64 protein-coding genes, 5 pseudogenes and 1 riboswitch (2 of these 70 running past the window's edge) are annotated in these 57,160 nt (G+C 38.6%); of the genes and pseudogenes, 22 read left to right on the top strand and 47 right to left on the bottom strand.

All coding sequences use genetic code 11. The features are described 5' to 3' along the window. On the top strand, positions 1-841 hold the 3' end of the coding sequence (gene shc / locus J2Y67_RS04455) for a squalene--hopene cyclase (protein ID WP_310171089.1). The gene continues 1,025 nt to the left of window position 1, outside the view; the window shows 841 of its 1,866 coding nt (coding positions 1,026-1,866); its start codon lies beyond the left edge, outside the window; its stop codon occupies positions 839-841. Positions 842-877: 36 nt separating this feature from the next. On the opposite strand, the gene J2Y67_RS04450 is transcribed toward shc, so the two are convergent. Further along, positions 878-1,384, bottom strand: coding sequence for a mismatch-specific DNA-glycosylase (locus J2Y67_RS04450; protein ID WP_310171087.1), 507 nt, complete (start codon positions 1,382-1,384; stop codon positions 878-880). A 121-nt stretch (positions 1,385-1,505) separates the two neighbouring features. On the opposite strand from J2Y67_RS04450, the gene J2Y67_RS04445 reads away from it, so the two are divergent. The 4 genes from J2Y67_RS04445 to J2Y67_RS04430 are packed head-to-tail and all read left to right on the top strand — an operon-like array spanning position 1,506 to position 3,855. Then, on the top strand, positions 1,506-2,126 hold the full coding sequence (locus J2Y67_RS04445) for a copper amine oxidase N-terminal domain-containing protein (protein WP_310171085.1): 621 nt from the start codon (positions 1,506-1,508) through the stop codon (positions 2,124-2,126). 13 nt (positions 2,127-2,139) lie between these two features. Next, the gene (locus tag J2Y67_RS04440) at positions 2,140-2,376 is read left to right on the top strand and encodes a hypothetical protein (RefSeq protein ID WP_310171082.1); all 237 of its coding nucleotides are present in this window, start codon (positions 2,140-2,142) and stop codon (positions 2,374-2,376) included. Next, positions 2,351-3,271 (top strand): FAD:protein FMN transferase, encoded by a 921-nt coding sequence (locus tag J2Y67_RS04435; protein ID WP_310171080.1) that lies wholly within the window; start codon positions 2,351-2,353, stop codon positions 3,269-3,271. Before J2Y67_RS04440 ends, J2Y67_RS04435 begins: the two co-directional genes overlap by 26 nt. A 20-nt stretch (positions 3,272-3,291) precedes the next feature. Beyond that, positions 3,292-3,855 carry a ferric reductase-like transmembrane domain-containing protein gene (locus tag J2Y67_RS04430; RefSeq protein WP_310171077.1) on the top strand — a complete coding sequence of 188 codons (564 nt, stop codon included), beginning with the start codon at positions 3,292-3,294 and terminating at the stop codon, positions 3,853-3,855. A gap of 22 nt (positions 3,856-3,877) precedes the next feature. Here J2Y67_RS04430 and J2Y67_RS04425 read toward each other — a convergent pair whose 3' ends face one another. The 10 genes from J2Y67_RS04425 to J2Y67_RS04380 form a co-directional block, all read right to left on the bottom strand. Further along, positions 3,878-5,101 carry a sensor histidine kinase gene (locus J2Y67_RS04425; protein ID WP_310171075.1) on the bottom strand — a complete coding sequence of 408 codons (1,224 nt, stop codon included), beginning with the start codon at positions 5,099-5,101 and terminating at the stop codon, positions 3,878-3,880. Next, complete coding sequence (locus tag J2Y67_RS04420) at positions 5,094-5,771, bottom strand: response regulator transcription factor (protein ID WP_310171073.1); 678 nt, start codon at positions 5,769-5,771, stop codon at positions 5,094-5,096. Before J2Y67_RS04420 ends, J2Y67_RS04425 begins: the two co-directional genes overlap by 8 nt. A gap of 81 nt (positions 5,772-5,852) precedes the next feature. Continuing rightward, complete coding sequence (locus J2Y67_RS04415) at positions 5,853-6,437, bottom strand: YitT family protein (protein WP_310171071.1); 585 nt, start codon at positions 6,435-6,437, stop codon at positions 5,853-5,855. 433 nt (positions 6,438-6,870) lie between these two features. Then, positions 6,871-7,284 (bottom strand): hypothetical protein, encoded by a 414-nt coding sequence (locus J2Y67_RS04410; protein WP_310171068.1) that lies wholly within the window; start codon positions 7,282-7,284, stop codon positions 6,871-6,873. Positions 7,285-7,339: 55 nt separating this feature from the next. After that, a complete protein-coding gene (locus tag J2Y67_RS04405) occupies positions 7,340-8,767 on the bottom strand; it encodes a S1C family serine protease (RefSeq protein WP_310171065.1) in 1,428 nt (475 codons plus the stop codon). 160 nt (positions 8,768-8,927) lie between these two features. After that, entirely contained in the window at positions 8,928-10,352 is a 1,425-nt protein-coding gene (locus J2Y67_RS04400) for a sensor histidine kinase (protein WP_310171186.1), read from the bottom strand. Continuing rightward, entirely contained in the window at positions 10,342-11,043 is a 702-nt protein-coding gene (locus tag J2Y67_RS04395) for a response regulator transcription factor (protein ID WP_310171063.1), read from the bottom strand. The genes J2Y67_RS04400 and J2Y67_RS04395 overlap by 11 nt, the downstream gene beginning before the upstream one ends. 230 nt (positions 11,044-11,273) lie before the next feature. Then, entirely contained in the window at positions 11,274-12,224 is a 951-nt protein-coding gene (locus J2Y67_RS04390; protein WP_310171060.1) for a sugar phosphate isomerase/epimerase family protein, read from the bottom strand. Between the two features lie 41 nt (positions 12,225-12,265). Further along, complete coding sequence (locus J2Y67_RS04385; protein WP_310171058.1) at positions 12,266-13,564, bottom strand: MFS transporter; 1,299 nt, start codon at positions 13,562-13,564, stop codon at positions 12,266-12,268. 128 nt (positions 13,565-13,692) lie between these two features. Further along, positions 13,693-14,079 (bottom strand): RidA family protein, encoded by a 387-nt coding sequence (locus tag J2Y67_RS04380; RefSeq protein ID WP_310171056.1) that lies wholly within the window; start codon positions 14,077-14,079, stop codon positions 13,693-13,695. 159 nt (positions 14,080-14,238) lie between these two features. Between J2Y67_RS04380 and J2Y67_RS04375 the strand changes: the two genes are divergently transcribed. Continuing rightward, on the top strand, positions 14,239-14,919 hold the full coding sequence (locus J2Y67_RS04375) for a helix-turn-helix transcriptional regulator (RefSeq protein WP_310171053.1): 681 nt from the start codon (positions 14,239-14,241) through the stop codon (positions 14,917-14,919). Positions 14,920-15,225: 306 nt separating this feature from the next. Here J2Y67_RS04375 and J2Y67_RS04370 read toward each other — a convergent pair whose 3' ends face one another. From J2Y67_RS04370 to J2Y67_RS04360, 3 genes are all read right to left on the bottom strand, one after another. Then, positions 15,226-19,377 (bottom strand): S8 family serine peptidase, encoded by a 4,152-nt coding sequence (locus tag J2Y67_RS04370; protein WP_310171051.1) that lies wholly within the window; start codon positions 19,375-19,377, stop codon positions 15,226-15,228. 211 nt (positions 19,378-19,588) lie between these two features. Further along, positions 19,589-20,230 (bottom strand): response regulator transcription factor, encoded by a 642-nt coding sequence (locus J2Y67_RS04365; RefSeq protein WP_310171049.1) that lies wholly within the window; start codon positions 20,228-20,230, stop codon positions 19,589-19,591. Next, the gene (locus J2Y67_RS04360; protein WP_310171047.1) at positions 20,205-22,064 is read right to left on the bottom strand and encodes a GAF domain-containing sensor histidine kinase; all 1,860 of its coding nucleotides are present in this window, start codon (positions 22,062-22,064) and stop codon (positions 20,205-20,207) included. The genes J2Y67_RS04365 and J2Y67_RS04360 overlap by 26 nt, the downstream gene beginning before the upstream one ends. Before the next feature lie 272 nt (positions 22,065-22,336). Here J2Y67_RS04360 and J2Y67_RS27900 point away from each other — a divergent pair. Then, a pseudogene (locus J2Y67_RS27900) lies at positions 22,337-22,471 on the top strand (DinB family protein); the annotation flags it as partial. 745 nt (positions 22,472-23,216) lie between these two features. Here the strand turns inward: J2Y67_RS27900 and J2Y67_RS04355 are convergent. The 11 genes from J2Y67_RS04355 to J2Y67_RS04305 all read right to left on the bottom strand — a co-directional run bounded on the left by J2Y67_RS04355 (position 23,217) and on the right by J2Y67_RS04305 (position 32,925). Beyond that, positions 23,217-23,705: a peptide ABC transporter substrate-binding protein gene (locus tag J2Y67_RS04355; RefSeq protein WP_310171044.1), complete on the bottom strand. Its 489-nt coding sequence runs from the start codon at positions 23,703-23,705 to the stop codon at positions 23,217-23,219. A 90-nt stretch (positions 23,706-23,795) separates the two neighbouring features. Continuing rightward, complete coding sequence (locus J2Y67_RS04350) at positions 23,796-24,293, bottom strand: GNAT family N-acetyltransferase (RefSeq protein ID WP_310171042.1); 498 nt, start codon at positions 24,291-24,293, stop codon at positions 23,796-23,798. Positions 24,294-25,333: 1,040 nt separating this feature from the next. Next, positions 25,334-26,308 (bottom strand): quinone oxidoreductase family protein, encoded by a 975-nt coding sequence (locus J2Y67_RS04345; protein ID WP_310171040.1) that lies wholly within the window; start codon positions 26,306-26,308, stop codon positions 25,334-25,336. Between the two features lie 8 nt (positions 26,309-26,316). Beyond that, positions 26,317-27,096: an enoyl-CoA hydratase/isomerase family protein gene (locus J2Y67_RS04340; protein ID WP_310171039.1), complete on the bottom strand. Its 780-nt coding sequence runs from the start codon at positions 27,094-27,096 to the stop codon at positions 26,317-26,319. A 53-nt stretch (positions 27,097-27,149) separates the two neighbouring features. After that, positions 27,150-28,217, bottom strand: a complete 1,068-nt coding sequence (locus J2Y67_RS04335; RefSeq protein ID WP_310171036.1) for a phosphotransferase family protein — start codon at positions 28,215-28,217, stop codon at positions 27,150-27,152. 88 nt (positions 28,218-28,305) lie between these two features. Further along, positions 28,306-28,872 carry a TetR/AcrR family transcriptional regulator gene (locus J2Y67_RS04330; RefSeq protein ID WP_310171033.1) on the bottom strand — a complete coding sequence of 189 codons (567 nt, stop codon included), beginning with the start codon at positions 28,870-28,872 and terminating at the stop codon, positions 28,306-28,308. An 83-nt stretch (positions 28,873-28,955) separates the two neighbouring features. Further along, a complete protein-coding gene (locus J2Y67_RS04325; RefSeq protein ID WP_310171032.1) occupies positions 28,956-29,729 on the bottom strand; it encodes an SDR family oxidoreductase in 774 nt (257 codons plus the stop codon). A 14-nt stretch (positions 29,730-29,743) separates the two neighbouring features. Next, a complete protein-coding gene (locus tag J2Y67_RS04320) occupies positions 29,744-30,952 on the bottom strand; it encodes an acyl-CoA dehydrogenase (protein WP_310171031.1) in 1,209 nt (402 codons plus the stop codon). 94 nt (positions 30,953-31,046) lie between these two features. Next, a complete protein-coding gene (locus J2Y67_RS04315; protein WP_198308717.1) occupies positions 31,047-31,241 on the bottom strand; it encodes a hypothetical protein in 195 nt (64 codons plus the stop codon). Between the two features lie 150 nt (positions 31,242-31,391). Beyond that, entirely contained in the window at positions 31,392-32,369 is a 978-nt protein-coding gene (locus J2Y67_RS04310; RefSeq protein ID WP_310171026.1) for an alpha/beta hydrolase, read from the bottom strand. Between the two features lie 13 nt (positions 32,370-32,382). Beyond that, complete coding sequence (locus J2Y67_RS04305; protein ID WP_310171024.1) at positions 32,383-32,925, bottom strand: helix-turn-helix domain-containing protein; 543 nt, start codon at positions 32,923-32,925, stop codon at positions 32,383-32,385. A gap of 161 nt (positions 32,926-33,086) precedes the next feature. Between J2Y67_RS04305 and J2Y67_RS04300 the strand changes: the two genes are divergently transcribed. Beyond that, positions 33,087-33,965, top strand: a complete 879-nt coding sequence (locus J2Y67_RS04300) for a VanW family protein (protein ID WP_310171022.1) — start codon at positions 33,087-33,089, stop codon at positions 33,963-33,965. Positions 33,966-33,997: 32 nt separating this feature from the next. Here the strand turns inward: J2Y67_RS04300 and J2Y67_RS04295 are convergent, their stop codons facing one another. From J2Y67_RS04295 to J2Y67_RS04285, 3 genes are all read right to left on the bottom strand, one after another. After that, the gene (locus J2Y67_RS04295) at positions 33,998-34,276 is read right to left on the bottom strand and encodes a hypothetical protein (RefSeq protein WP_310171020.1); all 279 of its coding nucleotides are present in this window, start codon (positions 34,274-34,276) and stop codon (positions 33,998-34,000) included. Positions 34,277-34,370: 94 nt separating this feature from the next. Then, a complete protein-coding gene (locus J2Y67_RS04290; RefSeq protein WP_310171017.1) occupies positions 34,371-34,952 on the bottom strand; it encodes a YkoP family protein in 582 nt (193 codons plus the stop codon). A 125-nt stretch (positions 34,953-35,077) separates the two neighbouring features. Then, positions 35,078-35,887, bottom strand: a complete 810-nt coding sequence (locus J2Y67_RS04285) for a metallophosphoesterase (RefSeq protein WP_310171015.1) — start codon at positions 35,885-35,887, stop codon at positions 35,078-35,080. Positions 35,888-36,073: 186 nt separating this feature from the next. Between J2Y67_RS04285 and J2Y67_RS04280 the strand changes: the two genes are divergently transcribed. The 3 genes from J2Y67_RS04280 (at position 36,074) to J2Y67_RS04270 (ending at position 37,535) form a co-directional block, all read left to right on the top strand. Then, positions 36,074-36,784 (top strand): class I SAM-dependent methyltransferase, encoded by a 711-nt coding sequence (locus J2Y67_RS04280; protein WP_310171013.1) that lies wholly within the window; start codon positions 36,074-36,076, stop codon positions 36,782-36,784. Positions 36,785-36,917: 133 nt separating this feature from the next. Continuing rightward, positions 36,918-37,160 carry a hypothetical protein gene (locus J2Y67_RS04275; RefSeq protein WP_310171010.1) on the top strand — a complete coding sequence of 81 codons (243 nt, stop codon included), beginning with the start codon at positions 36,918-36,920 and terminating at the stop codon, positions 37,158-37,160. Positions 37,161-37,280: 120 nt separating this feature from the next. Then, positions 37,281-37,535: a sigma-G-dependent sporulation-specific acid-soluble spore protein CsgA gene (locus tag J2Y67_RS04270; protein ID WP_310171008.1), complete on the top strand. Its 255-nt coding sequence runs from the start codon at positions 37,281-37,283 to the stop codon at positions 37,533-37,535. 314 nt (positions 37,536-37,849) lie between these two features. Here the strand turns inward: J2Y67_RS04270 and J2Y67_RS04265 are convergent, their stop codons facing one another. Together J2Y67_RS04265 and J2Y67_RS04260 are read right to left on the bottom strand one after the other, a co-directional pair. Next, positions 37,850-38,719, bottom strand: a complete 870-nt coding sequence (locus J2Y67_RS04265) for a YitT family protein (RefSeq protein ID WP_396954044.1) — start codon at positions 38,717-38,719, stop codon at positions 37,850-37,852. 171 nt (positions 38,720-38,890) lie between these two features. Beyond that, entirely contained in the window at positions 38,891-39,046 is a 156-nt protein-coding gene (locus J2Y67_RS04260; RefSeq protein ID WP_310171002.1) for a hypothetical protein, read from the bottom strand. A gap of 369 nt (positions 39,047-39,415) precedes the next feature. Between J2Y67_RS04260 and J2Y67_RS04255 the strand changes: the two genes are divergently transcribed. Next, the gene (locus tag J2Y67_RS04255) at positions 39,416-39,700 is read left to right on the top strand and encodes a hypothetical protein (protein WP_310170999.1); all 285 of its coding nucleotides are present in this window, start codon (positions 39,416-39,418) and stop codon (positions 39,698-39,700) included. A gap of 22 nt (positions 39,701-39,722) precedes the next feature. Here the strand turns inward: J2Y67_RS04255 and J2Y67_RS04250 are convergent, their stop codons facing one another. From J2Y67_RS04250 to J2Y67_RS04240, 3 genes are read right to left on the bottom strand one after another with little or no spacing between them, the layout of a single operon-like run. Next, positions 39,723-41,522, bottom strand: coding sequence for a DHA2 family efflux MFS transporter permease subunit (locus J2Y67_RS04250; protein ID WP_310170995.1), 1,800 nt, complete (start codon positions 41,520-41,522; stop codon positions 39,723-39,725). Between the two features lie 9 nt (positions 41,523-41,531). Beyond that, the gene (locus J2Y67_RS04245) at positions 41,532-42,197 is read right to left on the bottom strand and encodes an HlyD family secretion protein (RefSeq protein ID WP_310170993.1); all 666 of its coding nucleotides are present in this window, start codon (positions 42,195-42,197) and stop codon (positions 41,532-41,534) included. Positions 42,198-42,204: 7 nt separating this feature from the next. Then, positions 42,205-42,645, bottom strand: a complete 441-nt coding sequence (locus J2Y67_RS04240; protein WP_310170991.1) for a MarR family winged helix-turn-helix transcriptional regulator — start codon at positions 42,643-42,645, stop codon at positions 42,205-42,207. Positions 42,646-42,672: 27 nt separating this feature from the next. Between J2Y67_RS04240 and J2Y67_RS04235 the strand changes: the two genes are divergently transcribed. After that, positions 42,673-42,840, top strand: coding sequence for a hypothetical protein (locus J2Y67_RS04235; protein WP_310170988.1), 168 nt, complete (start codon positions 42,673-42,675; stop codon positions 42,838-42,840). A 46-nt stretch (positions 42,841-42,886) separates the two neighbouring features. Here J2Y67_RS04235 and J2Y67_RS04230 read toward each other — a convergent pair whose 3' ends face one another. Further along, entirely contained in the window at positions 42,887-43,228 is a 342-nt protein-coding gene (locus J2Y67_RS04230) for a YmaF family protein (RefSeq protein ID WP_310170985.1), read from the bottom strand. A 146-nt stretch (positions 43,229-43,374) separates the two neighbouring features. Between J2Y67_RS04230 and J2Y67_RS04225 the strand changes: the two genes are divergently transcribed. The 3 genes from J2Y67_RS04225 (at position 43,375) to J2Y67_RS04215 (ending at position 44,756) form a co-directional block, all read left to right on the top strand. Next, a complete protein-coding gene (locus tag J2Y67_RS04225) occupies positions 43,375-43,578 on the top strand; it encodes a DUF1657 domain-containing protein (protein WP_071358225.1) in 204 nt (67 codons plus the stop codon). Between the two features lie 94 nt (positions 43,579-43,672). Beyond that, positions 43,673-43,876, top strand: a complete 204-nt coding sequence (locus J2Y67_RS04220) for a DUF1657 domain-containing protein (RefSeq protein WP_310170980.1) — start codon at positions 43,673-43,675, stop codon at positions 43,874-43,876. Between the two features lie 19 nt (positions 43,877-43,895). Next, on the top strand, positions 43,896-44,756 hold the full coding sequence (locus J2Y67_RS04215; protein WP_310170977.1) for a DUF421 domain-containing protein: 861 nt from the start codon (positions 43,896-43,898) through the stop codon (positions 44,754-44,756). 41 nt (positions 44,757-44,797) lie between these two features. On the opposite strand, the gene J2Y67_RS04210 is transcribed toward J2Y67_RS04215, so the two are convergent. Further along, positions 44,798-45,766, bottom strand: coding sequence for a DMT family transporter (locus tag J2Y67_RS04210; protein WP_310170976.1), 969 nt, complete (start codon positions 45,764-45,766; stop codon positions 44,798-44,800). 164 nt (positions 45,767-45,930) lie between these two features. Next, positions 45,931-46,230, bottom strand: a complete 300-nt coding sequence (locus J2Y67_RS04205; protein WP_310171183.1) for a nitroreductase family protein — start codon at positions 46,228-46,230, stop codon at positions 45,931-45,933. On the opposite strand from J2Y67_RS04205, the gene J2Y67_RS27895 reads away from it, so the two are divergent. Further along, entirely contained in the window at positions 46,222-46,308 is an 87-nt protein-coding gene (locus tag J2Y67_RS27895; RefSeq protein ID WP_396954042.1) for a winged helix-turn-helix transcriptional regulator, read from the top strand. The genes J2Y67_RS04205 and J2Y67_RS27895 overlap by 9 nt on opposite strands. A gap of 40 nt (positions 46,309-46,348) precedes the next feature. Here J2Y67_RS27895 and J2Y67_RS04200 read toward each other — a convergent pair whose 3' ends face one another. Continuing rightward, positions 46,349-47,164 carry a YitT family protein gene (locus J2Y67_RS04200; RefSeq protein WP_310170973.1) on the bottom strand — a complete coding sequence of 272 codons (816 nt, stop codon included), beginning with the start codon at positions 47,162-47,164 and terminating at the stop codon, positions 46,349-46,351. Positions 47,165-47,487: 323 nt separating this feature from the next. Next, positions 47,488-47,679: riboswitch (Lysine riboswitch) on the top strand. Positions 47,680-47,820: 141 nt separating this feature from the next. Between J2Y67_RS04200 and J2Y67_RS04195 the strand changes: the two genes are divergently transcribed. Beyond that, positions 47,821-49,302, top strand: coding sequence for an amino acid permease (locus J2Y67_RS04195; RefSeq protein ID WP_310170968.1), 1,482 nt, complete (start codon positions 47,821-47,823; stop codon positions 49,300-49,302). Positions 49,303-49,388: 86 nt separating this feature from the next. On the opposite strand, the gene J2Y67_RS04190 is transcribed toward J2Y67_RS04195, so the two are convergent. The 4 genes from J2Y67_RS04190 to J2Y67_RS04175 all read right to left on the bottom strand — a co-directional run bounded on the left by J2Y67_RS04190 (position 49,389) and on the right by J2Y67_RS04175 (position 50,823). Next, a complete protein-coding gene (locus tag J2Y67_RS04190) occupies positions 49,389-49,658 on the bottom strand; it encodes a hypothetical protein (RefSeq protein ID WP_310170967.1) in 270 nt (89 codons plus the stop codon). A gap of 4 nt (positions 49,659-49,662) precedes the next feature. Continuing rightward, a complete protein-coding gene (locus J2Y67_RS04185; protein WP_310170965.1) occupies positions 49,663-50,046 on the bottom strand; it encodes an SHOCT-like domain-containing protein in 384 nt (127 codons plus the stop codon). Next, the gene (locus tag J2Y67_RS04180) at positions 50,047-50,418 is read right to left on the bottom strand and encodes a DUF2089 domain-containing protein (protein ID WP_310170963.1); all 372 of its coding nucleotides are present in this window, start codon (positions 50,416-50,418) and stop codon (positions 50,047-50,049) included. 186 nt (positions 50,419-50,604) lie between these two features. Continuing rightward, positions 50,605-50,823 (bottom strand): helix-turn-helix domain-containing protein, encoded by a 219-nt coding sequence (locus J2Y67_RS04175; RefSeq protein ID WP_310170958.1) that lies wholly within the window; start codon positions 50,821-50,823, stop codon positions 50,605-50,607. A 167-nt stretch (positions 50,824-50,990) separates the two neighbouring features. Between J2Y67_RS04175 and J2Y67_RS04170 the strand changes: the two genes are divergently transcribed. After that, positions 50,991-51,164 carry a hypothetical protein gene (locus J2Y67_RS04170; protein ID WP_310170955.1) on the top strand — a complete coding sequence of 58 codons (174 nt, stop codon included), beginning with the start codon at positions 50,991-50,993 and terminating at the stop codon, positions 51,162-51,164. A 518-nt stretch (positions 51,165-51,682) separates the two neighbouring features. Here J2Y67_RS04170 and J2Y67_RS04165 read toward each other — a convergent pair. After that, positions 51,683-51,913, bottom strand: a pseudogene (locus tag J2Y67_RS04165) (IS5/IS1182 family transposase); the annotation flags it as partial. Between J2Y67_RS04165 and J2Y67_RS27890 the strand changes: the two are divergent. The 3 genes and pseudogenes from J2Y67_RS27890 to J2Y67_RS04155 form a co-directional block, all read left to right on the top strand. Then, a pseudogene (locus tag J2Y67_RS27890) lies at positions 51,905-52,057 on the top strand (transposase); the annotation flags it as partial. The pseudogenes J2Y67_RS04165 and J2Y67_RS27890 overlap by 9 nt on opposite strands. Before the next feature lie 10 nt (positions 52,058-52,067). Continuing rightward, a pseudogene (locus tag J2Y67_RS04160) lies at positions 52,068-52,543 on the top strand (transposase); the annotation flags it as partial. A gap of 5 nt (positions 52,544-52,548) precedes the next feature. Beyond that, positions 52,549-52,707, top strand: coding sequence for a hypothetical protein (locus J2Y67_RS04155; protein WP_310170952.1), 159 nt, complete (start codon positions 52,549-52,551; stop codon positions 52,705-52,707). A 100-nt stretch (positions 52,708-52,807) separates the two neighbouring features. On the opposite strand, the pseudogene J2Y67_RS04150 reads toward J2Y67_RS04155, so the two are convergent. The 5 genes and pseudogenes from J2Y67_RS04150 to J2Y67_RS04130 form a co-directional block, all read right to left on the bottom strand. Continuing rightward, positions 52,808-52,990: pseudogene (locus J2Y67_RS04150) on the bottom strand (amino acid--tRNA ligase-related protein); the annotation flags it as partial. Between the two features lie 183 nt (positions 52,991-53,173). Beyond that, entirely contained in the window at positions 53,174-53,935 is a 762-nt protein-coding gene (locus J2Y67_RS04145) for an SDR family NAD(P)-dependent oxidoreductase (RefSeq protein ID WP_310170949.1), read from the bottom strand. Between the two features lie 56 nt (positions 53,936-53,991). Beyond that, a complete protein-coding gene (locus tag J2Y67_RS04140; protein ID WP_310170948.1) occupies positions 53,992-55,269 on the bottom strand; it encodes an MFS transporter in 1,278 nt (425 codons plus the stop codon). Between the two features lie 89 nt (positions 55,270-55,358). Beyond that, positions 55,359-56,777, bottom strand: a complete 1,419-nt coding sequence (locus J2Y67_RS04135) for an NAD-dependent succinate-semialdehyde dehydrogenase (protein WP_310170945.1) — start codon at positions 56,775-56,777, stop codon at positions 55,359-55,361. Positions 56,778-56,867: 90 nt separating this feature from the next. Continuing rightward, on the bottom strand, positions 56,868-57,160 hold the 3' end of the coding sequence (locus J2Y67_RS04130) for a flavin-containing monooxygenase (RefSeq protein ID WP_310170942.1). It continues 1,348 nt past the right edge of the window; 293 of the gene's 1,641 nt are visible here — the last part of the coding sequence; its start codon lies beyond the right edge, outside the window — the gene reads right to left on this strand; its stop codon occupies positions 56,868-56,870.

Here is a 57,160-nt window from a genome sequence, read left to right as displayed (position 1 = left end):
CGGTGATTGGGTGATTCATAATCAAAATAGTTTACCGGGGGGCTGGGGTTTTTCCCATGTGAACCATATTCTCCCGGATGTTGATGATACCACTGCCTCGCTTCGCTCACTGTCAAGGATTGCGCCCTCTCACCTTAACGCTTGGGACCGCGGGATTAACTGGCTGTTTTCTATGCAAAATGATGATGGCGGCTGGGCGGCATTTGAAAAAAATGTGAATTCGAAGCTCATTGAGTTCTTACCGATTGAAAAAGGCAAATATATATTAATAGATCCTACCTGTGCAGATCTTACGGGCCGGACCCTTGAATTTTTCGGAAATTATACGAATCTATCACGTAATCATGAAGATGTGAAAAAAGGGGTTAAATGGCTGTTGAAAAATCAGGAAAAGAATGGGTCCTGGTATGGAAGATGGGGAATTTGCTATCTTTATGGGACATGGGCAGCCATCACAGGCATGCTATCCGTCGGAGTCCATTCATCTGAACAAGCTGTCATTAAGGCGGTCAATTGGCTGAAAAGCATCCAAAATCACGATGGCGGCTGGGGGGAATCCTGTCACAGCGATAATAAAGAAACCTTTGTCCCACTTCGGGCGAGTACTTTGACGCACACCGCTTGGGCTCTCGATGCATTAATCACGGCATCTGACCGTCCAACCAAAGAGATTAATAGAGGCATTACCTACCTTCTTGCCTCAATTGAAAAAGATGATTGGACAACAGACTACCCTAAAGGGCAAGGTATGGCTGGTGCTTTTTATATCCACTATCACAGCTACCGCTATATTTTCCCATTAATCGCCCTTTCGCATTATCAAAAAAAATATCGATCTTAAAACAGTAAAACATCGATGGAACTCCCGTCGATGTTTTTACCTTTCAACTAATTTAGTTACCTGCCGGTATATTTCAACAATCTCTTCCATCTTCATTCGAACAAGGCCGCTTGAAGATGGTGCGACAAAGTCAATCGTCCCTTCTACTACGGACTCCGTTTGGACTCCCCATGGAGCCGTTTTTCGGCCGCTGTATTCGTGATATACGCCTTTCCCTACAAAGCAAACCACTTTTGGTTTAAACCGTTCAATCTTTTGTTTTAAAATTTCTCTACCCACTCGATATTCTTCTCTAGTAATTTCATCGGCCGCCTTTGTGGGCCTGGCCACAATATTGGTGAACCCATAACCCATATCTAATAAATCTCCATCCTCTGAAGCTTCATATTTTCTTGGTGTCACCCTCGCCTCAAAAAGAATCTTCCAAAAGCGGTTATTGGGATTTGCATAATGGTGCCCCACTTCACTAGATCGAATACTTGGATTAAATCCAACAAATAAAATCGTTAAATTTTCTTTTAAATAATCTGGAATTGGTTTCATAGATTTATTTTAGCAAATGTCGCCAACAAATAAAATTTTCGCCCATCCCCCTTTTGTTTTCAGTTTCTTTTCAGAAAGCAGGTCTAAACTTAATTATAACAGGACAAAGGAGGATGAAAGTATGACTAAAAAAGGTAAAAAATATCTCATTTCATTATTCACTTTACTCTTGCTATTTATGATCGGGACAAGTGCAATGGCAGATGACGATGACGAACATGACCACGATGAAAAGTATGAGTACAATCTAAAATCTGATGATGATGAAGATGATGAAGAATGGGAAAATGAACAGCAAACTCCATTCAATGCAGAACAACAAAACGAATATTGGAATATTTGGTCCCGCGAACCGCGGAACGATCCAAATAATGCATTACCAATCACTGCACCATCCGAAGTAAAAGTGTTATCGGATACAAAAGAAATGCGGGTATACCTTATCCCACAGGATGGACAGTTGCTAGCTTCTATCGATGCACTTGCCACTGTATTGGGTGCAGAAAGAACTTATTACCCACAAAGTAAAATAGCAAAATTAACAAAAGCGGACTTGGAGTTAGTTGTACGCTCAGGTTCAAATGCTGCCTTTGAAAATAAACTAAAAACTCCTATGCCCACTAAGGCAGTTGCCTATGAAAATAGCCTTTATATTCCTGTCTCTGTAGGAGCAAACGCCTTTGGCTATCGAGTTTTATGGGATAACAAAAAATCATTATTAATTTTCCAATCAATCAATTAAGAGGGTGAATTAATTGGCAAAATCAAAAAAAGCGAAATGGATGCTCGGACTGACAAGTACAGCCTTTTCCGCATTTGTTATCGGTCAAATCGGAACGAATCAATCAAATGAAAGCATCCACACTGAAACCTTATCAATGAATAAAGAAGAAAAGAACTTGGTTCAACTCGATTGGTCCAATTACTCAATCAATGGAGTGGAAGCAGCCATGGGGAGAGAGAAAAGTGATCGCAAAACAAGAAGATCATAATGACCTGGATACATTAACGATCGAAGCAATGAACACTTCTTTCTATATCGCTGTTACAAACTGCAAAATAAACAATTGGAAAAAAGTAATCCAGGGATGGGTCCGTTATGTTGAACAAGAATGGTCGCGCTTTCGGAGGGGCAATGAACTTGATCATGTTAATCATTTGAAAATAGGTGAAAAATTAACCTTAACTTCCCCTCTTTTCGATGTCCTATCATGGGCTGAAACGTATAGGCAAAGGACGGATGGTTTTTTCTCACCTTATTTATTACAACAGATGGAGTTCCACGGATACCAGCAATCGTTCCCGTTTATAACAGACCAGTTGGAAAATACCCCCATCCCTTCCGTGGTAAGACTAAAGGATTCTCCGTTCGAATTTTCGGCTGACGAGAGCACCATTATCCGTAAGGGAAAGGGGCAAGTCGACCTTGGCGGGATTGGCAAAGGCTATGCCGTTCAAGCTGCAGCAAATTGGCTAAAACATATAGGTGAAGCAGCAGCAGGAATGGTCGATGGCGGCGGTGATATCACCGTATGGTCAAACGGATGTAAGGAGTGGAGAATCGGAGTTGCCCACCCGATCCATGAAGACAAGGAAATTTTTCAATATCGGCTGAAAAATGGCAGCATTGCTACTTCGAATACCATTTACCGCAGCTGGAAGCAGAACGAGACCAAAAAACATCATATTCTAAATGGAAAAACAGGAGAACCAGTTGAAAGCAATATTATCCAAGCAACCGTTACCACTGAAAATTGCTTGAATGCAGAGGTGGCAGCGAAACTTTGCTTTATGACAGAAAAACCTTCCATAGAGAAGCAATTAAAAATGTTCACGAAGAACTTTTCTGTCCTTCTCGTTCGACAAGACGGAAAAATCATGATGTAGAAAAGGAGAATATGATAAACATGGCTGAATACTTAAATACATGGACATTCATCCGCAGCTCAGGATTTGTCGCTTATTTCCTATTGACCCTTTCTTTATCATTTGGATTATGCAGTACACTCTCAAGTTTTAAAAAAAATAAAGCATTATTGCAAAATCTTCATCAAACAAGCGGCTGGTATGGTCTTTTGACGATTATCTTTCACATGGGTTTACTATGGCAAGATCAATATGTTCCCTATAGGTTTCAAGAACTGTTCATCCCTTTTACCGCTAAAAACGAACCGCTGGATTCGGGACTGGGCACTCTATCTTTTTATCTATTTTTACTTGTGATCGGCTCCTCTGACTTCTTAATCAAGAAATTAGGAATCAAAAGATGGAAAAAGCTCCATCTGGCCGTACTTCCCGCTTGGCTGCTTATAGTTTTTCATGGCCTCGCGATTGGGACCGATTCACGGGAACCTTGGGCCTTAATGATTTATGCTTGTGGAAGCTTGCTAATCATAATCTTAAGTGGAATCCGCTACTTAGATGCAAATCGAATTCATCGGCAAAATGAACGGAAAACAGTATACAAATAAACGGCAGCCGCCATGCTGCCGTTCATTTTTCTTCATTAAAAATAACCGTAAATTTGCTGCCTTCCCCTTCTTTACTGTCTACAATAATTTGCCCGCCATGGAGGATAACAATCGTTTTTGCAATCGAAAGCCCTAACCCTGTTCCACCCTTTTCCCGAGATCCATCAGCCTGATAAAACCGATCGAATATATGTGGTAGATGGGTTTCAGAAATTCCACACCCTGTATCTTCTATCATGAGAATTATTTTTCCTCCTTCAGTATTTAAGCGAACCGCAATCATTCCTTCTCCTGTATAGCGAAAAGCATTATCCAGCAATATATAGACCAGTTCCTGCATTTTTATTTCATCACATCTTAAGGATATACCTTTTTGAATATCCACAATAAAGTCAATAGACAAGCCTTCTCTCCGTGAGAATCTTTTACAAAGGTTCTTTAATAGTTCTGAAAAATTCACCCTTTTCATTTTCAATGGCAGTTCCTTTTGATCACTTCTTGCTAAAAACAGCAGGTTATGGATTAATTTGTTCATCAGTTCCGCTTCAACCTTTGCATCTTTGAGAACCTCCTGCCCATATGCGCTTAATTTTTCCTCTCTTTGTAACAAGTCAATGGAACTATAAAAAATACTTAAGGGGGTTCTTAGCTCATGAGAGGCATCCGAGACAAACTTTTCTTGTTTCAAAAATGCCCTTTTAATTGGTTTCATTGCTTGTCCCGCAAAGTAGTATCCAAGAAAGGCAAATAGCAGACTAAACAGCATGGTCATTCCAATTAGCGTCCAAGTAATATTTTGAATTAAATGTTTTTCACCAGTAATTTCCGTTCCTAGAATAACAAATCCGTGTGTGGCTCCATTCGCAGTAAGAGGTTTTTTGACGATAAGAAAATGGTTCTTCCCCCAATCGATTTTTTTAATAAAAGAGTTTTCCTCCGTTAACTCGATATGGCCGAAAAGATTTCGAACCGTTTCCTTCCCATAAATAATGGTATTTTCTTGGTTGCAAACATAATAGAAGATAGACCGATTTGGATCATATTCCACATCATGATGTTTTTTTTCGTAAAGATCTTCGATAAAGTCCATTTTTTCTTTGTTAAAATATCCGTCTATTTCATCGAGCTGTTTTTGATTAATTTCATGTGAAATAAAAAAATAAAGGAGTCCAATAAATAGGATGAGTACACAAAGCAAAGAAATGGTATAAAGAAAAGTCAGCTTCGATTTGACTTGTTTAAACATACATCGTTCTCACTTTGTAGCCGATTCCTCTGACGTTTTGAATCAAGGAAGGACTACCGGGAACATCAATCTTCTTGCGAACCAATTTAACTAACGCATCCAATGCATTATCGGAGACCTCTCCATCATAGCCCCAAAGCTTTTCAAACAGAACCTCCCTTGTCATAATCTGATTTTGGTTGCGCATGAGAAGTTCAAGCAGCTGGTATTCTTTTCTTGTTAATTCAATTATGAAATTTTGACGCTTAAATTCATGTGTATGAAGATTGAGTGTATAATCATGGAGTGCAACCACTTCTTCAAGTGGTTTTTCTTTTCGGCGGCTGATGGCCCGAATTCGTGCCAGCAGTTCATTAAATTCAAACGGCTTTACAATATAATCATCAGCACCCGCATCTAAACCGGAAACGATATTTTCATTTGCATCTTTTGCCGTCACGAACAAAATACCGCTGCAAATCCTTTTTTCACGAAGTCGTTTACAAACAGAAAGTCCGTCCTCTTTTGGCAGCATCCAGTCCAAAATAATCACATCGTATCCGACAAATACGGATTGGTCATAGGCATCCTTGCCATTCCTTACCCAGTCAACAAGATAAAATTCCTTTTCTAGCATATGACTAATAAGCTTACCAAGCCGGACATCGTCTTCGGCAAGTAAAATCTTCACTTTTTTCACTCCTTTTACTATTATCATAGCAAGCTTTTCTGAAAAAAAAGTGAAAAAACCGTGACAAAAAAATTACTAGGATTAATTGATATACACTTGCACACCACGTAAGGATGTAATCAGACTTGCGAGCAACCCGACAATCGATACAATGAGCAATGAATAAAACAGTTTTGCGTCCTGGAGCAAAAACAGGGCAGCAAATATGATAACTGTATCCATCGCATAGATAATTACACCCACATTGATTTTTGACCATTTCGCCAAAAGCAAGGCCAGTAAATCCATTCCCCCTGGGCTAATATGATTTCTTAACATGACTCCGACTCCAATTCCAATCATCACTGCGCCAATAATCACACTGCTCATAATCGGTAGATGGAAGGTATCTTTTAACGGTTTCAGTAATTCAATCATCAATCCCGAGATGATGGCTCCAATAATACCGTTCATAAAATAAAGCGGATCGGATTTAAAGGCAAACATGTATACAGGAAAATTGAGGAAGATAAAAGTTAAACCGGCTTTTAATCCCCATAAATAATTTATAATCAGACTAATTCCTAAAAATCCGCCATTAATTAAATGGAATGGAATAATAAAACCGTTTAGACCGACGCCAATTAATGTACTCCCGAATCCAATAACCACCATTTTTTTTACCATGCAATCCATCCTTGTCCAAAGCTCTTTTTACTAACATATATGTTAAAGAAAAAAGTCTTATTCGAAAGGATGGAATTTAATGAAATTCTAATTCATATATTGACCAAATAAAATAGAGCCGTCAGCGAAAACGGCTCTTGGATCACCTATAGCATATTCTTAAAGTGGGAAGTGATGACCGCCAAATAAAAACGCAATTAATTTCTTATTTTATTAGCTCTGTTAAACTTAGTTGTTGATTTCCGCTCCAGGATGCTCGCTTTCCGCGGGGCGGGCGGTGAGCCTCCTCAGCGCTTAAGCGCCTGTGGGGTCTCACCTGTCCCGCTGCTCCCGCAGGAGTCTCGCACCTTCCGCTCCAATCAACGTTTTTCAAAAATCAACATTGTCCTTTAACACAGCCATTTTATTAAAGCTTCGATTTACTTAAGAAAGGTTATTTTAGATAACCTCTATGTGCACCATATCTTCGCCTGTAAACATATTTCCTTAAATCAACATCCTTTAAATTTCCGTCATAGCTCAAAAACAGCAAGGATTGAAATTCTTTATACTGCTTCATAACAAAAAGAGCGAACTCTTTACGTTCGCTCTTCATTTTCATTTTTACATCTTCCTTTGAAAGAATCTCTTTTAGCTGATTCTGATAATAAGCAACGGTATCTTCCCACTTCTCTTTGCGGTTGACCAAAATATCCCGTCCATAATTCGGTAATTGTTCAATGACAACATCGATGTATCCCTCAGACCACATTAACATTTTATCCTTCTCCGGAAGCTCGAGAACCATTTTTAATAGCACTGTATCTTCTACATTCTTTCCGCTCGCATATTTTCCGACCCGATTCATCTCATCACCTCTGACGTGATTCTTTAGGTCTTATTTTGCAACAAAACATGCAGACTTATTTAGATAGCTTTACATCGATCGTTTTGAGCTTACCATTTCGGTATACCCCAAACTTAACAGTATCTCCTACATTCACTTTCGTATATAAATATTTACGTAATTCGGAAGAGGAACCGATTTTCGTGCCATTCATGGAAACAATGACATCCTTCACTTCTAGTCCTGAACTAGCAGCAGCCGATTGTGAATCCACTTGGGTAATCATTACCCCTTTTTGAATATTGCTAGGAAGGTTTTGCCAATAGATTTGCGGAATTTGATCTAAATCTTCAAGACCAATGCCGATGTATGGACGCTCAATCTTTCCATTTTTGATTAATTGATTCACAATTGGAATGGCATCATTACTTGGAATCGCAAAGCCTAAGCCTTCAACGCCGTTTTCGGAAATCTTAAGACTGTTAATTCCGATTACCTGTCCTTGTGAATTAATCAGCGCACCACCGCTGTTTCCCGGGTTAATGGCTGCATCGGTCTGAATAACATTTGTATCCCAGTTCCCTGCAGAAGTATCAACAGAAATACTGCGATTGGTTGCACTGACAATCCCCTGTGTTACTGTTCTTGATAGGTTAAGTCCTAACGGGTTACCGATAGCATAGACTTGGTCACCAGGTCTTAGTGAGGAAGAGTCCCCAAAACTTGCCGTTCCATTCACATATTTTGCATCAATTTTAAGAACTGCTAAGTCCGTTAAAGCATCTGTGCCAACGACCTCAGCCTTTGTTTTTTCTCCATTATATAAAGAGATTTCGAGTTTTGAAGCCCCTTCGACAACGTGGTTATTGGTTACGATATAGGCATAATCCTTATTTTTTTGGAAAATTACGCCGGATCCCGAGCCGCTTTCGACACTTTGTGAAGAATTAGATTCAGAATTAGAGTTAGAGTTGCCAAAGAAATCATAGCTTTGCTGTTTCTGATAGTTGACAATTCCAACAATCGCCTTTGATACCTTTTCAACGGTATCCGCAATGGACGAATCTGAAGTTTTTGCTTTTGCCACTGTTGGCTGTGCTGTCACTGGTTTTACTTCCGTTGGTGCTGATTGATTATCCGCATTCTCAAAATAATTTTTCATATAGTCTGTATGCGGAAGAATCGTTAAGGTTAATACAGATCCGATTACCCCAGCCGCTAAGGTGGATGCAAAGCCTTTTAAATTTCTTTTTTTACTGCTTTTCGGGTTTTCATTGGAACGGGTTGCTTCCATAACGTGAGAGGCGCCAGTATATTCTCTGTTATTCGCGTCTTGTGTATTTTGAGTCTCATAGGATGCTCGGCCAAAATCATGAGTATTGGGTTGGTCAAAATTTGTTTTCCCAGCGTCCGATTCGTTTTGAGAACTTGCCGGCACGGTAAGGTCAAATGCATTGGTTTCGTTTTGCTCATTTTCATGGTTAAAATCGTCTTTATAATTCATAAGCTTTCGATCTCCTTTTGCTTATTATTGAATCATTTATTTATTCTTACTTTATCCAACAAATATGACAAAACTATTAACAAACTTTAAATGGTTTTGTAATAAAACAAGAAAAAATATGAATATAATGCTTTTTTATGGTATTAAAAAAACTGCGAGTTCACTCCGCAGCTTTTTTTTCATTTTTAAAGCGAATGACAAACTTTGTTCCTTTACCCTTTTCACTAAAAACATCAATTTCCCCATTATGGAAAACAATTAATTGTTTAACAATCGAAAGACCTAAGCCAAACTCACCGTATGGATTACTGGTTCTGGAGATATCCGCTTTATAAAAGCGATGCCAAATATTCTCGACTTCCTTCGGGTCAATTCCAACACCTGTATCTTCAATTTCGATCATTGTATCGTTCTGTTCCGTCCTGCCTCTCAGCCAAATGGTTCCATTTGTTGTGAATTGGATACTATTCTTAGTGATATTAATCAAAATTTGGATGAGGCGGTCATAATCGGCATTTACATGCACATCCGGGTCTGCCTCCACAACAATTTGATTATTTTTCTCTTCCGCCTGCAAATATAATTGCTCTTGAATAATTTCAAGCACTTCCTGGAGCTGTATATCTTCCCGGAACAGCTGAATTTGATTCGAGCGAATTTTATCATAATCCAAGTTTTCATTGACGAGACGAATCAATCGTTTCGCTTCCTGACTAACAAGGTTAATTCCTTTTTCCTTATCTTCCTCAGGAATCATATTGTTTTTGAGTCCTTCAATTACTCCGCTGATGGTCGTTAATGGCGTTCGCAATTCATGGGAAACATCGGACATAAACTGCCTTCTTCGATTTTCTAAGCTTTCAATTTCTTCCATGGAACGATTGATTTTATTGACCATATGATTGAAATCACTGGCCAATTCACCGATTTCGTCAAAGTTGGAAGCTGGTACATTCACATGGTAATTTCCTGCCGATACAAGAGATGTCGCTTCTTGCAGTCTTTTAATTCGATTTACATGTAATCTTGATAAAAGATAGCTGAGCAAAAAGGAAACCCCTAGTGCTATGAGAATGGTGTAGAGTAAAAACTGATTGACCTTATCAATCATCGCACTTGTTCCACTAATAGGTGATGCGATAAGAATTCCACCGTAAAATCGGCCGTCATTTAAATACGGTTTCACGACAAAGGTTACACCTTCTGTATCAAACGTTTTATAATCGGCATTTACCACAAGGGTATGACCTTTAGCGATTTCCTTTAATTGATCAGGGTCTAAATTCCTGATGGTCGGCCCGCGTTTTCCGACAGTATAAAGGTTAAAACTTTGATCAAACATACTAAAGGTTATTTTTCTTTTTTCTAGGACAGAGCTGTATTTATTAATAATTTGACCTGATGCCTCTGGGTTACGGTCAATATCGGATAGAATGGCCTTGCCATATGAAATCAGTTCATCCGCCTTATTTTCGAAAACTAAATTTTCAACATAATGGGCAAACAATAGACTTAAGACTAAAAAAGCAACAATGATAATGCTAATATGGCTAAAAAATTGCTGATAAGCATACCTAAATTTCATCCGTTTTAATCGACTCATCGAACTTATATCCAACTCCCCATACAGTGTGGAAGAAAGGTTTTCCTATCATTTCTACTTTTTTCCGCAGCCTTTTGATGTGAACATCAACGGTCCTCTCATCCCCATAAAACTGGTAGCCCCAGACTCTTTCCAACAGCTGTTCTCTTGAAAAAACTTGCTTTGGATGCTCGATCATATAATATAACAAATCAAATTCTTTTGGCGTTAAATTCGTAATTTGCTCCCCGTCTACAATGACCTCCCGGGTATTTTTGCTTATTTTAAAATGATTGGTCTGGAAATATTCCTCTTGGGGCTCCGTTACCTGGTTCTGAAATCTCCGTGTTACCGCTTTAATTCTTGCCATTAGCGTGAGCGGGCTGAACGGCTTTGTCACATAATCATCGGCACCCATTTCGAGACCAAGCACTTGATCGGACTCACTGTCTTTTGCTGTTAGCATAATAATGGGCACCGAATGTTTTTCTTCTCTTATTTTCCGGCAGATGGTAACCCCGTCCATTCCCGGCAGCATCCAATCGACAATGAGTGCATCCCATGTCTCACTTTTAAAATGGTTATAACCCTCTAGACCATTATTGACAAATTCGCCTTGAATCCCTTCTTTGGCAAAAAACATTTCAATCATGGTGCATACACTTTTATTATCCTCGATCACTAGTATTTTCAATATGATTCATCTCCTACATGAAAAACTACTTACTTCAAGTGTATACCAATTTAAATGCTAATCAACACAATAGGGGATTTCTTACATACTCTTTAAAACTTTGTTCATAGTTTATTAATAATTGGGATTAGTGAAAGGTTTTATGAAGCTGTTGGGGAGCTGATATGTTGAAAAGCCCTTCTGCAAAAGAAATAGAGAGATTCCCGAAAGAACCTCTCCCTGTTTTTTATTTAGCGGCAGTATTTATCCCTTAATGCAAGTGCATACCTAACCGATTGCTCAGCACCTTTTTCTTGATCCTCAATCATTTGTTCTAGAAGTTCTTCTGGCGGATAATAGTAATCCAATGGTTTAATTACATTTAAATCATAAGGAGGTTGTACCACCTTAAATGCTCCTTCGCCTACTGCAAAGACTCCGCCTGTACCAAGTTCTCTCTTAAAATGGATGGCATACGGGAAGCACATTTCAACATTGATTCTAGTTAACATTGAATTCTCAACCAATATTTTAAAACTTTCTTCCAAATCGATATTGCCTGTCCCAGCAGGTACGCCACATACCCTGTAATCTTCACCATCATGGACGATAATATGATCTTTAAAATGAGTTGTAAAGGCATATGGGGCTAATTTTCTTACAGCTTCCACCGGGTCCTCCCATGCCATCATTCCGTTCCCAAGATCACAATGTGCACCGACCCAAGGGCTATTAATCTCTTTAATAATGTGAATCACTTCATCCGCTAGTTCTTCCTCATGATTTTCCACGGCAAGCTTGATTCGATATTTCTTCAACAGCGGCACGATTTGTTTAATATCCTCAGGCGCCCTTCTTAATCTTTCCGGGTCGTACTCTCCCATGCAGGCATATGTACGAACTACATCCGCGCCAATTCGATGGGCAGCCTCAATGACCGCTGTTAGATGTTCCGGATCAGTTCCATTTGTATCGATTTCAGCGAAAAATCCATACTTTTGAATTTCTTTTTTTACTCTTTCCAAGTATTCCGGTTCAAATGATTCCAACGTTCCCCATCCCGGCAGCCCTGGCCATGGAACTATATTGATCATGACACCGTCTAATCCTAATTCAGCTGTTTTTCTGATAAAACTGAAGATATCCATTCGCCCTGTTATAAACTGCAAGTGAAAACTTTCTGTTTCTAAGCCAATTTTCATTTTGTACACATCCTTATCTCAATTTATGTTTCGAAAACAAATTAGGCATTGATTTGATTTGACTCCAAATTTTGTTGGAGTGCTTTTTTCTTATTTACCATTTTCACCAAATAACTGCTAATAATGAACCCTATTACCGCAAACCCAAGCATGGTCAAAAAGACATGCCGATATCCGGTTATCCCCGGGGATCGGTCCAGCATGCTTCCATAAAGCGTAAACGCGAACATGGAAGGTGCATAGCCTACAAGGCAGGCAATGGAAACCGCTGCACCACTTATTTCTTTAGGGACCCCGACTTCATCTATTGGCGCAAAAAATACTGCTCTTTGTGTAAAGATGATGGCGCCGTATGCCAGTGTAAAGATGATGCCAATATATACATTCAGATGCTGATGCGGCAGCATAATAAAGATAATCATGCCAATAATGGATGCCGCAAATGCCACCCGCAAATATTTAGATGGGGATTTAAACTTCTTATCCGCAAGAAATCCGCCAATCGGACCACCCACCATTTTCAAACAATACTGATTAATGATCCCATATACTCCAACTAAAGCGACAGGAATGCCATAAATGTCTTTTAAGAAAGGAATAAAGTATGTCAAACCAATATAAACAGAATAGACCGAAAAAATCGTGAAGGCCACTACCCATATTTCCGGCATTTTGATCGCTTTTAAAGCCCCTTCCAGCGCGGCCTTATTTTTGCTGACTTTTTGGCCTTTCTCATCTACCTTCGTAATGACATCATCTTCAAGAAGGATATATAAAATAATAGCGCTCACAATCATAGTGATTGAAAAGAAGATGATAGCGCCTCTTAAACCCGCAGCACCTTGTCCAAGCCATTCAAAGATTCCCAGCGCTGAAAACGCTACAACCGTATCGACGATTCCTCTTCCTGCTTCCAGAAAGCCAAACATTCTCCCTTGCTCATCTGAATCCCCCAGCAATCTTACCGTTTTGACTAAGACGGGCCAAAAAGCGATTTCTGCAAATAAAGCAAAGAGCCCCCAAATGACTAATATTTCATAATAACTTGGAAATGTGGTTAAGTAGAAGCCTGTTGCTCCAACCCCAATTAAGGCAATTGGCATTAATTTTTTCTTAGAAAAGCGATCGGCAACATACATGGAAATCAGATAACCGAATGTCTGAATAAAAGCATAAACAGATAGCGTTACACCAATTTGTGTATGGGTTAAATGAAAATACTGCATCATCGGGATATAGAAGGCATCTTTTAACCACGGGAGTTTAAAAACTGTTCCACCACCCAATATTAATACACCAAGCGTAAACCATTTTTTTGTGTTTTTATTTTGATTCGTCAATATTAAGTCCCTCCTAAAATAGATGATTAAGTAGAAAAAATAGGCGAAAGGGCTTACATAAATGGTTAAATAAAATGCTATCTCACCACCTTGCAAGGTCGTTATTTTAATAGAATCATTTGAATCTACTAATTAATATTTCGTACACATGCAATGACTTCGATTTCCACTAAAGCGTCCTTAGGTAAGCGGCTAATCTCCACTGCACTTCTAGCAGGATAATTTCCAGTAAAGTGCGATTGATATACTTCATTCATTTGCGTAAACGTATTCATATCTTGTAAAAAAACAGTTGTTTTCACGACATGTTGTAAATCGCTTCCAGCAGCTTCTAGAATGGCTTTTACATTTTCTAATGATTGCTTCGTTTGTTCTGCAACGGATTCCGGCATTTCATTTGTACTTGGGTGAATCGGAAGTTGTCCCGATACAAAAAGCAAGTCTCCCATTTTTACAGCTTGAGAATAAGGTCCAATGGCACCTGGTGCATTGTTCGTTGAAATAGTGTTTTTCATTGCATTTCCCCCTGTAATAAAAAATTATTGTAATGATTTAATTTTATTATAATGTATAATTATTATTACAACAACTGAAATTTCAGAAAAACATCTAGTTGAAATTTAAAAAATCTTTGCTAAACTAAAAATGACAAATGGAAATTGAAGGTGCGATGAATGATGGTAGTGACAAATGTCGAAAAGCTGAAACAGTATATTCCAATGGTGCATTTTATTGCTGACATAATGGGGGAAAATTGTGAGGTTGTTTTACACGATGTAACGAACCCTGATCATTCTATTATTGAAATAGTGAATGGACATGTTAGCGGAAGAAAGATTAATAGTCCCATTACGGATCTTGCTTTGAAAATAATAAAAGAAGAAAGCTATAAAGATCGAGATTATATCAGCAATTATAAAAGTAGCTCAAAAAAGAATAAGACACTCCGTTCTTCGAGCTATTTTATTAAAGATGAAACGAACAAAATCATTGGCATGATTTGTGTTAACATGGATATTTCCGATGTTTTAAACGCTCGAAACATTTTGGATCAATTCATCATGATTGACAAGCCCAAAAATGATCCTGTCGAGTCATCAAAGCCTACCTTTGATGCACATCTTTTTGAGAATTTTGAAGAAAATATTGAGGAACTTCTCTTATCTCTTATTAAAGGGGTTTTAGCAGAGTATGACATTCCAGCAGAGCGGATGTCCCCACAGGAAAAAATAGATGTGGTAAAAAAACTCAATGAAAAGGGAGCTTTTTTACTAAAAGGCGGGGTAAGTGAGGTTGCAAAATATCTAGATGTATCAGAAGCGACTATCTATAGATATTTACATAAAATAAAATAATGGATTTGTTTTACCCAATTTTTGAAATAAAAATGAGTATAATAGGGATTTACTTACCGTATTTTGTGTTTCATATAATGTCGATGGAACAACCATCATAAAATATGCTCTTCCTCTTCATTGAGTATAATTTGAGAATGACATTGTGAAAATCTACGTACCATCTACATATAATGTAGATCAACCCATTGATAACACACCATATGTTAATAAATCACTGGAGAAATTCTCAAAAATGTTTGGAGGGGCAACTAGGTAAAAGGGAGCAATGCTTTGCATTCCTCCCTTTTTGAACAACATCCCCTGTTATTGTTTCGGCTCAAGACCGACAAGACGCAGGAAATATGCCAAATCTTTCTTGCCATTGCCGAGTGATTCTTTTGGCTGCTTTTTAGCAGGTGCATCCGGTCCCTTCGTTAAGAAGTTTTTCTCGACGAAGCGAATATCTGTTTTGTCCACCACGCCGTCTTGATTGAGATCTTGCGGCACGATCGATGGATCATTCGTACCATAGGCCTCTGCTATACTTTGAATATCGAGAATATCAATCATGCTGTCGTCATTCACGTCTCCCGCAAGACTTTTAGCATTTATTCTAACATATTGCCCGCGCATCTCACCGTCTACAGAATATCCAGGAATGAATTTCTTCATCGCTTTTAGATGTCCCGGAACATCAATAACAACTGTGTGTGCTTCAGTAGAAGCTGGGATACCATTAATCTTGTAGTATCCATTATTATCAATTGTTCCCTTATATTTTTTACCGCTTGGGGACATCACATATACTTGGGCACCGATTTTTGTATAATCCGCTTTTCTCAAATATTGAGCACCTTCAGGCCCCATCAAAAATGCTTGCGGTCCGATATAACCCTGCACACTCGAATGCGTTAGAATAAGGTTAAAATTTTCCGTGTTGTAAAAAGGGATGGCAGTAACTGCTGTTTGTCCCGCTTTCATATAAGACCCCTGCTTGACATCAAATCTGATCACATTATCGAAATATGCATCACTTACTACTTTGAACGTTACATCAAGGAAAGGCATATCTCCATCCATACCACTGAATGCATTCCCTTTCATAGATGCGCCAACTTTCACCGTATTATTGTAAGTTCCTTCTGTCACGACAGGTTCTTGCAGCGATACCTCTAAGCCTTTTTCCTTCGCGTACTCGTTTGCCGCATTGTTCAGTTTCACATTCTCAAACTTGAACAGATCGTTCATGTATTCGACTTGGAATTCCCCAGATACAAGCTGTTTTACATTATTGAGGCTGAGTGTCATCGTAACTGTATCGTCAACTTTCACATCTTTCTTATCGTAACTAGAAGTCGTATATTCCGTTCCTTCTTTTACGAAGAAATAGTGTTGTTTTTCCATTGCCGTTGCCAAATCAAACGTAGTCAAAACCAAATTTAAAGGTCCTTTTGCAATATCACTTGCCTCAATTCCGAATTTTACATCTCCATTCGCTTGGATCAGGAAGTATCCATCTATGAACGGAGAGTTTGCAGAGTAACCCATTGTGTTGGAAGATTGATCATAGCTTAAGCCTTTTGATTTTAATAGATCCACTGTCGCATCCTTTGCTGTTCCATGCAGCCATACCGCTTTTTGGCCATCCTCTTCCGTAAACATAGAGTCATTGATCTCAATCACGCCCGGTTTTTTATCCATATTTACTTCCGGTGCTGTATTGTCCACGATAAGCGGATTATCTGCAACATATGATTTCCCTTCCTCATCGTGCGCAATCATTTCCAATATATAATCACCTGCTGGAAGCTTCACAGGAATATCGCCAATCGGCTTGGAAGGATCATTTGTAAATGGATAGACAGTACCGCTGAATGCTCCTATAAGATAAGTTTGTACGTCTGTCTGTAATTTACTAGTGTTCGCTGTTCCTATAAAACCTACAGCTTTTCCTGTTTTACTGTCCTTAACAAGCACATCGATTGTTTTCATTGGGCTATTCAACTTCATTATTCCGTGGACCGCAGGATTTAAATATTGCCAGTAAGGTGTCGTATTTGTTACGGATGGTGAAGTCGTTTTTATATATTCAAATCCCTTTTCCGTCACCATGACAGCGAATGGAATTTGATACGTTTCGGCTGGATTGTTCGCATTGGTCACATGAATATACCCCTCGTATCTACCTTTCGCTGCACTAGAAGGAATCGTAATTTTAGGCTGCAACTCCTGTGATTTTCCGCTTGCTACTGTAATGGATGCAGGCACATCAACTTGTACACCGTTCTTCACTGCATCTTGAATACCCGTACGCTCGCCGTGATACTCCACTTCTACTTTAAAGGATTTTTCTTCTTTGCCGTTGTTTTGAACCGTCACTTTTGTGCTCGCTTCAATTGGTTTATCATCTTGCTTAAAATGTCTGCCGAACATAATAGAGCCTGTTTGTTCGTCAATTTCGACAACATTTCCGTTCTCAATATTTTTTGTTTTGTCCCATACTTTGATGGATGTATCCGTATGAACAGCTTGATACGCGTCGATGCGCCCTGAACCCACTTCGTATACGGAATATTTCCCATTCAAATCATCAGATGTGTTCATAAGAGCTGCTTTCACATCGAAAGGAGTGTAATCTGGATGCTCCTGCAAAATTAATGCTGCTGTACCTGTCACGTGAGGAGTCGCCATGGATGTTCCTGATAGGCGTACATATGCATTGCTGTAATTAATGCCATCCTGCGGATCATTGATATATTCCGGTGCAGTTGAGAAAATTGATACACCAGGAGCAACTACATCCGGTTTGATATCATAATTTCCGTTTACAGGCCCACGTGAACTGAAATCAGCTAAGTGATCACCTTCCGTTTTTGTATTGCTCAGCGTTTCGAATTTGAAAGATACTTCACCTAGCCCCTTTAACCGTTCACCATCTGCTTTTGATAGGCGGAAAGACGGAATTAAGCCGACAGCCTCGCCCAAGTAGGCAGGTATTTGCCCGTCAACATTGTTGTAGACGATCACTGCTTTAGCCCCAGCGTTTTTAGCATTTTTGATTTTTTCATCAAACGTAATTTCCCCACGCTCAATCAATGCAAGTTTCCCGCTGACATCTTTCCCTGTAAAATCAGCTGGTTTACCAAGTCCCGCAAATACTATTGGTAAAGATTGTCCTTGTAAATCTTCTAACTTATCAGAAAAATCTTTACCTAGAAGCTGCATATTTTCAAATCTCTCGGCGGAAACGCTTCCATTAAATGTCGGAATGGTCATGGAAACATCGCTTGCCCCTACTGAAATGCCGAGAGCTGCCGTTCCTGGAGAGCCAAGAGTTTTTTCGTTCGGTCCGGAGTTGCCCGCGGCAACGACGGCCACCAAGCCTGAAAGCATAGCATTATTCACAGCTACAGAAGTGGCGTATAAAGGATCATTCGTCTGGGCGCCGAGCGACATATTGATGACATCCATGCCATCTGCAATCGCCTTATCGATTCCAGCAAGGATTCCCGCTGTATTTCCTCCACCCCAAGGGCCTAATACTCTATAAGCATATAAATCTACTTCAGGTGCTACCCCTTTCACAGCATAATCGACATTGTTTTTCTTTTGAGCTGCAATTGTTCCTGCCACATGTGTACCATGATTTGTGTAATACACGTAGCCTAGAGATGTTGGCTTACCAGCTTTTATCCAGTCCTCGTATGTCGTTTCCATTGGATCGGCATCATTATCAATAAAATCATATCCGCCTTTATAAGCATCTTTTAAGTCTGGATGATTGTAGTCAACACCTGTATCAAGAACACCGACTTTAATGCCCTTACCGGTAATGTTCTCGGCATGAAGCTTGTCCACGCCAATTTGCGGAATACTGTCTGCCATTTTCGGATCGATGGCTTCTTTCGTTTTTACCGGCGGTTCCACTTTTACCTCGTAATCTTTAAAAATACGTTTAACGACTCCAGATTGTAGCAAATCCTGCACTGCCACGCCAGGCAGCGTCATCGCTACACCGTTGATGGCGTTGGTATACTCTCTTGTGATGTTTACATCTTCTGCTTTGTATTTGCTCACGTTTTTCTGTGATTTCAATGATTGCACATGTTCTTTAAAAGCTTTGTGAGATTCTTTTACTTTTTCATTAGCAGCAGAAGAAGATAGTTTCTTTCCTTTCGCTGCTTGCTTCATTACTTCAATTTTCACCGGCGCCTGTTCAAATTCCACGATGACTTTGACTAATTCCGGACTATTCGTATTAATATCCGGAGAAATCGTAAAGCTTGGTTTGGCATCCAATTGCTCTAGCGCCTTTCTTTGTTCTGAAGACAAGCTCTTTAGAATTTCTTCTGCATGATCAGCTGGATTCAGCTCATAGGTGCTTTTCGCCAATACGTTATATGGAGTACCTTGAGATAGTAACATGCCAACAGCTAATGTTCCTGTAAGGATCTTCCTTTTCGTTTTTCTCTTCATACCGCATCCCCTTGTCCAATATAATTGTTTTTACACACAAGCCATTTACAAATGAATGTATGAAACTAGTAAACTATGTTTCGACTCTTATCATCCCACATTTCCACTTTTCTGAAAATTAAACATAGGAAGTAAATTTTGCTGTTATTGGTTCTATACCAACATAAAACAAAAGAACTATCCGCACCTTATGTAGGCGCAAGATAGTTCTTTAAGAAAACGGAACAAGGTGATTTCGAACGGCATAAATGACTGCTTGTGATCGGCTTTTCACATTTAGCTTTTTGAAAATCTTGTTGATGTGAATTTTGACGGTCTTATCACTGATAAATAAGGCTTCAGCGATTTCTTTATTGCTGAGACCTTTGACCAATTCAAACAGTATTTCTTTTTCACGCTCTGTCAGCATATTTTCATTTGATTCTGATTTCGTTTGCTGGTGATGATATGTAATTAGCTTTTTGGTCATACGAGGATGAATAATAGAATCTCCTTGTGATACCATTCGAATGGCCTCCACCACTTGTTCAGATGATGAATCCTTCAATAAATAGCCATCTGCACCAGCCCGCAGTGCTTCCATTAAGTATTCATCATCTTCATACATCGTCAACACAAGAACGCGGCAATTCGGATATTGACTTTTCACGAGTGACGTAACCTCAATTCCATTTTTCCCAGGGAGATTGATGTCCATCAAAATACAATCAGGTCTACACTCCTCTACTTTCTCCAATACCTCATCCCCGGAAACGGCTTCTCCTGCAACTCGGATGTCAGTTTCGAGATCCAGTATACTCCGAATTCCATCACGTAAAACTGTATGATCATCTACTAATAATACTTGAATCATGATATCCCTCCTTTGTTTCTGAATCTGGAAATAATAATGTAATTTCAGTACCTTTTCCTGCTGAACTATCAATCTGAAGGGTTGCACCTAACTTTTCAGCTTGTTCATTCATATGCAAAATGCCATAATGAGGCTCATGCTTTGTTTTAATCATGGATTCAAAAAGGGAAAAGCCAACCCCGTTGTCTTTCACTTTTAAAAGCACATGTTCACTTTGATAGCTTAGGAGAATGCTAACTTCGTCCGCTTGTGCATGCTTTATAATATTCTGCAAGCTTTCCTGTAAAGTATCGAAGATGACTCGTTCTTTTGTAAAACTGAGTGTTCGAGAACGGCCCCTTTCATGATATTTAATCGCTAGATCATTTTCTTGTTTTATCGATTGAATTTTATTTGCAATTGCTTGTTTTAGCCCTAGCCTTTGGGTAGGATAAGGCTTTAAAGCATAGATAGAATAGCGAACTTCGCCTAAACTCTTCCGTAATTTTTTTATACTTTTGTCTACCGCTTGCTCCATGTTTCCTGATTGATCCGCGGACTGCCTCAGAGCGGATTCCAGCTGAAATATGACACCGGCTAATACTTGTGCAATTCCATCATGGATCTCACGGGCTAGCCGGTTTCTTTCTTCCAGAATGATTCGTTTTTCCTGTTCGGAGACGAGAGACCGCGTTTTAAGCAAGCTGCCCAATTGATTGGCAAACGTAGATAAGGACTGTATATCTTCGGTAATAAAACTCGCCCCCCTGCTCTTGCCTGCAACAAACATTCCAACCAATTCATGATTGACTTTAAGGGGTAAATAGACAAGGGAACGGATGACATCATCAAACACTCCATCCCCCGGTGACATACCCGGCTTCCAATCAGCCACAACAACCGTTTCGGATATCGTGTTAAATTCTTTTTGCAGATCAGAAAAATCGGAAGAAGCCGCATGAACTTTACCATCCGTTAGCAGCAGATTCCAGTTTCCCTCATCTTTTGCCCATAAAGCATAGGCCTGGATTCCCAAGAATCCTTTCAGAGATTGTTTCATCTGATGTAAGTTTCTCGAAGACAGTCCTTGACTTAACTCCGTCGTAATCGAAAAAAGGTTATATAATCGTTCTTTTTCAATCCGTATTTGTCTAGAGAATGAACTAATGATACAGATGGCTATAAGCGGAAAAAAGAAGAACAGAACGAGTATTCCATCCATCTCCCCGCGATACTGGTGAGTGATGATTTCGATGAGAGAGGAGTAGAGTATACAAAGACTGGCACTCAGAAAAACCAGTATATTTTTTTGGTACCACTGTTCCAGTAAATAGGGCTGGGGAAGAAGCACCATTAAAAGATCGTAAAAAAAACCATTGAAAAGGCAAAAAAATACGCTGAATAAAAACAAGCTGATGACTGCCTCATATAAAACAGGCAGGTTCAGTCCCGTCATTATCAAAGAAAGGCATTCGTCGGAAACCCAATCCGCTAAAAAGATACTAAGAGCAAGTTGAGAACAATTATATACAGTCCTTTGCATCGGTAAACGGCGCAGCAAATGGGTGGATAACATCGCACTTACACAAGCCACAACCGTTATATGGATGCCAAACATCTCATTAATGGGATAAATAAGCGCAAGGCTAAGGGTAATGCCTCCTCTCCCAATACGGATAGGAAAGTACTCGGTAATCCCCATAAACAAAATGAACAAGAGAAGGATAATAGGATCAGAAGGCATTTTACTTTTAAAGAGGGACATGATCATCGTAATCAAACCAAGGAAAGAAACAGAATAAAGATAAACACTCGTTAATTGTTCTCGCGCAGAAATAGAGTCTATCTTTTTCAAACCGATCCCTTCCTTTATCTTCTAGAGTCTACTATTACTATTATTATGCAACAAAAAACCGGTACTGGCAAAATGGAATAATACCACTAGCCAATCACCGGCTGCGCTAACCTTAAATGGTAAGACACAATCCTAGTATAATATTTGATACGTCATTTGCCTGCTCATCAAATGTTATAATTTGTAATCGCCTTATGCACTAGGCGTATAGTACAAAAGATATAGACAGAATCCCGTAAAAGGCCATTAAGCTAAGGGACTTTTTTAGAGGTATTTGTGGACCCATTGTGTTTTGGCATTTAATAACCAAGTATCCAAACCTAATTCAGGTGATTCAGCTACTGGCTGTACATGAAAAACACCATTCTATAATTATTAAAAATAACGATAGAATGGTGTTTGTTTAAATGAAGCATAGGGAGAACCGGCCACTTCACTAGCAAAAAGGACTGACATCACCTGTGCCGGAATTTTTTCTTTGAATCCCATAGCTCGTCGTGCTAGAACAATGGCAGCACTTTGATGAACGGAAAGACCGTAAGATTCTTGATATTTAACCCGACCAATTAAAGAAGAATAGTATGCGGGTACTTGTGCAAGAGTAACTTCATCTTTTATGCATTTTTGACATAAGGATAGTAATTATTTTTCGATAGACAAAGTTACTGCTCATAAGATTAAATATCTTTCATATTATATTAAATAACTCACGGGCTTGTTTTTGAGTTAAAAAAATAGACATAGAGACACCACTATACCTATTTTACAATTTATCAGAATTGTTTCTATCATTTTTTGTACAATCTACTTTTTATTACGAAATCCTTCTTCCGCTAAACTGCACCCATCTTGGATAGTTCATCCGGTGAATGACATTCTTCGCCAGCTTAAAGATTAATTTTATAAAGGATAAAATTGTGTGATATTACGCCAAGAGACCCTTTAAGGGTCTTTTTTATTGATCTATGACTATCAATCCGATTTTTATTTTAAGTTCGTATCCTATATTCCAAAACCTACCCTAATGTTGTATCACTTTATTTAGATACTTCTCCACGAACGTTGCTTTTCCCTATTCCCGAAAGACGCCCTTTTCTGGAATAAGACCGAGTGTTTTTAGCTGGTTTTTGAATTAAAGATACAACAAAAAATTTAACTAATCCAAGTCTCTTCTGACTCTTCGACTTGCCATTTTCCTTCTTTGAAATGGATGGTACCCTCTACACCAATAGCTCCTTTCGCAGAACGATACTTGGAACCTTCAAAAAATACTTTGTTAAAGAGTTTGTATTTAATATTTTCAATTTTTAATAGTACTCCTTTTTCTAGCCCAATTGTATCTGTATTAAACAAACCCTTTTCTTCTAGTTGATCTAATGAGGCATCCATTACACTCACTTTATACTTTTCCTTGAGATACCTTAAAATTTCTTTCTTATCTTTTTCTTTTAGTTCATCAAAATTACTCATATCAACAGCTATATACTCTAGATCACTACTTAATGCATCATCTTTTTTCATTATCTCTTCTAATGCAATACTGTAAATTTCACCCAAGTGTTCTTTTGGATTTTCACCATTAGAACAAGCAGCCAAATTTAAAGCAAAAACAAATATGAAGATTACATGCTTAATCTTCAAATCAGTCCCCCCTTTTACTTATTAGACGAAGGGTAAATGGTTTACGATTCTCTGTTGAAGAAAAGCGCTCGATAATTGAAGAAGAAACTTCTATAAAAGTTTAGACATATAGTATTCATCAACAAATTCTCCGTCAATGTATAACGATTGTCTTTTTGTGCCTTCGATTTCAAATCCTATTTTTTTATATAACCGCAATCCAGCTTCATTTCGAGTTACTACGGATAATTCTAATCGATGAATATTATGTTCCGATGCCCACTCCTCTAATTGTTTAAATAGTTTTGTTCCAATTCCAATCCCTCGATATTTAGTTAAGATACCAATAACAAGATATACAGAGTGCTTGTTTCTTTTGACATTACCACTAATCGCAATTAGGTATCCTATTAATTCATTTTTTTCTTTTGCTACAAAAATAGTTGAATTACACTCTTTTTCCATTTGTTCCAATCGTTTTCGTTGTTGTTCAGCGGTAGTTTTTCTTTCTCCGGATTCCATAAGCATAAAATCAGCCTCTGCTTCAACTTGCTTAATTAAATTTATAAAATTCTCTGCATCTTCAGGTTTTATCTCTCTAATTAGCATAAAAATACCCCCTGCATTCTATATTCCAGCCCATTACTTCATTACAATTATCCCAAAATATGTAAGATCACTCAATCATTTATTCCAATAAATATGTAAAAGCACGTTAAATTAAGAACGTACTTTTACATTGGGATGGTGATGATCGGTATGCCGGGAATGCAACGAAAGTTGTCTCGATATCCGCAACTTTATTCTCGAATTGGTTTTTCTCATGAGTACAAGACGCTACATTTATTTTAGAAAACCGCTTGAGAGAGATTAGTAGTTATAAAAGGATGGATCATTTTGAGAACTATGAGGCAATGGGAGAGTTATTTCGTGTTACACGTGGGAACTTCTGAATACTAGATCGAATGCTTACTCAAATTGAACAAATCATGAAAATTAATCATCTATCCAGTATCAATAAAGGGGTTATTGATACAGCAAAGAGTATTCTTGTAATTGGCAAGTAACAGAGCTTACATCTGTTACTTGCCAATTTTTTTGAAAAAACATACGACAAAACAAATGAAAAGTAATACTTCTGTCCAATAAAATCCTGTTTTATAGACACTTTTCCTCCGACACTAGACTTTTGTCTATATAATCCATTTTTATAGACACTTCTCCTCGCCGACATCGGACTTTTGTCTATATAATCCATTTTTATAGACACTTCTCCTCTCTGACATCGGCTTTTGTCTATATAATCATGTTTTATAGACACTTCCCCTCGCCGACACTAGACTTTTGTCTATATAATCCATTTTTATAGACAATTCTCCTCTCTGACATCGGACTTTTGTCTATATAATCATGTTTTATAGACACTTCCCCTCGCCGACACTAGATTTTTGTCTATATAATCCATTTTTATAGACAATTCTCCTCTCTGACATCGGACTTTTGTCTATATAATCATGTTTTATAGACACTTCCCCTCGCCGGCACTAGACTTTTGTCTATAAAACCCTCTTTTAATCCTTGAGGAGAATGTTTTGCCCTTGCCGTGTGCCCGTGCATCTCATGTTTTCACCACCTTGGGCACTTTCCACTTACGGCTCCAAGATCAGCTTCCCGCTCGTTTTTCGCGATTGCAGCAATCGATGAACAGAAGCAGCTTCCTCTAATGGGTAAACCCCGCCAATTGTCAGTTTGAGTTTCCCCTCACCCAAATAAGTAAGCAACTCCACTAAACTTGGCTGCAATAACCCCGGTTTTCTCATAATTTGCGGCAGGAAAAAGCCAATAACCGATTGGTTTCGGGCCATCAAGCTAGACGGATAAAAATGGCTTTGCTCGCCGCTCGCCACCCCATAAATCACCAATCTTCCGAAAGTAGCAAGGCATTTAAGAGTCTTATGAAAAACATCTCCCCCCGCCATTTCAAGAGCAACATCGACACCACTCCCATCAGTCGCCTCAAGCACCTGCTGCTCCCAGTCCGGTTCGGTATAATTTACTAAAACATCAGCACCCATTTCAGCTGCAAGAGTCAACTTTTCAGCACTGCTTGCCGTAGCAATCACTTTCCCCGCACCAAACAACTTAGCCAGTTGAACGGCAATCGTCCCAACACCGCCGGCTGCCGCATGAACAAGGACACTTTCGCCCTTTTCCAACCGACCCATTGTTTTTAAAATATGATAGGCACTTAAGCCTTGGAGCGGCAATGCAGCTGCATGCTGAAAATCTAATTGTTCAGGAAGCGGGATCAAGAAGCGTTCATCCACAACAGCATATTCCGCATAACCACCACATTCAATCAATGTGACAACCCGGGTTCCAGGCATCACATTTTTAACTTGATCACCGACCCCGCTGACCACTCCGGCAATTTCTGCCCCCGGAATAAATGGCAGTGGTGTCGGAACCACATACTGACCTTCCCTTCGTGCCGTATCCGCATAATTGACACCAATGGCTTTAACTTCAATTATCACCTCACGCCCTTTGGGTATAGGCTTTTCACTTTCTACCAACTTAAGAACTTCCGGACCGCCATATTCACTAAATTGTATCACTTTCATCCTATCTCCTACTTTCCTTTAAATATCGGCTTTCTTTTATCTTTAAAAGCCGCAATCCCCTCTTGATGGTCCTCTGTTTGTACCATTAACGTCTGGGTCAGCCGCTCCTCTTCAAGAATTTCCTCAAGTGTTGCGGTAAACGAATGATCAATGAGTTTCTTTTGCTTTCCAAATGCCTTGCCCGGACCATGAGCCAATTTTAATACCAATTTCGTTGTACCCTCCTGAAGCTTTTCTAATGGAAAAAGGAAATTAATTACACCCAATCCATAAAGTCTTTGTGCTGAAATCGGTTCTGCACTTAAGAAAAATTCTTTAGCCAAATGCGGACCGATCAATCTCGGCAGAAAATAAGAGCCGCCGCCATCCGATACCAGTCCAACCTGTGAAAAGCTGAGGGCAAACTTACTGTCCTCTGCCGCTGCGATTAAGTCACACGCGAGCGCTAGGTTAAATCCGGCACCGGCGGCAAAACCATGAACCGCCGCAATGATTGGTTTTTCAGTTGCTTTCATCGTTAAAATCAATTCATTGAGCTTGCCAATATGCTCGTAAGCCTGTGCCGGATCTGCCTGCCCCATCGTTTTCACATCACCGCCGGCACTAAAGGCCCGACCGGCTCCGGATAAAATAATTACCTGAACATCCGCATCAGCCTGTGCATCACGAATGGCACTTGTTAATCCTATAATCATCTCGGGGCTGAACGCATTTAAGCTTTCCGGCCGGTTCAACGTTAAAGATAAAACCGGGCCTGATTTTTCGACGATTAAATGTTCTTGAGTCATTTCCAACTTCCTTTCTCACTGGTTTTTATCATCAATTTATCTCATACAGACTGTCATATTCTAGAAATACTTATGTCATGCTTAATTAAACTTTTCACCAAATCATTAAATTGAGCGAAGCGCGAATCATTTGTCTGCCCCTTTTTATAACGGTAATAAATTTGTTGGCAAATAACCGCAAGCTTAAAGTAGGCAAAAGTTAAATAAAAATGAATATTAGTTACATCCCGCCCACTCTTTTTTGCATATAAATCGATAAATTCATTTCTCGTTAAAAATCCTTCAAAAACCGTTACCGGCGGCCTACCAAATGCTTTTTTCAATAAATCCGGATCATCTGCTTGTATCCAATAACTCATCGCTGCCCCTAAATCAACAAGCGGATCACCGACTGTTGTCATCTCCCAGTCAAATAATCCCACCATTTCCGTTAAATCTTGATTAAACATCGCGTTATTCAATTTATAATCGTAATGGATGATGGCAGCCTCATGTTTTTTCGGAGTATGATCCACCAGCCATTTCATTAATGTAATCACTTCAGCAACCTCATCCGTCTTCGCCCGTTCATAACGCCCTATCCAGCCATGAACCTGTCTTTCCATAAACCCATCCGGCCTACTTATTTCGACAAGACCTGTCTGTTGATAATCAATCGAATGCAGATCAACAAGCCTATCGACGATTACTTCAGAAAGCTGGCGGCAAAGCTCTTTCGTTACCCTGACCCCCTTCGGGAAAGAAGTATCAAGAACAATCCCATTTTTTCTTTCCATGATAAAAAACGGAGAGCCAACAACCTCTAGCTTATTAGAAAATAATAACGGCTTCGGTGCCACTGGGAAAATCGGATGAAGTTCTGAAAGAATTTTACACTCTCGTTCCATATCATGAGCTTTTGGAGCTACAGGACCGAGCGGCGGGCGCCTTAGTACGGCTTCCCAATCCCCGACCTTTATTTGATAGGTTAAATTTGAGTGCCCTGCTGAAAATTGCAAAATTTCAAGTGGACCATTCGGTACATTTTCAATATTTTCCCGTAAAAATTGTTCCAGAATAGGAAGATTTACTTCCTCCCCCTTCCGAACTGGAATTGTATCCTGACTTATTTGATGTGGCATCGTATCCCTCCACTTTCATTCAAACTTTCATACCAACTAGTCAGTATGCAAATAATAGTAAAGGGTGATAAAATACCCTCTACATGTTTTATTTTACTTGAATCCCTTTTAGAATCATTTCCACAAAAATCTCCACAACCTCACGATCAGAGGATTTACCGGTCGGATTAAACCACTGATAGCTCCAATTTGTAATGCCAAGAATCCCAAAGGTAATGATGGCAGCATTTAAATCGGGACGGAACTCGCCGAGCTTCATTCCTTCGTTAATCAAACCTTCTATATTCAAGCGGAATTGATCCCTTTTAGGGATCACCAATGTTAGGCGTTCCTCACTTAAATTCTTCATTTCTCTAAAAAAGATTTTTGCTGCCTGCCCCTGCGTTTTGATATTCGTGATCAGCATATTGACAATTTCAAATAATTTTTCCTTACAGCTTTTCGCAGGATCATTTAAAATCCGTTCCTGGTGCTGGAGTAATTCATTGATATAGCCAAGATGTATATCTAAAAGCAATTCTTCTTTACTGGAAAAATAATAATAGAACGTTCCTTTTGTTACACCGATCGACTCAACTAAATCTTGTATGGAGGTTTCGCTAAATCCCTTTTTTTCAAATAAACGGATGCTTTGTTCTGTAATTTTTTCTTTCACACTTATGTCCCCGCAATCTGTTAAAAATCTAAGAAAAATTATACCATATCTAGAATCGCTCCCTTAACACGCATGTATACTTTTTACATTGCTGATGTACCGCCATCAACCACTAATATAGTACCTGTAACATAATTTGAGGCATTTGAAGCAAGGAAAAGTGCAGCACCTTTTAAATCATCATCTGTTCCAAAACGCCGTAAGGGTGTACCAGCTAATATCGCTTCTTTCCCAAATTCGATTAACCCCTTTGACATTTTCGTTGGGAAAAAGCCCGGAGCAATCGCATTCACATTGATATTATATTTTCCCCACTTTACCGCGAGATCCTTTGTAAAGGTAATAACGGCCCCCTTACTTGTGTTATAGCCAATCGTATCCATCAATCTCGGGTCAGTACCCCCAAGGCCGGCAACGGAAGCAATATTGATAATTTTTCCGGATTGCTGTTCAATCATCACTTTTCCAACCGCCTGACTCATTATGAAAGTTCCTGTCACATTCACATCGATGACCTTTTTCCAAGCTTCCAGCGGCATTTCAGCTGCAGGAGCGCCCCATGTTGCCCCACTGTTATTGACAAGAATATCAATTGAACCAAAAAACCCTTTTGTTTCTGCAACAACATGGGCAACATCATCGGAACTTCCAATATCACATTTAAGTGCCAAAGTTTTTACACCTAGCTTTTCCAGGTTCTCCGCAACTTCCTGACAGGCTTCCACCTTCCTGGAGCATAAAACAACATTGGCCCCCGCTTCTGCAAAACCTTGGGCAATTTGAGCACCAAGCCCACGTCCGCCTCCCGTAACTATCGCTGTTTTCCCGGTTAGATCAAAAAGTTTTAAGACTTCCATTTTAGGATTCTCCTTTATTGGTATTTTTTTAATTCAAGCTTGGCAACCTGTGCTCTATGAACTTCGTCCGGTCCATCCGCAAGACGTAAGGTCCGGGAATTCGCCCATAACGCAGCAAGCGGAAAATCATCCGAAACGCCGGCGGCACCAAATGCTTGAATAGCGCGGTCGATTACCCGGAGGGCCGTGGAAGGTGCAACCACTTTGATCATCGCAATTTCCGTTTTCGCCTCTTTATTACCGACGGTGTCCATCATATAGGCAGCCTTTAAAGTTAGAAGCCTCGCTTGCTCAATCTCTATTCGCGAGTCGGCAATCCATTCTCGAATCACGCCTTGGCTTGACAATGGTTTGCCAAAGGCCACACGACTTTGGACGCGCTTACATAATTCTTCAAGCGCTCGTTCTGCAGACCCAATCAACCGCATACAGTGATGGATTCGTCCTGGACCGAGACGTCCCTGTGCAATCGCAAATCCCTTTCCTTCTCCCCAAAGAATATTCTCTGCCGGAACTCGGACATTTTCATACGTGATTTCACCGTGGCCGTGCGGGGCATGATCATAGCCGAATACTGGAAGCATCCGTTCAATTTTTACTCCGGGTGTATCGAGTGGTACGAGAATCATCGACTGCTGCTCATGACGATTAGCATACGGATCCGTTTTCCCCATGACAATCGCGATTTTACAACGCGGATCCCCGGCACCTGAAGACCACCATTTCCGGCCATTGATAACATACTCTTCTCCATCCCGTTCAATTCTTGCCTCAATATTTGTCGCATCCGATGAAGCCACATCCGGTTCCGTCATCGAAAAACAAGAGCGGATTTCGCCCGCTAACAAAGGCTTTAGCCACTGCTCCTTTTGCTGTTTGGAACCATAACGGACAAGTACTTCCATATTTCCCGTGTCAGGTGCATTGCAATTAAACACCTCGGGACCAATCAAAGAACGCCCCATAATTTCACACAATGGCGCATATTCCAGGTTCGTCAGACCTGCCCCATATTCACTCTCCGGTAAAAATAGATTCCAAAGACCCTCCGCTTTTGCTTTCTCCTTCAATTCCTCCATGATTGGAGGCACTGTACTCCAGCGACTCTCCTGGCGATTTAATTGCTTTTCATACACATGCTCATTCGGATAAACATTCTTTTCCATGAAATCTGTTAATCTCTGTTGTAAATCTCTTATTCTTTGAGAATATGAAAAGTCCACTTTCTCCACCTCTTTCTACATACTAACCAGTTGGTATGTTATAGCTACAATTATACTCTATGAATTTTATTATTCAAATAATTTTGTAAATATTCTAAAATCTTTTATTCATCTGTTTCTGTTTTTTCATGACCTCATAGTATTTTTCAATAATATCTGTTAAAACATCCCCTTTATACACTCGGCCAAATTTAAGGTTTTCCTGATAGTATTCGACAATTTCATCCAGCTTTACAGCAATTTCCTTCGATACTCTTACATTTAATTGAACACGTCCATTTTCCGTCATGATTTCCACTCCTATTTATATGATAGCTAATTGCTAGCGCATGATATCTTTCCGTTATAACTACTGCAACTATACTATTTTTCTACAAACTTTTCATTGATTTTATAAAAAAACAGCGAGGAACAATTAGTCCCCCACTGTTTTAAAAAATTATACAATTACTGAATCATCTGATTTTTTGTCAATTTGGTGTTTATTGAGCCATTTTTCTACCAATGCTAAAAGCTCAGGGTGAATAGGCAGATTTCCATCTGCAACAATGTCCTTTTTTGCAGAAAGGATGTTGGAGGTTTGAGCTTGAAATTTACATGAATGCCCCATATTTTCAACAATATAGTATTCCACATCCCCCTTCACGTATTTTGGAAGATCCTCTAAATCCTTAGGATTTGCCTGAATATCCCTTGCGCCTGTAATTGCTAAAACTGGGCAAGAAACCTTAGCCAAGTCTTCTCGCACATTATATTGAAAATGTTCCCGCATCCACTTTGCATTTAATTTCGTAAATCCAATTTTCATGACCTCTTTATTTGAACTAAGGACCTTATCTGTCAATTTTTGCGCTTGTTTTTCAATTTTATTTTGTACTCCTAATAAACGAAACAAGAACCCTTGAAAGCCCTTTGCCGTTATTACGTCCCGGGCTGCAATTTCCCGTTGATATTTCAATGCTTCACTCAAGGTTGAAACAGCGCCAGAAAGCAAAATTACCCCTGCTAGTTCTTCTCTTGCTGCCACTATTGTGCCAATCATACTTCCTTCACTGTGGCCTAATACAAATACTTTATCGGGGGCAATCTCCGGCTGATTTTTTAAAAATTGCACCGCTGCTCTTGAATCATCCACTAAATCCCAAAGTCCTGTTTTATAATAATCCCCTTCGCTTTCTGCAACTCCCTGCTTATCGTAGCGCAAGCTAATGAATCCTATAGACGTTAAAAATTCAGCTAACTGGCGATACAGTTTTAAATCCAGCTTTTCATTTACTTTTCCATTGCGGTCTAATTTCCCCGTACCACCTATGATCAGTATTGCCGGCCGATGTTCTTCCCGTAGATTAGGTAAACAAAGCGTTCCTTTTAGCGCAACCTTACTTTGAATTGTTACATCCTTCTCCCTAAATTCCATCGCGGAAATCCCCCTATTGTTTGTTTTTTTTATCCGGGATGATAATGGTACCAATCGTTCTCCGTGTTCTTTCCTTTGAAGGTTTATTATTGATTACTTTTGAAAAAGCCTTAACAAGTTCGTGGGTAAACTCAGAAAATTCATCATCACTTAAATAAATAGAAGCTTGGCGAAAGGTTACTCCATCTGCAGCAAAATCTTTATATTCCTGTTTTAGATACTGCTCAAACTCCGCCATTAAATTAGCCATAAATTTAATAAACAATCCCATTTGCTCATCCTTGGATAATTGATTGATTTCTTCAGAGCCAATTAAAGATTTATTTGGATTTTGAATGGAATAAACTTTTTCGACAGTTCCCCGGTTCGGAATCTCCTCAATCACATGAATGATTTCGGCTTCAGCTAATTTTTTAATGTTACGATATAGTGATGCTTGCGGGATATCTGGAAGCAATTCTTTCAATTGCTGGGCAGTGAGTTGTTGGTTTATTAAGCACTGTATAATTCTCATACGAACTGGATGCAATATAACATCAACTGTTGATTCCTTCATTATGATCCATGCTCCTGTTTTTTTATTATCATTATCATTAATGATAATATTATACTATTTGATATTTGTAAAGGCTATAATGGAAAAATAGTTAATTTTTTTCCAAATTTATTACATGAAATCATTTTTTCGAACCATCCTAAAATGAGGAGGGTTGATAAATGTTATCGTGGTTATTTGGATTAATGGTTTTTACGGGACAAATGCTCCCTCAGGATACATTGTCGATTACAAAGGATGGCCGAACTATATCTGTTGTTAAGCGCGCAGAATTCTCCTATCAATATCCCGGGTTACCGATTATCGCTGAAAAAAAATACAATTCATTTCTAGACCAGCTGGATCAGCAATTAACGGTTCCTCCACAAGACGCTAAGCTTGACACCAATGGGAATATTGTAGCGGAGCAGGTTGGTTTTCAAGTTTACCGCAAAGCGTTTACTGAGCAATTTTATGCCTTTTATTTTGGAAATAGCTCGGTTAACCTTGAAATTCCCATGCTGTCTGTTTACCCAAGAGTAGATAGTGAATTATTAGCAGATATAAAAAGTAAACGAATTGGCCGATATGTAACCTCATTTAATTCGGGAAATAGAACTAGAACCAATAATATAAAATTAGCCGTAAAAGCAATCAATAATTATGTCGTTTTTCCTGGTGAAAAGTTTTCCTTTAACGGTGTGGTTGGAAAAAGAACAGCAGAAAAAGGGTATTTACGAGCTCCCGTTATTGTAAGGGGGGAATACGCTGAAGATATTGGCGGGGGGATTTGTCAGGTATCCTCTACCCTTTTTAATGCCGTTGATAATGCAGGTCTGCAAATTGTCCAGCGGTTTTCGCACACCAGAGAGGTTCCTTACATCCCTAAAGGACGTGACGCAACTGTCAGCTGGTTTGGACCTGACTTCGAATTTAAAAATAAATACAATCAGCCGGTATTAATTCGTGCTAGAACACTTGGGAATTTATTAATCATTAAACTTTATTCCTCTGAGGTTATAAATTATCAGCCAAAAGAAGTTCCGAATCCCCCATATTGAAAAAGTCCGCTAAAAGAAGCGGACTTTTTTCACTATTGCCTTTTATTTCTTAACGCACTTTCTAATAACTCCTCAGAAAACTCTGTTAAGGCAGCGTTATCCATCATACTTATATTAGTTTTAGGAGTAAAGGTTTTCACCATATTTTGCATATTTTGTAAAGGAGGTACTGAAATTTTGCGTTTTCCTTTTGTAACTCCATAAACAGCGGCACTTATTCCAAGTCCAAAAAGGGAAGCCCACATGGCCCCTCGACTTTTTCGTTTTCGTTTAAACATATTGAAAAACGGCTGGATTTTTACGTTCCTCATCTCAAAAGCACTCCTTCAAATTATAATGAAAAGGTTTAACCCTTTCATTAGCTTAATTTGTGCACTTTCATCCAGCTTATGTTTGGAAAACACCTCATTGATTGTTATTTGTTAGGAGATTACGCCCATATCTTTGATAAAGCTTATCTTTAGACATCAATAAATAATTCAGTTTATTTTTTTGAAAATTTCTGAACGATGATTTTGTAAGGAGAAAAATGGGCAGTTGACCGACTTTTTTGACACGTCGGTATAGGCCGTTTGTTGGTCTAAAAGTTTCAAACCCTAAAGGTACAACCGCTTTATTAATTGTCGTGATTCCTATAATTCCTTTTATTTGCTCTTCTCTTGGATGAGTGTTTACATAAAGGGCAAGTGATGGCATCGAACTTAGTACTATCTTATAGATCAGCCTTGCCCTGTTCAAGTCATTTTTAATTTTTATATATTCATTCAGGAGTCGGACATTGTGTAAATGAATCTTTATTAGAAGATCATTACGGCAAATTTTCGTACCGTCTGAAAGAATTACGTTTTTCCCTTTATATTTAGTAATTCGCACCCTAAAAATTGACTTTTTCTTATTTTCTTCATGGATATAATGTAATCGTGAACATAAATAAAATAGCGGATCAATTAATTTCCAAATCCATAAAATCGCTAGGCGTATGCTCATGGCCTGCTCTCCTTCTCCCAGTATTCCTTTTTAGGATGTTTAAGAATCACATTTTTAGCAATGGTAATGTCAGGATATGTTTATGGATTTTAAAATGATAAAAGCCGGGAAAAGTTCCCCGGCTTTTACGAAATTTGATGGTAGGTTATTTCTGGACGACTGCCAATTCGGATATTCACTCCTGTTTGCCCTAAACCTTCACTGATATAAAAAGGTTTTCCTTCATGGTAATGTAATCCTTTTATAATGTTCATTCGAATAAGCTTCCCCATTTTTAGCAAATGATAAGGCTTGGGCCAATGGATTTGCCCGCCATGAAAGTGACCAGATAGAAGATAATCATATGGATAGTTTTTCATTTTTAAAACCACATTAGGATCATGGGTCAAAACCAAATTGTAGCCCTCTTCCAAGTTCCTGTATGATTTTTCCACATCACTTCTATGTGAATGGTGGTCATCAATTCCAATAACGTTAATCACTTTACCATCAATTTTGAAAGAAACGTGTTGATTTTGAAGGGTAATACAGCCATTTTCTTCTAATGTTTGTTTAAGCTCTACGAAATTTTCATTTTTTAAATAATAATCATGGTTTCCAAATACAGCAAACATTCCAAATCTCGGATTCAAACGGGATAGTACTGAAAGATATGGAACCAATTTTGGTATACTTCTTTTTCGATCTAAAAAATCACCGGTTAGCGCAATTAAATCAATTGGCTGACTTGAGACAGTTTGATACAATTCCTCCGGAGAAACCGAAATATTTTCAAGGTGCAGGTCAGATAGATGAAGGATTTTAAGCGGTTTTTCCGTTAATTTTGAATGTGAAACCGTTATGTTATTTAAAACAACATCTTTTGTATTTTTATGTGCTTTATAAATAAAATAAATTCCGGCAAAACAAAAAAGGAAACCAAGTAAATAGAACAAATTATCCCCTCCCACTTTCAAGTATAGTGGCAGTTGAGAATTCCTTATAGTGGGAGTTAATGGGATTTACTTTTTTGTTTACATAATAATATTATTATCAAATCAAATAAAATTATATCCTTGAAAAAGAACCCATCCACATCCTTTTACATAGTATGCAAAAAAGAGATTTGGGTGGTGTGTCTGGTGGGAGCCTTAACATATTTTGATTTTTTAGCCAAGTTTGGTGTTGGCGGTGCTCATCCCGGTGGTATCATATTAACAAAGGAATTACTTGCAAATGAAAAAATCACCAAGCAATCACATATATTAGACGCTGGATGCGGAACCGGGCAAACTGCGGCATTTTTAGCCCAACAATACCAAGCAAATGTTACGGGGTTGGAAATTAATCCAATCATGATTGAAAAAGCGAAAGACCGATTTCAAACAATGAAATTACCGATTCAGATTTTTCAAGGATCCGTTGAAGAAATTCCATTTCCCGACAATTCCTTTGACTTTGTTTTATCGGAGTCCGTCTTGGCCTTTGTGAATAAACCAAAAACTCTAAAAGAATTCTATCGGGTTTTGAAAAAAGGAGGTCGCTTTATTGCCAATGAAATGACTATTAACCAAAAGCTTTCATTGCAGGAAGAGCAAGAAATCAAACAATTTTATGCAGTGGATTCTTTATTGTTAGAGAAAGATTGGAAAGAGCTATTAGAAAAAACGGGATATAAAAATATTGAAGTAACAACACAAAAACAGTCCTTAGCTGAGGGGAACCATGCACCGGAATTCAATTTTTCGGCTAACTTCGAACCTGAATTATTTGCAATCTTCAACATGCATGCCAATATGATTCTAAAATATCAGGATGTACTTAGCTATCGAATTATTACATGTACAAAATAATGATTGAAAAAGCCTTTTCCGTGAAGGAAGGCTTTTTTTGAATTTAAAAGGACAAGACATGGCTAATCGCCCTCTCAACTTGTGGACTTTTTTCATAATTTATAGCAAGTCCCTTACGAAAGGAGGATTTTTCATGAAATTTGATTATGGAAAAGCACGTCAATTAGAAGGTCAAATGATTCGATTTAAAAACGAAAAGGGAGACTGGGTAATTGGAAAAATTGTTAAGGTAAAAGAGGACGGTTTTGAAGTAGCTGAATTAAATTCAAAACAACCAAATGAAGGATATGGATTTGGATTTTTCCCTGGTCCATTTTTCGGGAGACCTTTCTTTGTACCGTTTGGTGTTCCATTTTTCCCATTCTTCTTCTTTTAATTACATTTAGAGCAATGCTTCCGAGCTTGCTCTTTTTTCTTTCACTTCCCTCACAATTGAACGTATATAAAAACTTTTCCGTTAAAAAATAAGAACGTGAAAGGTTTGGTGAAATGAAATATGGACAAAACTTTGGGATATCTTCGTGAAATATTGTCAAATTACAATGACGAGCATCATTCACAGGGCCGGCATCTATTTCGAAAGGTATCAGAAGGTCAATTTTCCTCTGAAGGGGATTTTGTTCGGCATTTAAATCAAAAAGAAATTGAATTTTTAAATGACATCCTGCCAAGAGAAATTAAATATGCAAAAGAAGAACAAGATGAAAAAAGAGCGCATGAATTAAATGAAGTATATGAGTTATTATTTTAACTTTCATAAAGTAAACTCGCCCACTGGCGAGGCCCTAAGGGCGAAGACAGAGGCGTAGTTGCAGTTATGCCTGATAGGAAAGCTATGCTTTCTATCGGCTAAAAAGATGGCAGCGAGATTCTGCCATTTTTTTAGCCGGATAATTTCCTGTATTTTCTGATAATATTTCCTAGGTAAGCGCATATTACGACAAAATCCATTTTATTTCCTCTTTTGATTCATCAGCAAACGACAAAATTCTTCGCGTAGTTACTCTGTTTCTGACATGGAAAATAATATTTCCGGACCTAAAAAAAAGAAGCTATTATAAGCTTCTAATGAATATCTTTTTTCTTAAATCTTCCACCACGGACTTCAGCGATATCCGCAACGGCTAAAAAGGCATGATCATCATTTTCGGAAACGATTTCCTTTAATTTTGCCTCTTCAAGACGATTGATAACACAAAAAATTACTTTTTTATCATCGCCGGAATAGGCACCCTCCCCCTTCATGTAAGTCACGCCGCGACCAAGACGGCTCATGATGGCATCCCCTATTTGTTTAGCGTTGTCACTTATAATCCAAACCGATTTTGATTCATCAAGGCCGGTAACCGTGATATCAATCGTTTTGTAAGCAACAAAATAGGCAATTAATGAATACATAGCCCGATCCCATGAAAAGACGAAGCCGGCACTGCCAAGAATGAAGAGATTAAAAAACATAATAATTTCCCCAACCGAGAACGGGAGTTTATTGTTAAAAAGAATGGCAAGGATTTCAGTTCCGTCTAAAGAACCTCCATAACGAATGACAATTCCAACTCCTATTCCGAGAATAATCCCCCCAAACACTGTTGCAAGCAGAATATCCTGCGTAAAGGCAGGGACTGGATGAAGTAATGTGGTAGCAATGGAAAGAATAATAATTCCATAAAGAGTGGATAAAGCGAAGGTTTTTCCAATTTGTTTATATCCAATGTAGAAAAACGGGATGTTTAGAATAAAGAGGAAGATACCTATTTTCCATCCGGTAATATAGGAAAGCATAATGGAAATTCCAGTAATACCTCCATCAATTACATTATTGGGAACGAGGAAAATTTCAAGCCCAACTCCCATTAATGCCGCCCCGAGCGTGATTAACAAGATTCTTTGAAATATTTTTCTTTTCGTTAGTCTTCTGTGCTGCATTCTTTCCATAAACGCTTCCTGCTGTTCAGCTAAAGAAATATTTTGAATTTCTGACATTAAATTTCCCCTTTCAATGGATGTTCTTCTTTAAGTATATCGGACTATGGATGATATTAATATCTATTTGTTCAATAATGCACAAAAAATCTGCCTGGTTTTACAGGCAGAACGATTGAAAAATTAACTAGGATCTACTTCATCATATGAAAGGGTCGTGACACTTGTGTATTCTCCTCTATCAACCTCTTCTTCTGTCGCACTTTGCCCTAGTTCTTCTTGATCATCCATTCCAGGTGCAACAGTGGGTTCCTTTTTCTTATCCTTTCCGTTCAACATAAACAAATCAACTCCTTCTCCCTAATTTTTTCCTATAATATCTGTGTTTATTCCTAAAAAAACAGTACAAAGCTCTACATAGTAAATCAACATTGACATTTAATATCCAAAAAATAAAAAAGCTGCCGTTAGAGCTGGCAGCTTAAAGGTATAAAACATCTTAGGGGACCCAACCATGACATCTGCCAATTTGTTTATTCATTACCCTTCCGATTTTTCTGGAAGTTTTAAACAATCAGCCGATGGGTGTTTGTTCCGTTGAAGGAATTAATTCTCATGGTAAATGGAATTCAAATTCCTAAAAAGAAACAATTTTTTTGATGTATTACCGTTTTAAAGACTCATTTCCATTCCATTTGGTTCGGTCTCATGGCAATGAAATACTTAATTGGAAAAAGGTTAAGATTATTAATATTGGCATTCACCCTTTCCATTTTATTAATCCATCGCTCCTCCTATCCAAGTATTGGTACAGATTTCCTTACTACTCGTTCACAAACGGAACGAACACGTATGGTTGAGTCTCCTAAGATGTTTATTTATTTTATTAATCTCTACACCTATAGTATAGCACCGAAAAGTGAGTATCTACCGATTACCTGTGACAAAAATGTGAAATATTTGGAAATTATTATAAAAAATAGGGCTCAGTAATCGCTGAGCCCTATTACCTTGATTATTGTTCTTTTATACGTGCGCGTTTAATAAAGAAAGCAAGAACTAGCGCAACTGCTGCTATAGCTGTTGCAACAACGAATGAATCATTGATTCCTTCAATGGTTGCTTGTTTCATTGTCTGCCCATAAATCATAAACAATCCCAGTTGGTTACCAGTCTCTAAGGGCACATGGGCAAGAGCTGCAATACCTTGACCAATTTGTGATACCTTTCCTGCGATAAATGGGTTTGTACTCGTAATGAGGTTTGAATATTCACCCATATGAGCACCCTGTCTTGTCGACATAACCGTAACCAGAAACGCTGTTCCAATACTTCCTGCAACCTGCCGTGCAGTATTGGAGGCAGCAGTACCATGGGCGCCAAGATGACGCGGCAATTGGTTTAGGCCTTCGGTCATAACCGTCATCATTAAAAATGACATTCCAAACATCCTCATAACATATAGAAATAAAATATGAGAATAACTTGTTGTCATACTTAGGGTAGTAAATTGCCAAGTTGTGATGACCGTAATCGTTAATCCGACAACGGCTAACCATCTTGCTCCGATTTTATCAAATAATGCACCGGAGATCGGCGACATAATCCCCATCACAATTGCTCCTGGAAGTAACAGAAGACCTGATTCCAATGCAGTAAAGCCGCGAATATTTTGCAGATAGATTGGCAGTAAAATCATTGCGCCAAACATCGCCATATTAATCATCATACTAATAATCGTCGTTAATGCGAAAATATCATATTTAAAGACGCGCAGTTCTAACATTGGATGATCGGTTGAAAGCTCGCGAATGACAAAGGCAATTAATGCGACAATACCAATGACAAGGGAGATCACTACTGTACCGCTCGACCAGCCTTTACTTCCGGCTTCACTAAATCCATAAAGCAGAAAACCAAATCCTAATGTTGAAAATAATACCCCTGGGAAATCGAATTTGGGATTAGTAATTTTCGTGACATCCCTCATCCATAAAAAGCTTAAGATTAAATCAATGATACCAATTGGGATAACAATATCGAACAATAATCTCCAAGAATAATGCTCAATCAGCCAACCTGATAAGGTTGGACCAATAGCAGGGGCAAACAGCATAACAATCCCCAACATCCCCATCGCCATTCCGCGCTTTTCAGGAGGAAAAATGACAAAGAAAACAGTCATCAAGAGTGGCATAATGATACCTGCACCTGATGCTTGAACAATCCTTCCCAACATAAGGAAGCTAAAGTTTGTTGAAAACGAACAGATAAACGACCCGATTGTAAAAAGTATAATCGCCGTAATAAATAACTTTCTTGTACCAAACTTTTCAATTAGATAGGCTGTGATCGGGATACAAATTCCGTTCACAAGCATATAGCCCGTGGATAACCATTGAACCGTTGTTGCTGAAATATTTAGATCTGACATGATATGTGGTATGGCAACATTGAGCAGTGTTTGGTTTAAGATCGCAACGAAGGCACCTAACATCAAAGCGGTAAGAATCTTTCCTTTTCCTACTTCCTTTTTCGATTCTTTCACCCTGGATAATATTGATGGCTCCTCTTCCTCAATTGGTTCCACATTTGCTTCTACATATTCAAGTGCAGGTTCTGTAATCGTGGATTCCTTTAATAAATCTTCTACTTGTTCTTCCATGTTTTTTTTGTGATTCTCTTCCTGACGGACCAGGGTTGAATCATTTACAGAACGCTTCTGTTGTTTTCTGCTTTTTTTCATAAACATAAAATTTAAAAGTAATAACACCAATATGCTTAAAATGACATAAACCGTGATATATAAAGACATCTGTATCACCTACTTATGAATTCTCACGGTCACGTTCATACCAGGGATAATTTGTAGTCCTTTGTTATCATCAATTGAAATTTTAACAGGAATAACCTGGGTAACTTTTGTATAATTTCCAGTGCTGTTTGAGCTTGGTAATAACGAAAAAGTACCTGAAGTGGCAAGACCCATTTTCTCAACGGTTCCTTTTAATGTTGTATTTGGAAATGCATCGACATAAATATCAACATCTTGTCCCTCAGCTATTTCATCAATGGAGGTTTCCTCGATATTGGCTGTTACCCATAATTTATCAAGATCAAATACTTGAGCAAGTGGAGTGCCAGCAGCTACAAAGGAGTTTTTAACGGCGTTTGTTTGCACCACTGTTCCACTAGAAGGAAGGGTTATATTAATGGAAGTTGGTGCAGCAGCTGCCCCTGTCCCCGTTCCTGCAGAAAGAATCGTTCCGATTTTTTCATTTTTGGAAAAATGATCGCCGACATTTCCTGTCCAATCTGTTAATTTTCCATTGGCTGGTGCAGCAACTGTAACCTGCTGCCCTGCAATTTGAGCATTATCTGTAGATAAATAATTTACTGTTTTGTTATAGTAGGAATAGGCTGCAAAACCCCCTCCAACTAAGATAATTAAAATTAAAATATTTAACAAAACCATCCGTTTTACGTTCATTAAAAAATTATTCCTCCTTAATTGAAAGCTTCGATAAGATAAGCTTGTGTAAACTTAATAGATGTTCAATTTCTTCTTTTGGTAAGGCCATCACATCATTTAATTTTTTTATTAAGACAGATTCAGAAGAATAAACTTGATCTAATAACTCTTTTCCAGCTAGTGTTAAATGAATCGACACCGCTCTGCGATTTTCAGGCGGAACAATCCGCTCCACTAATTCACTATGAACTAATCGATCGATAACCCCGCTAACTGTACTGTTTGTTAACCTTAATTTATCCGCAAGGTCGCCCAAACCAATATTAGGGTTTGAGGAAATTCTATAGAGAGCCTTTAGTTGAACCACCGTAATGCCCATTCGATCTGCCTCTGATTTTACAAGCCTATAAATGGCCTTGTTAATTTCAGAAAATGATTCAACTATTACGTTATTTAATTCGTACATTTCTTCCTCCTTTCCCTCGGCAATCTAATGTTTTCTAATCAAATATTTCGTATGCGAAATGATTTATTACAAGATAGAATTATAAATAGTTTCCCTTTAGTATGTCAACAACAAAATATTTCACCCTTACCTAAAGAAAATACTGAATTAGGTAAAAAACTCCCTCCTTTTCCCAATGGAAAAGAGGGAGTTTAAACATCAAAGGTCTCTCTTCTCAGGAAGAGAGACCTTTTTGATTTAGTTATTTCGTGCCTGGTGCAGGCTGATCAACACCTTTCACATGATGAGTATGACCATCAGCTTCAGAAGTGTGAAAATCATAATAATGAACATGCATACCTTTGCCAACCGGAATCGCTGGACCTGAATATGCCCGATAATGATGGGTGTGGCCATCTTCAAATAAAACGTATCCTTCTGTATAGTGAATATGACCCCCATCTTGGGTTGGGATTGCAGGTGATGTCACATCTAAACATTGATGTAAATGTTTTCCACTTATCCCCGTATAATCAACTGACCCATGATTATGATTCGGAACAAACCCCTGAACAAAATCATCTTTTCCGATTTTTTCTCTCACACTCTTCCCTCCATAATAAAAAATTCCTACTGCTTATCTATATGCACGAAATTTTGAAAAAAGAAAATAAAAATGTACATAGGCAACGGTGCAAATCCGCATACTACTTTTGTACTTGAAATCATTGATGAAAGAGGGATTATTAGATGACAGTCGGAACACAAGTAAAGCAAGCCTTAGCCAGCTTAAAAAGTGCCCAAGCAAGTTTTGAAACCTTCGCATTAGCCACTGATAACCAAAATGCAAAACAGCTTTATCAACAAGCTGCCCAGCAAACTCAATCAGTATTAGATAGCTTGGAGCCGCGCCTACAAGAAATTCAATCTGAAGAGCCACAATATAACCAATAAGAAGAAAATAGGTTGGCGTTTCTGCCAACCCATTTTTCATTTCAATCGTGAATCCCACTACATATTAAAGTCCTTCAAGAAAGGAAGATGCATTGTGACCATTGCTTCTAATGTAAAGACCACTCTTGCAACGCTTAAAGATATTGAAGCACAGTTATCAGCTCTAGCTCTGAATTCACTTGATGAGGAAGCGAAAAGAGTATTTCATGAGACTGCCCTTACATTTGAACATGTAAAAAAAGACATTCAGTCAAGGGTATATGAACTTGAACGTCAAGAACCACAATACAAAGGATAATGGATTGAGGTGAGAAAAGATGCCTGGATGGGTTTTAATTATTGCTCGATCACTAATCTTCTTATTACTATTATTTTTAACCACAAAGCTCCTTGGAAAAAAACAAATTTCTCAGCTCTCCTTTTTCGAATATGTTGCAGGAATCACCATTGGAAGTATTGCAGGTGAGGTGGTAACCGGATTAGAGAGTAATATGGTGCATGGAGCAATTGCAATTATTGTTTTTGGACTTGTAACCTTTTTAGGAGATATCCTTTCATTAAAAAGCAAAAAGTTCCGTGATGTCATGGATGGTAGGGGAGCCGTCGTTATTAAAGACGGACGGGTTTTAGAAGAAAATTTAAAAAAGGAAAAGTACACAATTGATGAATTATCAGCCCTTCTCAGGCAAAAGGACATTTTTAGAATCGCAGATGTCGAATTTGCGGTACTTGAACCAAGAGGAAATTTAAGTGCTTTGTTGAAAAAAGAGAATCGACCGCTCACTCCAAAAGATTTGCAAATGAAAACGGCAAATGAAAAAGAGCCCCAAACGATTATTATGGACGGAAAAATTTTAGATGAAGCACTTCGTTCTTCAGGAAAAAGCCGTGGCTGGCTTACTACAGAATTAGAAAAACTCGGGGTTACACTTGATAATGTATTCATCGGACAGGTGGACTCATACGGGGAATTAACAATTGATATTTATGATGATAAATTACAAGTCCCAAATCCCCAGCAACGTCCACTGTTAATGGCGATGCTGAAAAAAACTCATGCAGACTTGGAATTATTTTCGCTTGCCACTAACTGTAAGGAATCAAAGGACATGTATACGAAAAATGCAGCCATTGTCCAAAATGCTATCGATCAGTTAGCGCCTTATTTGAATGGTTAAAAAGAAAGATCCTTATTCAAAGATAAGGATCTCTTCACATTTTAAGCGTTTATTTTCATTTTACGCGGTACCACCATTTTATGGGAGATATAACTATGGAGAATCATTCCCGCCATAACCAAAAAGATTCCCCCCCACGATAAAGCGGACGGCAGTTCTGTGTTTAGCAGGATTAGCTCACCGATTAATGCAAATAGCACCTCCATGGATTGCGTTGCTTCAACAGCCGCCAGTTTTTGCATATTTCCTCGTACAAGATCCGTAGCATGGAAAAATAAAACCGTTGCAATGACTCCAGAAGAAATCGCAACGAGACCTGATTGAATGGATTGAGACGTACTTGGGGGACCCACTGTGATCAGTCCATAAACCGCTAAAACAATCCAAAATGGGAGACTGGCCAATGTCATCCCTAAAACTCTTTGAAAAACATCCAATCTGCCGCCGCAAACCTCCATCATCTTTCGGTTTCCCAATGGATAGGCGACTGAAGCAACTACAACCGGTATAACTCCTAATGCAATATTCATCATTGAAAGATGACCGGCTTGTTCGATTTGCATAAGAACGATTCCAAGCAAGATAATGCCAGACATGGCTAATCCTTTTAAGGGAATTTTCCCTTTCATTTGCCTTGGACCCTTATTGGTCATTACCGTTTCATAAAATAGCGGTGCTAATAAAGAGCCGGATATAATCGTAATTTGCCAGGTAGCCGCAATTAACCATCCAGGAGCAAATGATGCCGAGAAACAAATCGGTGCATAAAACAGACCAAAACCTATAGAACTCCATTTGAACCATAACCAAGGTTGATTTTTCATTTCACTGAGAAGCGGTTTTAAATTTTTTCTCCCCATTACAATCACTAAAAGGAATGGAAGCATGAAAAAATATCTTAATGAGGCACTCCAAATCCAACTTCCTCCAGATAAATCCATTGCCCGATTTAATATGAAGGTAAATGCAAAAAAGAAAGCGGCAAGGATGCCTAAAATAATGGAACGCAAGCTTTCCTCCCCCTCTACTCTACTTGATCTTCTTTTCTAGAAAAAAACAGCATTTTTCGACAATTCTTACTTTTTTAGTATAACAGATTTGTAAATTTTTTGTTTTTTTTCTTTCTTAAGATATTGGGACAAAAAAATAACCCCGGCTGCGGGGTTATTTTACATTAAATATATTCTAATAATACTTCATCTAAAGGCATTCTTGTCGTTTTATAAGCAGTACCTGCCGCTTTTCCTACCGAAATTAGCACAACCGGAAAAAAGCGGTCAAAAACATTAAATCTTTTTGCAAATTCTTCCTTGTTAAAGCCGCACATTGTAACGGTATCATAGCCTCTATCTTTCGCAATTAACATTAACTGCATGGATACAAGTCCAGCGTCAAAAGAAGCGATATTTTTCCTTGCTTCTTCTGGGGCTTTGCTTCCGTTAGCATTTCTCTGATTTCTTCTTAGCTGGAATATGAACTAACAAAAGCAGGAACGGAACTTGAAGAAGTAATTAATGCCATAATAAAATGGGTTAAAAATAGGGAAAATTAAAAAGCAAAAGGATTGTACCTAATAAGTACAAGCCTTTTGCTTAATTTGGACTTGGCCGATGAAACAGACCCATTACTTCGATTGTTTCAGTAATATTGACAAAAGCTGAAGAATCCACCTCAGAGATGAGATTTTTAACATCATTTAATTCATACCTGGAAATAACCGTAACTAAAATATTCCTTTTGTTATTGGAGTATCCGCCCACTCCATCCATAATCGTTAAACCTCTGTACAAATTAGTCAGCAGATGTTTCCGCATTTCTTCGCCTTTTTCTGTAATAATCATAATGGTCAGCTTAGCGTGATCTGTGTAAATGGCATCCACTACTTTTCCGGTAACAAAAATGGAGACTAATGTATTGAGTGCTGTATCCCAATTAAATAGAAATCCACTGATAATTATCACTACACCGTTCATACCAGATAAAAGCGTACCAATTGGAAAATCCATTTTTCTCGCTAGTATCATGCTAATTATATCGAATCCGCCAGTTGAACCAGAACAGCGAAATACCATCCCGACACCCAGTCCGGTTATTGCCCCACCAAATATAGAAGAAAGTATTTTATCTTCAGCGATGGCATGAACGGGAATGATATAAAGACCAACTGAAATAATGATTACGGATAGGATTGATTGAATAATAAATTTTTTGCCTAGCATTTTATATCCGATAATTAATAATGGAAGATTTAAAAGGAAATTCGCAAATCCTGTATTAAGCGGGGTGATCATCCCCAAAATCATGGAGATTCCGCTCATTCCACCACTTAAGACTTGATGAGGAATTAAGAAAAGATTAAATCCCAACGCTACAATGAGAGAACCGAGAAGTATTCCAAGAAATTGCAAGAAAGTGTCCCTCCTACTATCTATCCTTTTCAAATATCATACCTATTCTCGGAGTCCAAGTAAATTTAATAGTTTTTTACAATAATATACAATTATCAGACAAATTTAAATTTTCTTTTATTAATCTTTTCGGATATTTTACCAATATTATTGAAAAATCCCTAATAAAATTGAATTTTTATGTAAGATACGTACTATTTATTCATAGTTGTATTTTTCCTTATTTTGATGGAAATTATTCTTCGAGTAAAACAATTGACAATTCCTCAATAATATTTATACTTTAGTAATATATTAACTTAAAATGTAAATCCTCATCAAACCGATGAGGTAGAGGTCGCGGTTTTTATTAGTAAAGCGGACGAGATGCCAGAGACATCATTAACTCCGTTTGAAAGGAAAAGCTGCCGAAGTGTGCTTTTATCTCTTAAAAAAGCATGCTGGGGCTGTCTCCGAATAGGAACAGAACTGTCATGATTAGTTCTACCAGCTAATCGTGTTGAGCTATCTTTCGGAAGGTATGATGCGGGGTATTGATATGTCACCTGAATCTACTTCGGTGGCATTTTTTATTCCAAACTCCTTCCTATTAGAAAGCTATAGCATCTTTTTTTGATGCTGTAACTAGACAGTAAAAGAAAAGGAGTAAAAATAATATGCAAACTTCACGTGTATTAAAAGAAAATACGAATGCTGATATTCTTATTTCTAATAAAGAAGAATCTGGATTAAAACGCAGCTTAAAAGCTCGCCATCTCACAATGATTTCACTTGGAGGGACAATCGGAACCGGATTATTCCTTGCTAGCGGCGGCTCGATCGCTACTGCCGGTCCTGGTGGGGCGATTCTTTCCTATCTGGTCATTGGGATTATGGTTTACTTTTTAATGACAAGCTTAGCCGAAATGGGTGCCTATATGCCGGTTGCCGGAAGCTTTAGTACGTATGCAACTAAATTTGTTGATCCTTCCCTAGGATTTGCGCTTGGCTGGAACTACTGGTATAACTGGGCGATTACCATTGCAGCAGAATTAGCCGCAGTTACAATGATTATGAAGTTTTGGTTCCCGCACACCCCATCTATTTTGTGGAGTGCCATTTTTTTAGCGATTATGTTTCTATTAAACTTTATTTCAGTAAAAGGCTTTGGTGAAGCAGAATATTGGTTCTCCTTAATTAAAGTTGTTACGGTTGTCATCTTTATTATTACTGGAACCTTAATGATATTCGGTATTATGGGCGGACATGTGATTGGCTTCAAGAATTTCACGGTAGGTGATGCTCCATTCCATGGCGGATTCATGACCATGTTAGGTATCTTTATGGCAGCAGGATTTTCTTTCCAAGGCACTGAGCTTCTTGGAGTGGCTGCAGGTGAAACAGACAATCCGGAAAAATCAATTCCTCGTGCTGTTAGACAAGTATTCTGGCGTATTCTTTTATTCTATGTTTTAGCCATTTTGGTCATCGGATTATTAATTCCTTATACAAACGGTAACCTTGCAAACAGTGACGTAACAGTTAGTCCATTCACGCTCGTATTCCAAAAAGCAGGTATTGCTTTTGCAGCATCTGTCATGAACGCTGTCATTTTAACTGCCGTATTATCAGCAGGAAATTCAGGTATGTATGCCTCAACCCGTATGCTTTGGGATTTAGCACGTCAAGGTAAAGCCCCAAAATTCCTTGGCAAATTAAATAAAAATGGTGTACCCGTTAATGCTTTAATTGTCACTACCTTAGTTGGTACTATTGCATTTCTTGCTTCCTTCTTTGGAGATGGAACAGTATATATTTGGTTATTAAATGCTTCAGGAATGTCAGGTTTCATCGCTTGGCTTGGAATTGCAATTTGTCATTACCGTTTCCGTAGAGCCTATGTTGCACAAGGCAGAGACTTAAGCAAACTTCCATATAAATCAAAGTTTTTCCCATTTGGTCCCATTTTCGCTTTTGTCGTATGTGGATTCGTCGTTTTAGGACAAAACTATTCCGCGTTTACGGGTGACCATATTGATTGGAATGGTGTATTAGTCTCCTATATCGGATTGCCATTGTTTATCGTCCTTTGGCTTGGATACAAATTTACAAAGAAGACGAAATTAATTCCTTTAGATCAATGTGATTTAAATAACTGATTTAAAATAGCACGCTTCGGCGTGCTATTTTTTTATTCCTTCCTATATAGAAAAAAAGCAATACTCCAACCCTTCAAGAACGCTACTTAAAGCTTAACCGTGACTTCTGTTCCATCCTTTAATTTTGTCTCTACCAATACTAATCCTTTATACTCAAAAAGTGCATCCTGCAGGGGTTTTAAATCTTTTCTGTCTATTTTCGGGACCTTAAAAGATTTTCCTTCTTTTTCTATTGCTTTATTTGCATATCTTAACATTCGTTTTGATGTAAGAATTGCACTGATCATGGCTAAAAGAGCATAAGGGACAGGAACAGTAAATTTTCGATTCTTTGTTTTAATTTTCACTTTTAACATGGCATCACTCAATAATCACAAATACTTTCTCGCCTTTGGCTGAAGTGATATCAACAATTTGACCATCCACTTCATTTTCGATTGCCTCAATTAAAAGGTCAACATTAATATCCTTTACATATTTTTCTGCTTCCGGAATTTTCTCCGCAATACTCGTTCCCACTTTTAAAACTGCCTTTACCAATTTAATTGGTAAGTTAACATTAACATTATCGCCTTCTTCAGAAGTAACTCTGATTTTGAGCATTTTATTAAGATAGGGTGTTTCTTTTCTTAATTGAACGGGATTTTCTTTTCCCTGTAACGCGTTAATTAATTCTGTTGCCTTCTCCTTATCCAGCTTTCCTTCCTCGACCATTGTAAGCACTCGTGAAATTTCCTCTTTCATTTAGGAATCCCCCTCTTTTATTAACTGAATGGCTTCTTCGGCGGTAATTTCCCCTCTTTCAAGCATGGAGACAATTTTTTTCTTATCCATTTCCGTTTTCTTTGTTGCGGTGTAGCCCAACGAACTTATAATATCATCCAATTTTCCACGAACAGTTGGATAAGATATCCCAAGTTCCTTTTCAACTTCCTTGATGTTTCCACGGCATTTTAGAAAAATTTCAATGAAATGAAGCTGTTCTTGAGCAAGAGCAGAAAATTTCGATAATTCAAATTCATTTTCCACTGTAGTATGGCAATGAGTACATTGCAGCTTCATAATGGTTAATTGATTACTGCAAACCGGACAATTTGTTATTAGTGGATAGGTCATGTGGTTCTCCTTTCCTAATATATCCATATCATACACTACAAAATTAAAAAATGAAATATAAAAAGTTAAATAATCAATAAAAACTTTTAAATTTATTAAAATTATTAATTTGTACATTAATAATAAATTTAATATCTTATACAAATTAAAAAACAGACCCAATTCTGAGCCTGTTTTTAGGAAATATTATTCATCGTCTGATGTCCAAACATATAGATCTTCAATCTGGCAATTCAATTCTTTGGAAATCGTCATGGCATTATTCAAATTCATTACCTTCTTGGATAAGTACCCATTGAGCTGACTTTTAGGAATATTCGTATTCCTTTCCAAGCTGTCTAAATCCATACTGTTTTTTGATAATAATTCTTTGAGGTTACTCTTTTTCGCCCTATAATTCGTCAAAATGACACCTCACTTTTTATTTAGTATAACATACTAATTAAAAATTGGAAGGTAATAGATAGATGAGGGATATTTTTCCATAAAATTATAAAGTTCCTTATTTATAACAAGGAGTATTTTTTCATACTATAGTATAATGGAGGTAGAATATTAAATGGGGTGTTAATTTGGGAAGTTCAAATAACCGCTATAACAGTGGAGAGATTGTATATATTAAAGGCACGGAAGAAATGGTTACGATTTTAAAATGGCAATATGTAAAAAACATGAAAAGATATTCTTATGTTGTTAAAGAGCATCCGACGACTTTTTTCTTCGAGGAGGAATTACAGCGTCCGTAATTCAACTCTTCTCAAATTAACAAAAATAAAAGAAGGCTAACATAGGTCTTCTTAGGCTGTCGAAAAACTTTCGATAGCCTTTTATTTTATTCTTATTTTTCACATTTCACCGCGTTGATTTGTTTTTAATAAATATGCTTTTCAACAGGTTCGTTGATTTCCTCTCCAGGCGCTTCGCTCCAATCAACTCTGCGGTATTCAATATAGATTTTCCTCAAAACTGAATCAATTTCATAATTCCTTTTTTTAAAGAAGCACAGACCTTCAGAATTTGGTTGCTTTTTTAATTTTTATTTCGGCTGTTTTCGTAAACTTTGTTGCTATTAAACAAAAAGAGAGCAGAGGTTGATTTCCACTCACTCCAGGATGCTCGCTTTCCGCGGGGCGGGCGGTGAGCCTCCTCGGCGCTCTGCGTCTGTGGGTCTCACCTGTCCCGCTGCTCCCGCAGGAGTCTCGCACCTTCCGCTCCAATCAACTTTTTTATCAATAGTTATCCTTCACAAAACCTATTTATAAAAATAACAATCATAGCGATATGAATGTTCACGGACACATGTAGGTGCGAAATGTTTATCAAAACCAATCGGTTCAGGCTCATTGCGTTTATTATAAGCAGTAACAGCTTGATGCCCCATTTGGTGAATCTGGTTATAAATAGGTTCGTAATCATACCCCGCACCCATGGTTTCATAGCGGAGAGAAGGTAGTGATAGACGTTCATGAATGCCTTTTAATAAAGGGATAGCGGCCGTCCATCCAATCCCCTCATTCTTTTTAAAAAGATATTCATTGAATATCTTTTTGGTATTCGTTCTAAAAGACAACTTGATAGAGAAATTAAAATGAACATTGCCTACCGTTGGTTTTTAGGTTTAAAATTCCATGATCCAGTTCCGCATCATTCGGCTTCATCCCACTACCAGCTTATTCCCTAAATCGAAATTTACATATGATAAAGAACAAGATCTATACATTGCTCCAATACCCAAGAATTATCATATCGGACAACAACCAGGGAGGGAAATAGAGAATACAAATCTAATTCGAAGAAGTGTGAGAATTGCCCATTACTATCCCAATGTACACGCTCAAAGAATAAGGTAAAAGTCGTAACACGACATGTATGAGAGGAGCACAAAGAAAAGTTTAGGTTAAATCGCTTACCTAAATAGGGAAAAATTCTTTATAAATTTAGAAAGGAAAAAATTGAGCGGAGCTTCGCAGACTCAATAGAGCTGCATGGGCTTCGCTACCGCCAGGTAAGGGGATAGAAGAATGTAAGTGATCAGGCTCTCCTAACTGCAGCCTGCCAAAATATAAAAAAGTTTATCACTCACTTGGCTAGGCTAAAAAAAGTGTGTGGCAATTTATTAGGTTGATACTGTTGATTGGAGCGGAGGGTGCGAAGACTCCTGCGGGAGTACGGGGCAGGGGAGACCCCACAGGAGCGAAGCGACGAGGAGGCTCCCCGGCACGCCCGCGGAAAGCGAAGCACCCGGAGCGGAAATCAACAGGCCAGTTAGCAGGTACAAATATTTATTGAAAAAGCGGTAGTTTAGATTCAGACATAATAAAAAATTGCCGAGAAAAATACCCTTTCTTGACAATCTGAGAAGCCCATATGGGTCTTCTTTTATTTTAAATTAAAAATCTGCATTTCCTGTTGTTCTTGGGAATGGGATTACGTCTCTGATATTGGACATACCTGTTAGGTACATGATTAAGCGTTCAAAGCCTAAACCATAACCGGAATGCTTCGTACCACCGTATTTGCGAAGCTCTAAGTACCACCAATAATCTTCCTCATTCATTCCCAGTTCATTAATTTTTGAATAAGCATTATTCAGGCGATCTAATCATCTAGTTTTAGGAGCTTGCCATTGTATCGATAACGTTGCTTCATTTGTTTGACCATTCCAATGACAAATAGAGAAGCCTTTAAAAGGGGACTATTTTCTTCGAAATAGCCCCTTGAATCGTCTTACCGGTTCTCGATCCATTTGTTCTTTTTATGACAATAGCCCACCATCAATAACATAATGGCTCCCTGTAATAAAAGAAGCATGATCTGATGCTAAAAATAAAACAAGATCTGCAATTTCATCCGGCCGTGCATAGCGGTTCATCGGTACCTTTGCCTCCGTTTGTTCTCTTACAATATTCGCATGCATTGGAGCTTTTCCTTTTTCAATCGCCTCCATCATCCGAGTATCTACATAGCCGGGGCAAATCGCATTCACTCGAACCCCCATTTTTGCCGATTCCAAGGCTGCTGTTTTAGTCAATCCGAGCACTGCATGTTTTGATGCAGAATAGGGAGCCAAGCCGACGGCACCCCTCAATCCAGTAATGGATGCCGAATTGATGATACTTCCTGATCTTTGCTCCACCATGATCGCCATAACATGCTTTAATCCCAAAAATGCACCTTTTAAATTGACATTCAGCACCTTATCGAATTCCGCGGAAGAAGTTTCTAAGATTGAAGCTATCTTTCCTTCTATTCCAGCATTATTAAAGAAAACATCAATTTTTCCATACTTCTTCTTAGTTTCCTGCACAAACTGCTCTACTTCCTCTTCCCTTGTCACATCGGCAGTATGAAGCAAATAATCCTCTAATTCTAGTTCCTTAGCAAGCGATTCTAGTTCTTGTGTATCCAAATCGACTAACGCCAATTTCGCTCCTTGTCGTGCAAATATACGAGCCGTTTCCTTGCCAATTCCTCCTGCCGCACCTGTGATTAATACAACTTTCCCGGTAAAATCCATTATGTTTCCTCCTTACCCAAAGTTCTTTCCTTTTTCATCTATCAAACCCATTCTCCTTAGGAACCCGACGTTGCCTCCTCCATTTTAACCAAATTGACTGTTTCCATTTTTCGATCCGGATAAACAAAAATCGTAAATAGGATGGAGATAATCAGAATAATCAAAGAGATCATCAAAAAAGAATAATTAAACCCTTGAGTCACATTATCTTTTCCAGCAAATTCAATCATAAATCCAGTAACAATCGGGCATATCATTGCGGCAATATTCTGAAAAGCTACGATCACCCCTGAGAGAGTGGACGTACGTTCGGGAAGCTGATGGCTCATAATGATATGTGAGGTTGACATAATAAGGAATGACAGCCCATATCCTAGCGCAATCGCGATAACAGACCACACTGGAGAGTGAATAAAGCAAAGTGAGCCAATAAATAAAGCACCAATCAGCATCCCAATCCCTGTTACCCACACCCGTGCCATACGAAGATTTTGTGTTTTCTTAAATACGCGGTCAGAGATGGTTGCCATTGTGATCGAGACTAGCACTGAACTCGCTCCGATCAATAACGTAGCATACGCCATCCCCATTTCTGAGATGTGAGCCACTTTGACGAAGTATATTGGCATCCAAATCTGCATCCAACTTGACAGGCAAAAGAATCCAAATGTAGCAAATAAGGTTAATAAGCAAGTTCGTGATAACAAAATCGGATAAAATTCTGACCAAGTGAATTTGCTTTTGGGAGTAGAGACGGACTCCTTTTCTACTTCTTGAAGCTTGGGACTCTGCTTAGGGACAACAATAGTCCATACGACAAAAAGAACCAAACTGCATAGTCCCATGATGGCAAACGTGTGCCTCCAACCTGTCATATGAATTAAGGCCACAACCAAAGGGGCAACAGCATAAGCGCCAACCGTTGCACCGGTGGTGAAAATGGTTGTCGCCCTAGCCCGCATGTTTGGAGGGAAATAGGCAAACAATTGTCTAAGCGATGCCGGAGCAAAACCTCCTTCAGAGAAGCCAAGTAAAATCCGATACAGAAGAAGTGTAGAGAACCCAGCAATCACATAGCCTCCAAACTGGAGGACTGACCATGCCAAAAGCATATAACTTAATATTTTCTTGGAACCGATTTTATCCGTAATCGCTCCTACGAAAATTGCAGCAATGGGAAAGATCCAGAAAAAACTACTTCCTATAATACCCCATTGCGCATAAGTTAAATTCAATTCTTTCATCACAGAACCAGCAGCAAGCCCTACTACACTCTTATCTGCAAAGTTAATCAGGAAACCGAAAAATAGGATGGCTAGAACAACCCAGCGCATTAGCATTCCCCCATATTATAGTTATAAATCTTTCATCTCTTAGACCGTTATTCCGATTTTATAGCCAAAGAAAAACGCGGGGTAATAGTTTAAATCTGAACGGATATCATTTTAGTGTCTAAGTAATCATCTAAGCCATACTTTCCGCCTTCGCGGCCCAGCCCGCTCTCCTTTACGCCGCCAAATGGCGCTTGAACTGCAAAAGGAATAGCATCATTTACACCGACCATGCCGTAATCCAATTGTTCGGAAACACGGTACATACGGGAAAGATCTTTCGTATAAAAATAAGAGGCAAGTCCGAATTCAATATCATTTGCTCGTTTAATAACTTCCTCCTCATTGTGGAAGATTAATAGTGGAATGACGGGCCCAAACGTTTCTTCATTGGAAATCAGCATGTTATCCGTTACATTGGACAAAACAGACGGGCTGTAAAAATATCCATTGGAATAGCTTCCACCTGATAACCTTTTGCCTCCGTTCAAAACACATGCACCGTGGTGTATCGCATCATCAATTTGCTCTTGTACTTTTTGGATGGCCTCTTCATTTACCAATGGCCCCATTTCATTTTGTTCATCTAGTCCGTTACCTACTTTGATTTGCTGGACTTTCTCTTTCAACTTTTCGGCAAATTCATTATAAATTCCATCCTGTACATAAATCCGATTCGGACAAACGCATTGTTGGCCATTCGAGCCAAATTTACTTTTTATTAAACCTTCAACAGCCAAGTCAATATCCGCATCATCAAAAACGATAAAAGGAGCATGTCCCCCTAATTCCATCGACACACGCTTGACGGTTTGTGCAGACTGGGCGATGAGTATCTTCCCGACTTCTGTTGAACCGGTAAAAGAAATTTTCCTCACGATTTTACTGTTCATAAGCGTGTTGGCAATAGGACCTGAACTTCCGATAACAAGATTAGCCACTCCTTTCGGCAGGCCTATTTCATCAAAGATTTTAAATAATGCTACCGAAGACAAAGGGGCTTCTTTTGAAGGCTTCAGAATCACTGTACACCCTGTAGCCAATGCCGGCCCTAACTTCCTGGCTGCCATGGACAGCGGAAAATTCCAAGGGGTAATGGCTCCAACAACACCTACTGGTTGACGAATAGCCTGTAGGCGTTTATTTGCTGCAGACGGCGGAATAATATCTCCATAAATTCTACGAGCTTCTTCAGCATACCATTGAAAGAAAGCTATGGCGGAAGCCACCTCTTGCCGGGCGTGGTGAATGGTTTTACCCATTTCTTTTGTAATGATTTGCGCAAGTTCTTCCTTCTTTTCCCGAAGTTTATCAACAATCCGCCATAAATAGGAACTACGCTGTTCCGCTGTGAATGCGGCCCATTGGGGAAATGCCTTCTCTGCGGCTTGAATCGCCCATCCCGTTTCTTCTTTACCACCAAAATATACAGTATTCACCATTTCCCCTGTGGCTGGGTTCTTTACTTCAAATAACTGATCCGTTCTTATCCATTCTCCATTGATATACATCGTTATCACTCCCTAAAGAACTTATATCTACCAGAAAAGCCGAACTGCGACTAGCCGGCTTTTCCGCAATGAATGAAGCTTACCGGAATTCTAGGAAACTGTCTCTTTTGAGGTGGAATATATTAAAGAAAAGCCTTCGTAGCCTTTATCGGCGACTTCGTTACATATTTTACGGTATTCCCCAACACCCCCGACATAAATGAGGAGTCCCCGTGCCTTACCTTCAATATTTGCTCCGGTATACCAAGAGTCAACCTTAGTCATAAGCGTAGCATCGGCCAGTTCACTACAATGGTTACTCCAAGCATCTTCTGCCTCAACATCCGCCTCAATCGTCTCCACTTCATGATCACGAAGAAACTCGATACAATCACCAATCCATT

Origin of the sequence: Neobacillus niacini, from assembly GCF_031456445.1 — a bacterium.
Taxonomy (GTDB): domain Bacteria; phylum Bacillota; class Bacilli; order Bacillales; family Cytobacillaceae; genus Neobacillus; species Neobacillus niacini_I.
The sequence above is the reverse complement of the archived record's forward strand: the minus strand, read 5'-3'. Positions and strand labels throughout refer to the sequence as shown.

Excerpts from the sequence above, each read along its gene's own strand:
- J2Y67_RS04335 (WP_310171036.1), bottom strand. The coding sequence starts at position 28,217 with ATGCCACATCAAATAAGTCAGGATACAATTCCAGTTCGGAAGGGGGAG.
- J2Y67_RS04400 (WP_310171186.1), bottom strand. The coding sequence starts at position 10,352 with ATGAAATTTAGGTATGCTTATCAGCAATTTTTTAGCCATATTAGCATT.
- J2Y67_RS04255 (WP_310170999.1), top strand. The coding sequence starts at position 39,416 with ATGGCAATGAAATACTTAATTGGAAAAAGGTTAAGATTATTAATATTG.
- J2Y67_RS04430 (WP_310171077.1), top strand. The coding sequence starts at position 3,292 with ATGGCTGAATACTTAAATACATGGACATTCATCCGCAGCTCAGGATTT.
- J2Y67_RS04345 (WP_310171040.1), bottom strand. The coding sequence starts at position 26,308 with ATGAAAGTGATACAATTTAGTGAATATGGCGGTCCGGAAGTTCTTAAG.
- J2Y67_RS04270 (WP_310171008.1), top strand. The coding sequence starts at position 37,281 with ATGGACAAAACTTTGGGATATCTTCGTGAAATATTGTCAAATTACAAT.
- J2Y67_RS04145 (WP_310170949.1), bottom strand. The coding sequence starts at position 53,935 with ATGGATTTTACCGGGAAAGTTGTATTAATCACAGGTGCGGCAGGAGGA.
- J2Y67_RS04390 (WP_310171060.1), bottom strand. The coding sequence starts at position 12,224 with ATGAAAATTGGCTTAGAAACAGAAAGTTTTCACTTGCAGTTTATAACA.
- J2Y67_RS04215 (WP_310170977.1), top strand. The coding sequence starts at position 43,896 with ATGCCTGGATGGGTTTTAATTATTGCTCGATCACTAATCTTCTTATTA.
- J2Y67_RS04415 (WP_310171071.1), bottom strand. The coding sequence starts at position 6,437 with ATGGTAAAAAAAATGGTGGTTATTGGATTCGGGAGTACATTAATTGGC.
- J2Y67_RS04140 (WP_310170948.1), bottom strand. The coding sequence starts at position 55,269 with ATGCGCTGGGTTGTTCTAGCCATCCTATTTTTCGGTTTCCTGATTAAC.
- J2Y67_RS04225 (WP_071358225.1), top strand. The coding sequence starts at position 43,375 with ATGACAGTCGGAACACAAGTAAAGCAAGCCTTAGCCAGCTTAAAAAGT.
- J2Y67_RS04405 (WP_310171065.1), bottom strand. The coding sequence starts at position 8,767 with ATGAATTATAAAGACGATTTTAACCATGAAAATGAGCAAAACGAAACC.
- J2Y67_RS04445 (WP_310171085.1), top strand. The coding sequence starts at position 1,506 with ATGACTAAAAAAGGTAAAAAATATCTCATTTCATTATTCACTTTACTC.
- J2Y67_RS04185 (WP_310170965.1), bottom strand. The coding sequence starts at position 50,046 with ATGAAAGAGGAAATTTCACGAGTGCTTACAATGGTCGAGGAAGGAAAG.
- J2Y67_RS04340 (WP_310171039.1), bottom strand. The coding sequence starts at position 27,096 with ATGACTCAAGAACATTTAATCGTCGAAAAATCAGGCCCGGTTTTATCT.
- J2Y67_RS04180 (WP_310170963.1), bottom strand. The coding sequence starts at position 50,418 with ATGACCTATCCACTAATAACAAATTGTCCGGTTTGCAGTAATCAATTA.
- J2Y67_RS04195 (WP_310170968.1), top strand. The coding sequence starts at position 47,821 with ATGCAAACTTCACGTGTATTAAAAGAAAATACGAATGCTGATATTCTT.
- J2Y67_RS04365 (WP_310171049.1), bottom strand. The coding sequence starts at position 20,230 with ATGATTCAAGTATTATTAGTAGATGATCATACAGTTTTACGTGATGGA.
- J2Y67_RS04305 (WP_310171024.1), bottom strand. The coding sequence starts at position 32,925 with ATGAAGGAATCAACAGTTGATGTTATATTGCATCCAGTTCGTATGAGA.
- J2Y67_RS04375 (WP_310171053.1), top strand. The coding sequence starts at position 14,239 with ATGATGGTAGTGACAAATGTCGAAAAGCTGAAACAGTATATTCCAATG.
- J2Y67_RS04235 (WP_310170988.1), top strand. The coding sequence starts at position 42,673 with ATGTTTTCTAATCAAATATTTCGTATGCGAAATGATTTATTACAAGAT.
- J2Y67_RS04250 (WP_310170995.1), bottom strand. The coding sequence starts at position 41,522 with ATGTCTTTATATATCACGGTTTATGTCATTTTAAGCATATTGGTGTTA.
- J2Y67_RS04295 (WP_310171020.1), bottom strand. The coding sequence starts at position 34,276 with ATGAGGAACGTAAAAATCCAGCCGTTTTTCAATATGTTTAAACGAAAA.
- J2Y67_RS04325 (WP_310171032.1), bottom strand. The coding sequence starts at position 29,729 with ATGGAAGTCTTAAAACTTTTTGATCTAACCGGGAAAACAGCGATAGTT.
- J2Y67_RS04425 (WP_310171075.1), bottom strand. The coding sequence starts at position 5,101 with ATGTTTAAACAAGTCAAATCGAAGCTGACTTTTCTTTATACCATTTCT.
- J2Y67_RS04265 (WP_396954044.1), bottom strand. The coding sequence starts at position 38,719 with ATGGAAAGAATGCAGCACAGAAGACTAACGAAAAGAAAAATATTTCAA.
- J2Y67_RS04260 (WP_310171002.1), bottom strand. The coding sequence starts at position 39,046 with ATGTTGAACGGAAAGGATAAGAAAAAGGAACCCACTGTTGCACCTGGA.
- J2Y67_RS04190 (WP_310170967.1), bottom strand. The coding sequence starts at position 49,658 with ATGTTAAAAGTGAAAATTAAAACAAAGAATCGAAAATTTACTGTTCCT.
- J2Y67_RS04370 (WP_310171051.1), bottom strand. The coding sequence starts at position 19,377 with ATGAAGAGAAAAACGAAAAGGAAGATCCTTACAGGAACATTAGCTGTT.
- J2Y67_RS04290 (WP_310171017.1), bottom strand. The coding sequence starts at position 34,952 with ATGAGCATACGCCTAGCGATTTTATGGATTTGGAAATTAATTGATCCG.
- J2Y67_RS04240 (WP_310170991.1), bottom strand. The coding sequence starts at position 42,645 with ATGTACGAATTAAATAACGTAATAGTTGAATCATTTTCTGAAATTAAC.
- J2Y67_RS04350 (WP_310171042.1), bottom strand. The coding sequence starts at position 24,293 with ATGCTAATTAGAGAGATAAAACCTGAAGATGCAGAGAATTTTATAAAT.
- J2Y67_RS04380 (WP_310171056.1), bottom strand. The coding sequence starts at position 14,079 with ATGAAAAACACTATTTCAACGAACAATGCACCAGGTGCCATTGGACCT.
- J2Y67_RS04310 (WP_310171026.1), bottom strand. The coding sequence starts at position 32,369 with ATGGAATTTAGGGAGAAGGATGTAACAATTCAAAGTAAGGTTGCGCTA.
- J2Y67_RS04300 (WP_310171022.1), top strand. The coding sequence starts at position 33,087 with ATGTTATCGTGGTTATTTGGATTAATGGTTTTTACGGGACAAATGCTC.
- J2Y67_RS04410 (WP_310171068.1), bottom strand. The coding sequence starts at position 7,284 with ATGAATCGGGTCGGAAAATATGCGAGCGGAAAGAATGTAGAAGATACA.
- J2Y67_RS04275 (WP_310171010.1), top strand. The coding sequence starts at position 36,918 with ATGAAATTTGATTATGGAAAAGCACGTCAATTAGAAGGTCAAATGATT.
- J2Y67_RS04315 (WP_198308717.1), bottom strand. The coding sequence starts at position 31,241 with ATGACGGAAAATGGACGTGTTCAATTAAATGTAAGAGTATCGAAGGAA.
- J2Y67_RS04245 (WP_310170993.1), bottom strand. The coding sequence starts at position 42,197 with ATGAACGTAAAACGGATGGTTTTGTTAAATATTTTAATTTTAATTATC.
- J2Y67_RS04450 (WP_310171087.1), bottom strand. The coding sequence starts at position 1,384 with ATGAAACCAATTCCAGATTATTTAAAAGAAAATTTAACGATTTTATTT.
- J2Y67_RS04135 (WP_310170945.1), bottom strand. The coding sequence starts at position 56,777 with ATGTATATCAATGGAGAATGGATAAGAACGGATCAGTTATTTGAAGTA.